The 47,818-nt window shown below is 40.8% G+C and carries 36 protein-coding genes and 1 pseudogene; 19 read left to right on the top strand and 18 right to left on the bottom strand.

What is annotated here, in order from left to right; all coding sequences use genetic code 11:
- Nucleotides 1-563 precede the first annotated feature (563 nt).
- Both VF06_RS31800 and rpsO read right to left on the bottom strand, forming a co-directional pair.
- Nucleotides 564-1,034 (bottom strand): PAM68 family protein, encoded by a 471-nt coding sequence (locus VF06_RS31800; RefSeq protein ID WP_099072495.1) that lies wholly within the window; start codon nt 1,032-1,034, stop codon nt 564-566.
- 12 nt (nt 1,035-1,046) lie between these two features.
- Entirely contained in the window at nt 1,047-1,316 is a 270-nt protein-coding gene (gene rpsO, locus VF06_RS31795) for a 30S ribosomal protein S15 (protein ID WP_099072496.1), read from the bottom strand.
- Between the two features lie 554 nt (nt 1,317-1,870).
- On the opposite strand from rpsO, the gene VF06_RS31790 reads away from it, so the two are divergent.
- Together VF06_RS31790 and VF06_RS31785 are read left to right on the top strand one after the other, a co-directional pair.
- Entirely contained in the window at nt 1,871-3,289 is a 1,419-nt protein-coding gene (locus VF06_RS31790) for an AAA-like domain-containing protein (RefSeq protein WP_099072497.1), read from the top strand.
- Nucleotides 3,290-3,697: 408 nt separating this feature from the next.
- Nucleotides 3,698-7,375, top strand: a complete 3,678-nt coding sequence (locus tag VF06_RS31785; RefSeq protein WP_099072498.1) for an AAA-like domain-containing protein — start codon at nt 3,698-3,700, stop codon at nt 7,373-7,375.
- Between the two features lie 197 nt (nt 7,376-7,572).
- Here VF06_RS31785 and VF06_RS31780 read toward each other — a convergent pair whose 3' ends face one another.
- Nucleotides 7,573-8,349 carry an ABC transporter permease gene (locus VF06_RS31780; RefSeq protein WP_099072499.1) on the bottom strand — a complete coding sequence of 259 codons (777 nt, stop codon included), beginning with the start codon at nt 8,347-8,349 and terminating at the stop codon, nt 7,573-7,575.
- 364 nt (nt 8,350-8,713) lie between these two features.
- On the opposite strand from VF06_RS31780, the gene VF06_RS31775 reads away from it, so the two are divergent.
- Complete coding sequence (locus VF06_RS31775) at nt 8,714-9,862, top strand: DegT/DnrJ/EryC1/StrS family aminotransferase (RefSeq protein ID WP_099072500.1); 1,149 nt, start codon at nt 8,714-8,716, stop codon at nt 9,860-9,862.
- Nucleotides 9,863-10,307: 445 nt separating this feature from the next.
- Nucleotides 10,308-10,580, top strand: coding sequence for a hypothetical protein (locus VF06_RS31770; protein ID WP_099072501.1), 273 nt, complete (start codon nt 10,308-10,310; stop codon nt 10,578-10,580).
- Between the two features lie 156 nt (nt 10,581-10,736).
- On the opposite strand, the gene VF06_RS31765 is transcribed toward VF06_RS31770, so the two are convergent.
- Nucleotides 10,737-12,185 (bottom strand): serine/threonine-protein kinase, encoded by a 1,449-nt coding sequence (locus VF06_RS31765; RefSeq protein WP_099072502.1) that lies wholly within the window; start codon nt 12,183-12,185, stop codon nt 10,737-10,739.
- A gap of 229 nt (nt 12,186-12,414) precedes the next feature.
- Complete coding sequence (locus VF06_RS39755) at nt 12,415-12,603, bottom strand: hypothetical protein (RefSeq protein ID WP_143864498.1); 189 nt, start codon at nt 12,601-12,603, stop codon at nt 12,415-12,417.
- A gap of 31 nt (nt 12,604-12,634) precedes the next feature.
- Here VF06_RS39755 and VF06_RS31755 point away from each other — a divergent pair, with 31 nt between their 5' ends.
- Entirely contained in the window at nt 12,635-15,313 is a 2,679-nt protein-coding gene (locus VF06_RS31755; protein WP_099072617.1) for an MHYT domain-containing protein, read from the top strand.
- Between the two features lie 266 nt (nt 15,314-15,579).
- Here VF06_RS31755 and VF06_RS31750 read toward each other — a convergent pair whose 3' ends face one another.
- The 9 genes from VF06_RS31750 to VF06_RS31710 all read right to left on the bottom strand — a co-directional run bounded on the left by VF06_RS31750 (nt 15,580) and on the right by VF06_RS31710 (nt 26,914).
- Nucleotides 15,580-17,196 carry an iron uptake porin gene (locus tag VF06_RS31750; protein WP_099072616.1) on the bottom strand — a complete coding sequence of 539 codons (1,617 nt, stop codon included), beginning with the start codon at nt 17,194-17,196 and terminating at the stop codon, nt 15,580-15,582.
- A 268-nt stretch (nt 17,197-17,464) separates the two neighbouring features.
- Nucleotides 17,465-18,523: a Gfo/Idh/MocA family oxidoreductase gene (locus VF06_RS31745; RefSeq protein ID WP_099072615.1), complete on the bottom strand. Its 1,059-nt coding sequence runs from the start codon at nt 18,521-18,523 to the stop codon at nt 17,465-17,467.
- Nucleotides 18,524-19,215: 692 nt separating this feature from the next.
- The gene (locus tag VF06_RS31740; RefSeq protein WP_099072614.1) at nt 19,216-20,214 is read right to left on the bottom strand and encodes an ABC transporter permease subunit; all 999 of its coding nucleotides are present in this window, start codon (nt 20,212-20,214) and stop codon (nt 19,216-19,218) included.
- Nucleotides 20,211-21,764 carry a sugar ABC transporter ATP-binding protein gene (locus VF06_RS31735; protein WP_099072613.1) on the bottom strand — a complete coding sequence of 518 codons (1,554 nt, stop codon included), beginning with the start codon at nt 21,762-21,764 and terminating at the stop codon, nt 20,211-20,213. The genes VF06_RS31740 and VF06_RS31735 overlap by 4 nt, the downstream gene beginning before the upstream one ends.
- A gap of 169 nt (nt 21,765-21,933) precedes the next feature.
- Nucleotides 21,934-22,971, bottom strand: a complete 1,038-nt coding sequence (locus VF06_RS31730) for an ABC transporter substrate-binding protein (protein ID WP_099072611.1) — start codon at nt 22,969-22,971, stop codon at nt 21,934-21,936.
- 257 nt (nt 22,972-23,228) lie between these two features.
- Nucleotides 23,229-24,218, bottom strand: coding sequence for an ABC transporter substrate-binding protein (locus VF06_RS31725; RefSeq protein WP_099072120.1), 990 nt, complete (start codon nt 24,216-24,218; stop codon nt 23,229-23,231).
- A gap of 742 nt (nt 24,219-24,960) precedes the next feature.
- Nucleotides 24,961-25,845: an inositol oxygenase family protein gene (locus VF06_RS31720; protein WP_099072119.1), complete on the bottom strand. Its 885-nt coding sequence runs from the start codon at nt 25,843-25,845 to the stop codon at nt 24,961-24,963.
- A gap of 146 nt (nt 25,846-25,991) precedes the next feature.
- Complete coding sequence (locus VF06_RS31715) at nt 25,992-26,339, bottom strand: DUF1815 family protein (RefSeq protein ID WP_099072118.1); 348 nt, start codon at nt 26,337-26,339, stop codon at nt 25,992-25,994.
- 89 nt (nt 26,340-26,428) lie between these two features.
- Nucleotides 26,429-26,914, bottom strand: a complete 486-nt coding sequence (locus tag VF06_RS31710; protein WP_099072124.1) for a gluconokinase — start codon at nt 26,912-26,914, stop codon at nt 26,429-26,431.
- A 448-nt stretch (nt 26,915-27,362) separates the two neighbouring features.
- On the opposite strand from VF06_RS31710, the gene VF06_RS31705 reads away from it, so the two are divergent.
- The 7 genes from VF06_RS31705 to VF06_RS31675 all read left to right on the top strand — a co-directional run bounded on the left by VF06_RS31705 (nt 27,363) and on the right by VF06_RS31675 (nt 36,120).
- Nucleotides 27,363-28,526, top strand: coding sequence for a LacI family DNA-binding transcriptional regulator (locus VF06_RS31705; protein ID WP_099072117.1), 1,164 nt, complete (start codon nt 27,363-27,365; stop codon nt 28,524-28,526).
- Nucleotides 28,527-28,533: 7 nt separating this feature from the next.
- Nucleotides 28,534-29,955: a glucuronate isomerase gene (uxaC, locus tag VF06_RS31700; RefSeq protein ID WP_099072123.1), complete on the top strand. Its 1,422-nt coding sequence runs from the start codon at nt 28,534-28,536 to the stop codon at nt 29,953-29,955.
- Nucleotides 29,956-30,083: 128 nt separating this feature from the next.
- A complete protein-coding gene (locus VF06_RS31695; RefSeq protein WP_099072116.1) occupies nt 30,084-30,920 on the top strand; it encodes an SDR family oxidoreductase in 837 nt (278 codons plus the stop codon).
- Nucleotides 30,921-30,922: 2 nt separating this feature from the next.
- Nucleotides 30,923-32,182 (top strand): lactate racemase domain-containing protein, encoded by a 1,260-nt coding sequence (locus tag VF06_RS31690; RefSeq protein ID WP_099072115.1) that lies wholly within the window; start codon nt 30,923-30,925, stop codon nt 32,180-32,182.
- Between the two features lie 207 nt (nt 32,183-32,389).
- Nucleotides 32,390-32,887: a DUF6174 domain-containing protein gene (locus tag VF06_RS31685; RefSeq protein WP_099072114.1), complete on the top strand. Its 498-nt coding sequence runs from the start codon at nt 32,390-32,392 to the stop codon at nt 32,885-32,887.
- 323 nt (nt 32,888-33,210) lie between these two features.
- Nucleotides 33,211-33,714 (top strand): DUF4278 domain-containing protein, encoded by a 504-nt coding sequence (locus tag VF06_RS39750; RefSeq protein WP_143861834.1) that lies wholly within the window; start codon nt 33,211-33,213, stop codon nt 33,712-33,714.
- 465 nt (nt 33,715-34,179) lie between these two features.
- Nucleotides 34,180-36,120 carry an FAD-dependent oxidoreductase gene (locus VF06_RS31675; RefSeq protein ID WP_099072122.1) on the top strand — a complete coding sequence of 647 codons (1,941 nt, stop codon included), beginning with the start codon at nt 34,180-34,182 and terminating at the stop codon, nt 36,118-36,120.
- 2 nt (nt 36,121-36,122) lie between these two features.
- Here VF06_RS31675 and VF06_RS41565 read toward each other — a convergent pair whose 3' ends face one another.
- Nucleotides 36,123-36,284, bottom strand: a complete 162-nt coding sequence (locus VF06_RS41565) for a hypothetical protein (RefSeq protein WP_180267589.1) — start codon at nt 36,282-36,284, stop codon at nt 36,123-36,125.
- A 19-nt stretch (nt 36,285-36,303) separates the two neighbouring features.
- Between VF06_RS41565 and VF06_RS31670 the strand changes: the two genes are divergently transcribed.
- The 5 genes from VF06_RS31670 to VF06_RS31650 all read left to right on the top strand — a co-directional run bounded on the left by VF06_RS31670 (nt 36,304) and on the right by VF06_RS31650 (nt 41,244).
- Entirely contained in the window at nt 36,304-37,464 is a 1,161-nt protein-coding gene (locus tag VF06_RS31670; protein ID WP_099072121.1) for a sigma-70 family RNA polymerase sigma factor, read from the top strand.
- Nucleotides 37,465-37,529: 65 nt separating this feature from the next.
- Nucleotides 37,530-37,898: an MlaD family protein gene (locus VF06_RS31665; protein ID WP_099073258.1), complete on the top strand. Its 369-nt coding sequence runs from the start codon at nt 37,530-37,532 to the stop codon at nt 37,896-37,898.
- A 60-nt stretch (nt 37,899-37,958) separates the two neighbouring features.
- Nucleotides 37,959-39,134: a DUF1822 family protein gene (locus tag VF06_RS31660; RefSeq protein ID WP_099072113.1), complete on the top strand. Its 1,176-nt coding sequence runs from the start codon at nt 37,959-37,961 to the stop codon at nt 39,132-39,134.
- Nucleotides 39,135-39,649: 515 nt separating this feature from the next.
- A complete protein-coding gene (locus VF06_RS31655) occupies nt 39,650-40,117 on the top strand; it encodes a DUF4870 domain-containing protein (RefSeq protein ID WP_099072112.1) in 468 nt (155 codons plus the stop codon).
- A gap of 29 nt (nt 40,118-40,146) precedes the next feature.
- Nucleotides 40,147-41,244 carry a Gfo/Idh/MocA family protein gene (locus VF06_RS31650; RefSeq protein ID WP_099084294.1) on the top strand — a complete coding sequence of 366 codons (1,098 nt, stop codon included), beginning with the start codon at nt 40,147-40,149 and terminating at the stop codon, nt 41,242-41,244.
- Here VF06_RS31650 and VF06_RS31645 read toward each other — a convergent pair.
- Together VF06_RS31645 and VF06_RS31640 are read right to left on the bottom strand one after the other, a co-directional pair.
- Nucleotides 41,241-41,816, bottom strand: a complete 576-nt coding sequence (locus VF06_RS31645; RefSeq protein ID WP_099072843.1) for a retropepsin-like aspartic protease family protein — start codon at nt 41,814-41,816, stop codon at nt 41,241-41,243. The two genes, VF06_RS31650 and VF06_RS31645, sit on opposite strands and share 4 nt — an antisense overlap.
- A gap of 228 nt (nt 41,817-42,044) precedes the next feature.
- Nucleotides 42,045-42,827 carry a nucleoside phosphorylase gene (locus VF06_RS31640; RefSeq protein WP_099072842.1) on the bottom strand — a complete coding sequence of 261 codons (783 nt, stop codon included), beginning with the start codon at nt 42,825-42,827 and terminating at the stop codon, nt 42,045-42,047.
- A gap of 338 nt (nt 42,828-43,165) precedes the next feature.
- Here VF06_RS31640 and VF06_RS31635 point away from each other — a divergent pair, with 338 nt between their 5' ends.
- Nucleotides 43,166-44,950 (top strand): diguanylate cyclase domain-containing protein, encoded by a 1,785-nt coding sequence (locus VF06_RS31635; RefSeq protein ID WP_099072841.1) that lies wholly within the window; start codon nt 43,166-43,168, stop codon nt 44,948-44,950.
- Between the two features lie 417 nt (nt 44,951-45,367).
- Nucleotides 45,368-47,362, top strand: coding sequence for an elongation factor G (gene fusA / locus VF06_RS31630; protein ID WP_099072840.1), 1,995 nt, complete (start codon nt 45,368-45,370; stop codon nt 47,360-47,362).
- 252 nt (nt 47,363-47,614) lie between these two features.
- On the opposite strand, the pseudogene VF06_RS42200 reads toward fusA, so the two are convergent.
- A pseudogene (locus tag VF06_RS42200) lies at nt 47,615-47,818 on the bottom strand (RNA-guided endonuclease TnpB family protein); the annotation flags it as partial.

Below are 47,818 nucleotides of genomic sequence, written 5' to 3'. Positions count from 1 at the left end.
TACACACAAGTACTATCTGTAAGGGTTTCAAGCCGTAAAGACCATTTTAACTGTCATTACGAGCGAAGCGTTCGCGAAGCGTCTCGTAGAGAAGTAATCGCATAATCCCGTGGTTTTTGCGATTGCTTCGTCGTTCCTCCTCGCAATGACAGGCTTTCGGAGCGATCCAACAGCTTAGGGATAGACGACGAAACCAAGTGTGAGGTGTAATTTCAAGACTTGTGTGTACACCGTAGCCCCGCAAGCGGGGAGGGGATTGAGGGGTGGGGTAAAACGGCCGCGGGACAAGCGTTTGAGCTTAAGTTGACACCGATGATAGCTATGCGCCCCTATCGGTGTACTTCATTTACTTGAAATATGCTGTATTAATAATATGATTGGGACTTCCAACTAAAAAAATATTCCATCACTGTGTATGCAGAGGAAGCAGAGGAGAAAGAATCTACCGCTATGAAAATGGGATAATTTATTTTCTAGAAGTCCCTGACAATTTTTTTGGTAAGGGAGTGGTAGTTTCCCATCCCCCACTTCTTGTTCTGAATTCTGGATTTGTGAATTCTTCTTTAAGAGTTTTTTTGCCGAGTTTCTCGCCAAACTGCCACCATTCTTCCCCAATTGGTGCCGAATTCACCCAAACCCAGCAGACTCCCGACTCTTTCTTCATCCCAAGAGGCAGAGAGAACGCCATAAGTTATTCCTAAAACCCCCAAACCAAATAATCCCATGTTGACCAATAAAACGGCAATGGGAGCTAGTTTGATGTTGGCGTAGGTGGCAAGCAGATAGCTCACAATCAAGGTGCTAATGGCCAAAATTGTTGGTATACCACAAAATACAGCTACCCGTCGAACCATTCGCTGGCTGACTACTTTCGGAATCGCCATTTCTTCTTTGGTGTAAGGCGGCTTCCTATCAGCTTGGTTGCTGGTTTTTTGTGCTGTCGCTGCTTGTTGAGTTGGAGTTTTTACAGGTTTTTGGCGCTTTTTGTTTGGTTCAAAAGGCAGGCGATTGCGTTCCGATTCTTCAGCAGACATAAGCCATTGCCTCTAACCCCGAATACCGAGACGAGCAATCAAAGCTAGATACTTTTCGCGATTTTCTTTTTGGATATAAGCTAGAAGACGCTTGCGCTGACCAATTAGCTTCAATAGTCCCCGCCGGGAAGAATGGTCTTTTTTATTTGCCTGGAGATGTTCAGTGAGGCGGTTGATCCGCTCAGTTAACATGGCAACTTGGACATCAGCCGAACCAGTGTCGGTTTCGTGAACTTGGTAGTTGGAAATTATTTCTTGTTTCCGCAGTTGCGTCAGAGCCATGATCCAAATTTTAGTTTTTCAATAAATGTATGCAGCAGTCTCCCATAATATCACAGCCATTAAGGTGATGTAGAGTCATTTAGCTTGAAAATAGCGTTAAGGGAACTCCAAAAAATTATTCCGGTTAAAACGTTGACTGTTGACGGTTCGCAGTTAACAGTCAACAGCGAACAACAGCACAACAAGTTTGTGAGAACTTATACTGTATCCCTTGAGCAAAAAATGTAGCAGTCTGTTTTAAGTATAAAAAATCAATTTGTGCTTAAATATACTTCTAATTTAAAGTTGTTAACGAAAAACGTATCTTTTTCATTAATTCAATCCCATAGTTAATTAGAAATGTATAAATAAATTAAACTGCCTACTTGAAAGTTAAGCTTTTTGCTATTAGTTTCTAGGCAAAAAGCCACTTCTGTTTATTCGTACCCACTTACTTGAAAGCTAAAAAAAAGCTTAAAACATTTAAGTAACTGGTCTATAAACGATTGAAAAAATGAGAAAATTGGGCCATAGTAAAAAAAAGTTAACAAAAAAACAGGTTAATAACTAGCGACATGAAACCACAAAAAAGCACGCGAAGCCGGGGTGTTGTGCTGAGTTCTGTCGGGTTAAAGCGTTTACAGGCAGCGATTTTGGCTATGGAAGTAGCAGAAAATTATGGTCAGCGTTTGACTTTAGATAAATTAGGCGAACGCATGAATATCTCCACGAAAACACTGAGCAGATTGTTATCATTAGATACGGGTGTAGACCAAAAAACTTTAAAGCTGTGTTTTAGCGCTTTTAATTTAGAATTAACATCCCAAGATTACATAATTCTCAACGAAGCAGATAAAGTTCAAGCTTCACAATTACTTTCATTGAATTTACATAGACAAAAAACAAGCTTGTATCAAAGTTTAACTCTTGATTCTTTTGTTAACGAACAACCCAAGCAATTAGAAAGTTTTTGGCCATACCCAGATGGGCCTGTACCTTTGGATTCACCGTTGTATATCGAACGTCCACCCATTGAAGAATTGGTTTATCGGGAAATAATTCAACCAGGGTGTGTGATTCGGATTAAAGCACCAAGACAGATGGGTAAGAGTTCTCTGGTGCTGCGGTTGTTAGCCTTTGCACAAAAGCAAGGATATCGGACAGCTAATTTGAATTGCTACCAAATTGATTCTGATTCTTTGACTAACTTAAACAAATTATTGCGTGGTTTTTGCTGGCATGTTGCTAGAGAATTAGACATCGATCCCAACTTAAATGAAATGTGGGATGAAGAAATTGGCTGTAAGTTGAGTTCCACCTTTTATTTGCAAAGCTATTTGCTCAAACAAATTACCACTCCCATAGTTTTAGTTTTAAATGAAGTCGATCGCTTTTTTGAATATCCTCACATTGCTCAAGAATTTTTTGCATTATTGCGTTCTTGGTGTGAGGAAGCACAACAAAATCACAATTGGCAGAAATTGAAATTAGTAGTGGTTTATTCTACAGAAGAATATGCCACTTTAGATATTAATCGCTCTCCATTCAACATTGGATTACCCATCCGTCTTGGAGAATTTACTCAAGAACAGATAGAAGACTTAGCTAGACGACACGGTTTAAATTGGAATAGTAGCAAAGAATCCAGCCAACTAATGTCATTTGTAGGCGGTCATCCAGCACTAATTCGGATTTCCCTATATTTTCTTCGATCGCAAGAACTAACTCTCCCAGAACTGATGACAGAAGCCATCGCCAACGGCGGCATTTACCGCTATCATCTATGGCGACTGTGGTTACAACTACAAGAAAAACCCACTTTAGCTAAAACCTATGCCCAATTGGTGAAATCCCCGCAAAGCACCTTTATTAATCCAATTGAGGCCTATCAACTTGACAGTTTAGGCTTGATTCGTTTTGAGGGCGATCGCATTTTACCAAGTTGCGAACTCTACCGCGCTTATTTTGGCAAACAACTATCAAGAATTGTTTAATAAGCTGTTTTGCATTTGGCGTTGCACATTGACTACACAGATATTATTCACAAATGATTTAGGATTACTAATCAATAGTATCTTGCTTTTTTGAGCAACATGCAAGGACAGTTAAGACACTTAAGCAAACAGTTAATCGTAATTTGAAATCAATAACGGACAGTTAAGACATTTAAGACAGTTAAGGAAAAATTACAGATTCTTGACTTAAGAAAGTGATACAATCCAATTTGAATAAAAGCAGTAAACTGGAAAATGTTTACTGCTAACAAAGTATCGACAGCAATTGCAAATTATTGGTGATGCACAAGATAACCGATTGATTTCAAAAATCGGGTATCTTGGAATTACACAATGAAAAATAAATGGAATTGCTAGTTAATCTATTTTTTGTAGTCGCACTTTGATATGAGATACCAAGTAGGGGGTAGTCTTCGTAGTGACGATCCCACATATGTTATCCGTCAGGCAGACGAAAAACTTTATACCAGCTTGAAAGCTGGAGATTTTTGTTACGTCTTAAACTGTCGGCAGATGGGTAAATCGTCTTTACTACAGCGCACAAGTTATCGCCTGAAACAAGAAGGTTATAACTGTGTTTACTTGGATATGACCCGCTTGGGTAGTGAAGATACTACACCGGAACAATGGTACAAAGGTATAACCATCAGCTTGTTTTATAGTCTAAATTTGGCAGAAAAAGTCAATTTTAAAGAATGGTGGAACGCACAATCAGGAATTTCTTCGGTACAAAAATTACATCAATTTGTAGAAGAACTATTATTAACAAATCTGCAAAAACAATCTGAGACTAATGGGAAAGCCACAGGAATTATTATCTTTATTGATGAGATTGATAGTTTATTGAGTTTAAATTTTCCCGTCAACGATTTTTTTGCATGGATTCGTCATTGTTACAATCAACAAGCATCTAATCAGAATTTTCAACGCTTAGGATTTGCACTATTTGGAGTAGCTAGTCCATCGGATTTAATAGCAGACAAACGGCGGACGCCTTTTAATATTGGTACAGCCATCGAGTTACAAGGCTTTCAATTACATGAAGCAACACCATTACTCAAAGGGCTAGAAGAAATCATCTCTCAACCACAGAGAATACTACGAGAGATAATTTATTGGACGGGAGGACAGCCGTTTTTAACCCAAAAACTCTGCCAACTAGTTGCTCAGGCCGCCTTAAAAACATCATACGGAACAATCTCATTACTGCCAGGAACCGAAGGATTTTGGGTAGAACAACTAGTGCGATCGCAGATTATCGAACATTGGGAAACCAAAGACGAACCAGAACACCTGCGGACAATTCGCGATCGGTTACTTTTCCACGAACACCGAGCCGGAAGATTGCTGGGACTTTATCAAAGAGTGTTGCAAGCAGAAGATGAGGAAGACGCGGGGATGGGTGGACGCGGGGACACAAAGACAAGTAATTCTTTGCATCCTCTTTTCGCTGTACCGACGGATGATAGTCCAGAACAAACAGAACTTTTGTTATCTGGGTTAGTTGAAAAACGCAACGGCGATCTCAAAATTAAAAATCCCATTTATCGTCATGTTTTTAATGCCCAATGGGTACTCAGATACTTAGACAACCTCCGTCCATACTCGCAAACATTCAACGCCTGGGTAGCATCGGCTTATAAAGATGAATCGCGTCTGTTGCGAGGAAAAGCTCTCAAAGATACTCAAAATTGGTTGCAAGGCAAAAGTCTGAGCGATTTGGATTATCAATTTTTAGCCGCTAGCCAAGAATACGAACGCAAAGCCGTGCAAACAGCATTGGAAGCAGCACGAGCCAAAGAAGTAGCAGCAAGGTTAGCACAAGAGCGAAAAACTGCTAAATTGCAAAGATTTCTCTTAATTACAGTAGCTATTGCCTTACTCGTCTCCAGTGGATTGGCCACAGGAAGTTTCATTTTGTACCGCCAAACTCTCAAAAGTGCATACCAAGCAAAAAGCAGCGAAATCCGAGCGCTTGTATCTTCTTCTGAGGGGCTGTTTGCTTCCAATCGCCGATTAGATGCCCTCATAGAAGCAATCAAAGCCAAGCGTAGACTAGAAAAACTAGATAAACCAAACCCAAAGATTCAGCGTTTGGTGAATGACGCATTGCAACAAGCAGTTTATGGAGCAGATGAGTACAACCATTTTTCCGGTCATACAGCAGCTGTTTTAGCAGTAGATGTCAGTCCTGACTCTTCTTTAATTGCCTCAGTCAGCATAGATCAAACAATCAAGCTTTGGCGACGAGACGGTACACAAGTTGCCACTCTCAAAGGCCATAAAGGAGCAGTGAGAGCCATCGATTTTAGCTCTGACGGTCAGATGCTGGCCTCAGCTGGTGAAGATGGCTCTATTAAACTGTGGAACCCAGATGGCACTTTAATCAAAAGTTTCAAAGCTCACACTGGTTCCATCTGGGGATTAGCCTTTAGTCCTGACGGTCAATTCCTGGCCTCCGGTAGTTGGGACAAAACTGTGAAACTTTGGAAGCCAGACGGTACCTTGCTCAACACCTTTGAAAGTTACAAAATGGGTTTTTCTGGAATCACCTTCAGTCCTGATGGTCAAATACTTGCTGCTGCAAATCTAGACAGAACAGTAAAACTCTGGAAACGAAACGCTTTAGGCTGGGAAAACGCCCAACCCCTACAAATTCTCCAAGGTCATACAGCTTGGGTAATGAAAGTAGTTTTTACTCCTGATGGCCAAACCATCGTTTCTGGGAGTGAAGACAAAACTGTGAAACTTTGGAAGCGAGATGGCAAAGACGGCAGCTACCGCGAGTATAAAACTCTTAAAGGTCACACTGCGGGGGTTTGGGGAGTGGACTTGAGTGCCGATGGTCAAACTATTGCTTCCGCCAGTCTCGACAAAACAATTAAACTTTGGAATATTGACGGTACAGAACTGAGGACACTTAAAGGACACAGTGCCTCAGTTTGGGGAGTGACTTTTAGTCCCGATAACACCTTTATTGCTTCAGCGGGCACAGAAAACGTTGTCAGACTGTGGCAAAAAGAAAATCCATTCCAAAAAAGTATTATTGCCCATGAAGCCGGGATTTGGTCAATAGCGATCGCCCCTGACAGTTCCACCATTGCCACAGCTAGCCACGAAAACACTGCTAAACTTTGGAGTCGTCAAGGTAAATTGCTGAAAACTTTTACTCAATCTGGCGGTGCAATATTTGAGGTTTCATTCAGTGAAGATGGCAAATTGATTGCTCTGCGCTGCTACGATGATACCTTAAGACTCAAAAAGCTTAACGGCAGTTTGGTCGCTAGTTATAAAGATCCTCTGAATAAACCCTTAGCAGCAGTATTAAGTCCCGACGGTAAAACCATCGCAATGGGAAGTGTGGAAAAGTTTATTCAGATTTGGAAACGCCATCGACCCGCACCGCAGACAATCAAAGCACATGAAGCCGAAGTTTGGGAAGTTGCATTTAGTCCAGATAGCCGCCTCATTGCCTCTGTTAGTGGTGATGGCACTGCTAAGCTGTGGACACTGGATGGTAAGTTGTTAGAAACACTCAAAGGTCACACCGCAGCAATTTGGAGAGTCACCTTTAGCCAAGACAGTAAAATGCTGGCAACTGGAAGTGGCGATAATACTGTTAAGTTGTGGGCTGTTGGTGGTAAATCAGCACTGTCCAAGCAGCACCAAAAAAGGAGTTTTCCGGGGCAAGTCACTAGCGAACCCCAAAGGGGCAAGTTGCTGCAAACACTCAAAGGTCACATCGCCGCCATTTGGGGAGTTGCCTTTACTCCCGACGGCAAAATAGTTGCTTCTGGCAGTGTAGATACTACAGTTAAACTTTGGCAGGTTGATGGTAAAGAACTGACTACCCTCAGAGGACATACAGCAGCCATTCGGAAAATTGCCATCAGCCGCGATGGAACTTTGCTAGTTTCCGGAGGAGATGACAACACACTCATTTTGTGGAATTTGCAGCGAATTCTCAACCTAGATGCACCAGCTTATGCCTGTGATTTGGTGCGGGATTATTTGAAAACAAATATAGCAGTGGAACAGAGCGATCGCTTTCTTTGCAACCAATGAAAAGGGTTACGTTTTTTCATAATTTGGCGTAAGTCATGAGAATCTATCTTTGCAGATGTGGACGATGAGTAAATTAAAGTCAGCAAGTGATTTTTTCTGAGTAATTTATTCTTTGGAAATCCCTATGAGTTACCTGTTCCCCGTTCCCTATTCCCTTCACAGAGGAACTTTCTTAACCCAAGCGTATTGAGTTAGAGTTACCTGATTAATTGTGCCGCAGAATTAAAAAACTGACGACACAATCCCCTAGTTAATAACACTGTTGTCAGTAAGTTAGCAAAAGCAACTAGGAAGGTAATTAAAATTTCGTAGGATATAGCATCCAGGGGTCTGACACCAGCTAGTAACTGACCAGTAGTAATTCCTGGTATTGCTACCATACCGATAAGTATCATTTGATTAAAAGTAGGTATCAGTGCTGCTCTGATGGCGTCTTTGCGGTACTGGGCGATCGCTTGTTCTGGAGTTGCGCCTAAGCTCAAGTAAGTTTCTATTTCCATATGGCTGGAATTAATGGTGCTGACAAGACGTTCCCCAGCGATCGCTGCGGCATTCATGGCATTACCTATGACTATTCCTGCTAGGGGAATCACATACTGTGGTTCGTACCATCTGTTTGGTTGAAGAATTAAGAAGCTAGTGTAAAGCACTGTCATGGCAGTGCTAATAAAAATTGCACCCCACACCAAAGGCAATACATAAGGAATCTTTTGGCTGATGCGATTTCGTGCGACAATCGCCGTAATTGTCAGCATAATTGCTAATATTGCCAAAACCGCCCAACCATTGTTCAAAGCAAAGATGAAATCTAAAATGTATCCCAATACAAGTAGTTGTAAGATGGTTCTTCCAGTAACAAGGGCTAAGTTCAACTCTAGTCCTAACTTTTCCCAGATAGATACACCAATAGCCATGGCCATTAATCCTAAAGCAATGCCTAAATCTACAAAATCTAGCTCTATTGGCTCCTGCATCAGTTTTGCATCTCCTGGTATTTTCTTCTCAAAGCAGCACCCACACGTGGAACTTTGATTCGATGTCTTGGCTCTTGGTTGATATATATCACCTTCATCAATTGAAAATTCAAAATGCTACAACTTTAACATGGTAAACACTTAGTAAACTGCCCTGACATCTTTTTGTGTTGATTGTTGATGGTTGACAGTTAACATTCAGCGTTCAACCAACGTCATGATTAACTGTGCAATTTAAAAACTCAATAACTTAACACAACTATCTGTAAATTAACGTGTAGTAGTTGGCTACACCACAATTTAAGCAAAAACCCTAATAGATGCCTGATTTGGGCGATAGTCTTTTCCGATAAAATAAAAACTCATGTTCCAAAGCGTAAATCCCGTCCCTGCTTTTGACATCAAGCAACAATACACCAGCATCGAAGCAGAAGTAAGTGCAGCTGTTTTAGAAGTTCTGGCTTCTGGTCGTTATATAGGTGGCCCCTTAGTCGAAGGCTTCGAGCAACAGTTTGCTGCCTATCATGGTGTTAGTCAATGTGTAGCTTGTAATTCTGGTACTGATGCGCTCTATTTAGCTCTACGAGTTTTGGGAATTGGTGCAGGCGATGAGGTGATCACAACACCTTTCACTTTTATCGCTACTGCTGAAGTGATTAGTGCCGTGGGTGCAAAACCTGTTTTTGTAGATATTGATGCGACTACATTTAATTTAGATGTAGAGCAAATAGCGGCGGCGATTACACCAAAAACCAAAGCGATTATCCCGGTTCATTTATTTGGGCAACCAGTGGATATGACATCATTGATGGCCATTGCTCTTGCTCACAACTTGTCAGTCATTGAAGATTGCGCTCAATCTACAGGCGCAATCTGGGGCGAGGAAAAAGTCGGAAGCATTGGACATATTGGTTGCTTTAGTTTCTACCCTACTAAAAATCTTGGTGGTTGCGGGGATGGCGGAGCGATAACAACTAACGACCCAGCCATCGCTGCCAAACTGCGAATCCTACGAGATCATGGAAGTAAAATTCGATATTTACACGAAGAAATAGGTGTAAATAGCCGCTTGGATGCTCTACAAGCGGCTATTTTGCAAATTAAGCTGCGTTATTTGGATATTTGGAATGAACGGCGGCGAGAAATTGCTAATTATTACTATCAATTCCTGAGTCAAATTCCCGCCATTGTCCCGCCTCAAGAATTACCAGGGGGTATTGGCGTCTGGAACCAATACACCATTCGCATTTCCGGCGAAGGACGAAATGGTGCTAGCGCCAAATATCGAGATTGGGTACGTACTCAACTACAAGAGCAAGGTGTCAGTTCAATGGTTTACTATCCCTATCCTTTACACTTGCAGCCAGTTTATCAAAACCTGGGCTATCAAATTGGAGACTTACCAGTGACAGAACAAGCTTGCCACGAAGTCATATCTTTGCCTATGTTCCCAGAACTCACACAACAACAACAAGACCAAGTAATTTATGCGCTAAAGGATTGCTTGAATTAAGCTAAAGCGTTGATTGTTGACTGTTAACTGTTTACTGTTGACGGTTAACAGTTAAGTAGAACAGGATAAATAATTAAAGGTTTGTAGTGAGAACTTTTGTTCTCAAAAAAGGACTAAAGTCTTTACTACGAACTGAATTTTATGATTTTTACATTTTCAAGTCGTTCTACTTGACTTTTTTATACTTCATTTGCATGGGAAGTATTGTTTGAAGGTCATTATTGCTGCCAATCAGGGAATTAAACTAAAAAGTGACCAAGAATTCAGATTTCTATTGGCGGCAAAGACAAAATGATTAATAAGCTGCTTTTGCATTTAAGTTGCATATTTTTTCCTGTTGAGAGTTAATCGTCAACCGTCAACTGTATGAGGGACTGTGCAATTTAAAACCGCATCAGCTTATCAGTTTTGTTATGGCCTTTGTTTGAAAGTTTGATGGTTGTAGATGAACATAGGAATAATCCAGCCTTACAGTAACGGCTTTTTAGACGTTGTACCAGAGGGTGAAGGCAGTGACTATTGGCACATTGCAGCTATACACATCAATGGCCAAGCTTATTGTCCTAGTCCTCGGCTTTATCGTTCAGAAACAGTGGCATTAACAAAAGCTGCACAAATTTATGATTGGATAGCTGACCACGAAAATCAAATTGTCAATGGAGCTTACAATTGTTCTGAATTAAACCTCATTATATGGCAGCAACCAAAAGTATCTTAGTTAAATTTAATTAACGCTATGGCGATTAATCACAATTAGATAATTGTGTTTGTTTAAATCCCCTAATTTTAACTGTGGGAATTCCTTGTTGCTTGTTTCCTTTTAAAGGTGTAAAACTTAATTTAAAAGGCAACAAACAGCAGGGAACAGTTTGTTTCACTTTATTTCCTTAAAAGACGTTTTAGCCATCGGTGCGCTTAAATCTTTGCTAGCAAAGGCGCAATATGCTTCTGGATTGATTTGTCCGTAATTTTTAAGAAAGTGAATACAATTAGGACGGTCTTTAAAGGTGGCTACATAAACTATGAAGGAATTTTTTTTATCTGATAAATTGGGGTAATCTGGTATCCATAGCACCCCTGATTGACTAATTCCTTGAGATTGTAAAATTTTCACTTGCTTGATGGCAGCTTGCAAATTTGGCAAACTAGAATTTGCTACGAAATAAAAAGAATTCGGTAAATTAGCAGCGTTTGTAATTGGCAATTCGCGGATTGTGCCGATTTGATTATTTGCTGTTCCTGGTGGAAGGGACAAAGAAGAATTTTCTCCAACTTCTGTTTTTGGAAGTAGGGAAGATGTCGCTTCTTGATATGTCCCGGATTGAGGAGAGTTTGCTAACAAAAGACCAATGATGACCGATGCACCAATTAATCCACCACCGATTAAAGTGCTACCAACAAAAATAGCGTTTTGTTTGCTGCTTTGGGCAGCTGGCAAGCGGATGACAGAATTAGTCAAAGCAGAAAATTGATTATACATCGGTACGTTTGGTGCAGCTGAATTGGCAACGTTTTCCAAAGCATTCAGCATTTCTTTAGCAGTTGAATACCGTTCTCTAACATCAAATTGAGTTGCTTTTTTTAAAATTTCCATCAAATGGGGACTGATGACATCCCGATCCCAAACATGTTCTCCAGTATAGGAATCTGTCATCAATTCGTGAGGCGATTTTCCCATCAACAAGAAAATAGCTGTTAGTGCCAAACTATATAAGTCACTGGCAAAAACTGGGCGTCCTGCTGCTTGTTCGCTAGGCATGAAACCGGGTGTACCAATGATAATGGAATTACTAACAGTGCCTTCTGGATACATGACTGTTGCCATTGTTTCCCGCACTGCGCCAAAATCAATTAAAATTGGCTTGCCATCAGATGAACGCAGAATAATATTGTCCGGTTTAATATCGCGGTGGATAATACCTTTGCTATGTACAAAGTCCAGCAATTTCAACAGACTGATTAAAATGGGAATTACTTCACTTTCGCTCAAACAACCGTTTTGTTTTACGTATTGGTTTAAGGTTTGTCCAGAAATCCATTCTTGTACGAGATAGAATTGCCCATCTGCTTGAAAGTAAGCGTACAAAGTAGGAATTTGCTCGCTTGCCCCACCCAGATCTTCTAAAATAGCGGCTTCTCTTTGAAATCGCCTTTGTACCAATTGGTAAACATCTGGATTTTCGGTTACTGGCTTGAGTTGCTTAATTACACAACGCCGCCCAGAAGGCATTTGGGTATCTTCCGCTAAGAATGTTTCGCAAAATCCACCAGTTCCAAGTACGCTAATAATGCGATAGCGATCGCTCAAAAGTGTTGATATCATAACGTTTTCTTGACTTAGGTTTGTTTGGAAGCACTCTCTATAAATAAGGATCTACAACTGCCTGCTTTAATAACTTTGACAGTGTATAGTTTTTGATATAAATTATTAATCTTTTCTAAACAAATAGACAATTTATTAGCTGCACACTTATTTAGAGTATCTAAGTATGAGAATATCACGAATTGCCTTTTTAATTAAGATACTGAAATAGATATGGACAATGGTAAAGCTATGAGGAATTTTTATTAAGAATTGAATATGGGGCATGGGGCATCGGGCATGGGGAGAGGGGGGGTAGACAAGGAGAGAAGTCTGAGCGGAGGTTTCCGACCATCAGAACTTCGGAGAGAAAGATTGCTACCTTGTCTCCCTCGTCCCCCTTGTCTCCCTCATCTCCCTCATCCCCCCACCTCCCCACCTCCCCACCTCCCCACCTCCCCACCTCCCCTATGACTAGCATCTACGACCTACGCTTGGTAGCACTTTCAATTTTCATCGCTGTGTTTTCCTCATATACTGCTCTTGATTTGGCTGCAAGGGTTACAGCAGCCAAAGCATCGGCGAAAGTCGCTTGGTTAATTGGCGGCGCAATGGTTATGGGAATCGGTATTTGGTCGATGCATTTTGTGGCCATGCTCGCTTTTAGTATGGCGATACCGATCGCCTATGATATGTTGATTGTGCTGGTTTCTATGCTACCTGCGGTCATTGCTTCGGGGGGCGCACTTTTCCTAGTCAGTCGCCCAGTGTTAAGTATTTGGCAATTGCTGGTTGGTGGGACGTTAATGGGTATTGGTATCGCCTCGATGCACTACATTGGAATGCTGGCAATGCGAATGCAAGCAACCGCCACATACAACCCAGTGCTGTTTCTACTTTCCATTGCCATCGCCATCGGCGCATCGATTTTAGCACTCAACATTGCCTTTCATTTACGCACGCCCACCAGTACAACTGACTGGTTGGCAAAGATTGGTAGTGCTATTGTCATGGGGGGAGCGATCGCTGGAATGCATTACACAGGGATGGCGGCTGTTAAATTCATCCCGACTAACCCAGCAGCAATTTCTGGGCTAGCAAAAACCAACGATTCCCTAACTGTGTTGGGTATTTCCATTGCTACTGCTACTTTTGTAATTCTTGGTTTTACCCTGCTGACTTCATTTATAGACCGACGATTGTCCGATCAAACAAAGCTTTTGGCACAGCAAGAAGCCCAAGCCAAACTTTCACAATTATTTACAGAAATTACCTTAAAAATTCGGCGATCGCTCAAATTAGATGATGTAGAGAACACTACTGTTTATGAAGTTCGTCAAGCATTGAAAACAGACCGTGTGATTATTTATCGTTTCAATGCTGATTGGAGTGGGATTATCATTGCCGAGTCCGTTGGCCAAGGTTGGACAAAAACCTTAGGAAAAACTGTCAATGACCCATTCCGGGAAGACTATATTGAAATGTACAAAAATGGTCGAGTCCGAGCTACCAATGATATTTATGCAGCTGGTTTTACGGAATGTCACCGGGAAATTCTTGAAGGTTTTCAAATCAAAGCAAATTTGATTGCACCGATTATTCATAATAATCAACTTGTGGGTTTATTGTGTGCCCATGAGTGTTCCACAACCCGTGATTGGCACAAATATGAAATTAATTTATTTAAACAATTAGCAATTCAAGTCGGCATTGCTTTAGAACAAGCAAGTCTAGTAGCTGAACTCGAACACACGCAGAAAGTTTTGCGGCTTCGGGATCGGGCCATCGCTTCCGCAAGTAACGCTATATTCATTACCGATCCACGTCAGCCAACAAATCCAATTATATTTTGTAATGCGGCCTTGGAAAAAATCACAGGCTATTCATCTGACGAATTACTGGGATGTAACTACAAATTTCTCCAAGGTTATGACACAGATCCAGATACAATTACAGAATTAGATGAGGCAATGGAAACTTCCGGAGAATGCCAAGTTGTACTCAAAACTTATCGGAAAGACGGAAGTTATTTTTGGTGTGAATTAACTGTTTCTCCCGTCCTAGATGTATTTGGACAAACAATCAACTTTGTTTGCGTGCTGGTGGAAATTACTTCACGCAAAGAAACCGAAGAAGAATTAAAGCGCAGCCAACAAATTTTGCAAAAGCAACTGCTAGAAATTATTGCCGATATTAACGAAGTATTACAAGGAGATTTAACTGTTCGTTCTCAAGTGACAACAGGCGAAGCTGGAATCTTAGCTAATGGAATCAATACCATCATTTATACGCTGTGGGAAATTGTTACTCAAGTCCAACAAATTGCTTACCAAATGAATGTTGGTGTTGGCGAAAATTCTGCTTTAGTCCAACAAGTGGGAGATGAAACACTCAAACAAATCGAACAGGTTAACTATACCCTTCAAGAACTAAATAATCTGAATCTTTGGATTCAAAAAGTAACAGATAGCGCTGAACAATTACATAAAATAGCTGTTACTACTACTAATACAGCAGAAACAGCCAAGACAACAATGGATTTAACTGCCGAAAGTATGTGGAATTTACAACAAGCAAATTCACAAATAGGCAACAAAGTCAATAGTTTGGGCGACTATTCTCACAAAATTTACCGTGTAGCATCAACGATTAGGCAAATCGCCACCCAAACTAACTTATTAGCCAGTGACGCTAGTATTGAAGCCACATGGATGGGCGATCGCGGTCGGAGTTTTGCCAAAGTCGCAGAACAAATTGCTCAATTAGCTGTGCAATCTAGCGAAGCAACCCAAGAAATTGAAGGCGTTTTAAGTAATGTGGAAATGGAAACTAGCGCATTACTTCAAGCCATAGAATTGGGAACTCATAAGATAGGAGAAAAAGCAAATATTGTCCAAAATACCAAGTTAAGCCTGGAAGATATTTTAAAAGTATCTCAACAGATAAATCATTTAGTCCAATCAATTTTTACAGCAACAGCATCTCAAACAGAAACTTCCCAAGCGATGGCATCTTACATCGAACACATTACCGAAACCTTAAAATACACCGCAGATTCTTCTAGTACTGTATCAAACTCTCTACAACAAACAACAGAAGTAGCAAAGCAATTACAAGTGTATGTCAGTGGATTTAAAACTGGGGAGTAGGCAGTGTGGGGAGCAGGGGAAAAGTAAGTCAAAAGCTAAAAGGCACTCATTAGATCTCTTGCAAAAGTTACTTTTGCAAGAGGGGGAAAGGGAAAAGGTTAAAGGGAAAAGGGTTTTTATTTGCCCTTTACCCTTTACCCCTTACCCTTTTCCCCACTTCTCTTAGAAGTCTATTAAAAAGAAAAGAATATGAGTGTCTTTTGATTTTTGACTTTTGACTTTTTAATGCCTAATGCCCAATACCCCATACAATCAACATTTTCAATTTAAAAATCGAAGGTTGTGCGAAGTACTCCCACGTATTGAGTATCATTTTGGCTGTTGTTTTCTGGGTTGAGAATTACCCAAAAACCAGGAGTTACTGAAATGTTGTCGTTTAATCGCAAGCGATAGAATGCTTCGATATGGTAAGCGTTATCTGGCTCTTCACGGACATCACTGTTAGAAATACGCGGTGGTAAACCAACGAGAATTCCTGGAAGGTTACCTTTACCTCCCACATCTGGGAATGACAAGCCAATGGCCCCAAACCAGGCATTAGCATTATCGCCGTTGTTTACGAACAAAGAATCTGTTCCACCAATGCCATTGGAAATATTACTCAAACCAGAACTCTCAGCAGTGGCCCAGATATATCCACCCCAACCGTGAATCTGGAAATTTGGCGACAAGCGATAATACCCTTGGAGGCCGACAATGCTATTGGAAGTAGCAATATTGTTGCCAAAGGGAGCGCTGGATAGAACGCTACCTCTTCCACCTGTGACATCAACGGTGCCAGCAGGATTATAGCCATGAGAATAAGCTATACCAATGGCTCCTTGTTTGGCGTAATACACTAAATGGGCAAGAGCATTGTAACCGCCATCAAATAACCCATTGTTCTGTGTAGGATTATTGGGACTATTTGCTAAGTAACCCAGAGTCAGAACCAAGTCCTTTCTGATACTCCAGTTGACGGCTGCACCACCGCCACCCCGCTCGAAAAGGAAACTGTTCTTGCCGAATAGTGAGGGAATTCCGTTGCCATCATCGCCGATGGTAGCAGGGGTGACGTTGTCTGTGATGTCGTTATAACCAATGCCTACAGGGCCGACAACGAAGGATAGGGAATTACTCACCGGGAAGTAGTAACGAATGTGGGGAACGATCAGTCTATTGTCGGTGTCGTTGTCGAAGTTGAGGCGCGTCATTCCCGTACCACTGGCTGTGGCAATTCGGCTTATGCCATTGGCATCGGCAAAGTTGCCAAACTCCAGACGGACTCGCAACAAATCTTTACCTGTGAAACTACTCTCCAAATTCAAACGACCGCGAGTAGCAAAGATAGTATTAGATTCATCAGCATCCCCTCCCACGCGATCGCCAAAGGTGTCGGTAATGGCAGTAATAACCTGAGCATTCAGCTTGGTGGTGGTAGAAAACTGTTGCGCTTCTAGGGTTGCTGCACGTGCCTCTAAGTTATCCACCCGCCCGCGCAGAGTTGCTAGTTCTGCTGCAAAATCTTCTTGTAGTTTTTGCAGCACTGCCAAATCTTCTTTCTTGACTAAATCGCCGGTAGCTGTAGCAATTAACTCATTCACTCGATCCAAACAAGCATTTAAACCTGCCGCAAATTCGTAACGAGTTAAAGCCCGGTTACCGCGATAGGTGGAATTGGGATAACCTGCAATGCAACCGTAGCGTTCCACCAGCGATTGCAGCGCTTGAAATGCCCAATCAGTCGGTTGGACATCGGAAAACTGAGAAACTGAGGTGACTTGTCCCTGCAACGTACCAAAATTAGCATCTGGGGTATTTGCATTGTCATTCAAAGGCGTTGCCCAAACTGCTGGGCATGAAAATAAAAGCAGTGGAAAACTGCATAACAGATTTTTCAACATTGGATGTGTTATTGCCTGGAATCAAATATGGGTAAATGGGTTCAGAATTCAGGAGTCAGGAGTTAGGAGTTAGGAGTCAGGAGTCAGGAGTTAGGAGTCAGGAGTTAGGAGTTAGGAGTTAGGAGTCAGAATCTTGATGACGCAACGATACGATTAACGTACAGATAAATCTCTGAATTCTGTATTCTGAATTCTGAATTCTGAATTCTGTATTCTGACTCCTGAATTCTGTATTCTGAATTCTGTATTCTGACTCCTGAATTCTGAATTAGTGAATTCTTGTGCAAACTGTTATGACTTTTTGCTGATTGCTGCTGTTAATAGCCGCTTCTATAATCTGCATTACATTAATTCCGTCTTCGGCAGTTACAGGAATTGGCTGATGGTGAACTATTGATTGATACATTGCATCGTAATAGCCTAAATAACTACCTTGTGAGCTTTTGATTTTTTCTCGGATTACTTTTGCATCTTTTTCTGTATGCAATAGTCCATATTCACTTTCAGGCTCAGTGTACCAGTCTTCAGTGTTAGGCTTCATACCAGCCCGTAAATTGTCTTCTTGTGCATCTGCCCTACTTTTAAGAAAAGAACCTTTTGTGCCATGTATAATATACGACGGTATTGGTTCCCGCACGAGGAAACTTGCTTTCAATTTGACACGCAGTTTCTTGTAGTAAAGTATCAGCTCAAAATAATCATCTATCTGTGATGCTGTTCTGGTAATTCGCATATCTGCAAAAACAGCATCAGGCATCCCAAATAAATGCAAAGCTTGGTCTATTAAGTGCGGCCCTAAATCTTTAATGATTCCTGCTCCCGGCCCAGGAAGTTCTACATGTTGTTTAGGACTGAGTGTGGGTTTGTATCGAGCAAATTTAAATTCTGCTTCAATAATATCTCCTAATAAGTCTGAGTGAATAATTTTTTTTACTGTTTTAAAATCACTATCCCATCTCCGATTTTGATATACAGATAATTTTTTTTGCTTTTGTTGTGCCAACTCTTTAAGTTCTTTGGCTTCTGCTACTGTTGTGGTAAATGCTTTTTCTACCACCACATGTTTGCCTGCAAGTAAAGCCTGCTTAGTATACTCGTAATGAGTATAAGTAGGCGTATTTACTACTACTAAGTCAACTTGTTCATCTGTGAGCAAAGCTTCTAAGGAAGAATAGCTTTTGACATCAGGATAATCTTCTTGTATCAGCTTTTTACTTCTTTCCCAGGAACCTATTAATTCAAATCCGGGATGCAGATTGATAAATGGTGCATGAAATACCTTACCTGATAATCCATAAGAACAAAGAGCAGTCTTGATAATTTCCATTTTTGTGATTTACTGAAGCGAAATTTTATCAAAAGAATTCAGAAGTCAGAATTCAGAAGTCAGAATTCAGAATTCAGTATTATGTCTGGTTAGGTTAAAGACTTATAGTTAGGACTGACGCGGGGACGCGGGGACGCGGAGACGCGGGGAGGTTTTTATTATGGGTAATTAGGCAAAGATGATATGACGGGGAGTTTGGAGTTATAGGTGATTATCTGAACTTGGTATTATTTATTGAGGATTGGGTGGATGAAGTTTTTTCCGTTATGAGGTGTGAAGAGAGTATTCTGAGCTATGGCTAATTTTTATATTTTGTTGTTGCCTGATTATTGCTGTGCTGAATGTAAAAGTGCAGGCAAAAAGGTAGATGTTATCAGGTGAATTTTTTAAAAGGGAACTCTTAACGAGGAATGGGGAACAGATTGATTTTAGAAGTTTGCGATAGCGTTCCGTAGGCAAGATTTAGACCTTTGAGTTCGTAGTAAGGACTTCAGTCCTTATTAGAGGACTATAGTCCTGTGTACGAGACGCTATGCGTAGCTTGCTTAAAAGGAGGGTTACACTACAAACACTTATTCTGATATCAAGTTCGGATAATTGCTTACTATTCAAAACTCTTAGCGTCAGTGCTAATAATAAGTCTTCAGCCGAACCTGATATGACTCTTGAATTCTTAGTTAATTTTTATCTTTCTAGCGTCTGGAACGTCTGCGGAGTCGGTCAATCATGACGGCAACGATAATTACTAATCCTTTGACGACTAGTTGCCAGAAGAAAGACATGTTCAGCAGAGTTAAACCATTGTTGAGGACAGCAATGATTAATGCACCGAGAAGAGTACCACCAATTGTACCAATCCCGCCTGTAAAACTAGTTCCACCTAAAATTACAGCAGCGATCGCATCTAATTCATATCCTTGACCCAATAAGCCACTAGCACTATAAAGACGGCTGGCACTCATAATTCCTGCCAAACCTGACAGCAATCCACTGACGCCATAAACAAATAGCAACACTCGATTAACTTTAATGCCAGTTAATCTGGCTGCCCGTTCGTTACCACCCACGGCATAGATTTGCACTCCTAAAACAGTCTGTCGCAGTACAAACCAACTAGCAGCCACCGTCAGTAAGGCAATGATTACCAACCAAGGAAGGGGGCCGATATAGCTATTACCAATCCATGCAAAATTGATGTCGCGGTTAATAACTGTTGTTCCCTTGGCAATCAAGTAGGCGACACCCCGCAAAGCAGTCAACGAACCCAAGGTGACAATAAAAGGCGGTACATCCAAAAAGGTAATCAAAGCACCGTTGAGTAAGCCCAAAAGCAATCCCGCCAACAAGCCAGCAGGCAAAGCCGCCCAACCTATAACCGGAAGTAGGGACACCAACAAGGCGACTACGGCAGAAACAGCCAACATTGACCCCACAGACAAATCAATGCCTCCGGTGAGAATCACAAAGGTCATGCCTGTGGCTAGGACAATGTTAATGGATGCCTGCCGTAAAATATTGACGAGGTTACCGCCTGTGAGGAAGTTGGGTGAAAGGAAGGTAAATAAGATACAAATAAGTACGAGTATTGGTAAGATACCTGCAACTTCCAGAAAGGTGGTGATGGATTTCCCTTGGCGCGCCTTGGGATTGTTGCCGACTTTCCTATTGGTAGGTCTGATTGTTTGGCTCATGATTCTACTACTCCCGATGCTCCTGTTGCATAGTGCATAATCTTTTCTTGGGTAATTTCTTTGCCGGGACTGTCGTCGAGTTCCCCCACTAACTGTCCTTCGCGCATGACTAAAACGCGATCGCTCATACCAACCACTTCTGGTAATTCGCTGGAAACCATTAAAATAGCGACCCCTTGAGATGCTAATTCGCTGATAATTCGATAAATCTCGCTCTTAGCGCCGATATCTACCCCCCGTGTCGGCTCATCCAGCATTAAGACTCTCGGTTTAATTGCTAGCCAACGCGCTAACAGTAGCTTTTGCTGATTGCCACCAGAAAGATCCACAGCTCTGATTTCCAAGTTAGCCAGCCGGATATTGAAGTTTTCCACCGCTTCCGTCGCCAATCGATTGACTGAACCCCAGTTGACAACCCCGGCCTTGGCATCCTGTTTGAGGGTGTTCAGGGCAATATTCTTGCGGGAACTCATTTCCAGAAATAAACCTTGGTCTTTGCGGTCTTCTGGGACGTAACCAATACCAGCAGCAATGGCATCACTGGGGCTATTGATATTCAGTTTCACGCCATTGAGGAAAATTTCACCACTAGCCTTGCGGTCTGCACCGAAAATCAGTCGGGATACTTCTGTGCGTCCAGCACCCACCAGCCCTGCCAAACCCAGGATCTCACCAGCGCGAATTTGAAAACTAGTCGGTTCAATCTTGCGTCCGTCGCTGATATTTCTCACTTCCAACACCACCGGGCCGGGATTGGTTTGGCGTTGATGTTCGTAGAAATCCTGCATGGAACGCCCGACCATCATTTGTACTAATCGCTGGGCAGAAATTTCCTCCCGTGTGAGACTGCCGATATATTGACCGTCCCGCAGTACACTAATTCGGTCAGCCAATGCATATATCTCTTCCATGCGGTGACTGATGTAGATAATGGCAATGCCATCGTCTCGGAGTCTGCGAATAACTTCAAACAAACACTCAGTCTCGCGGTCAGATAAAGCTGCTGTCGGCTCATCCATCACCAAAACCCGACTGTTATCTTTCAGCGCCCTGGCAATTTCTACCTGCTGCTGTTCGGCGATAGACAAAGTACCAACTATAGTATTGCCTGTAAAACTTGCCCCCAGGCTTTGGAGTACTAATTTTGCTTCATCGTCCATCGCTTTACGGTCTAAGAACTGACCCCGTTGCAACTCGCTACCCATGAAAATATTTTCGGTAACGGTTAAGTTGGGTGCAACATTGAGTTCTTGATAAATCAGGTTAATTCCCGCTTTACGTGCCGAAGCCGGATCGGTAATTTTCACTGGCGTACCATTGATGCGAATCTCACCTTCATCGGCAATATAAGCCCCAGCAAGAATTTTCATCAATGTGCTTTTACCCGCTCCGTTTTCCCCCATGAGAGCGTGAACTTCTCCGGGATAAATTGTGAGATTCACATTTTGCAGAGCAGGTACACCATGAAATCCTTTGGCAATCCCTTGCATCTCTAATACAGGGGCCGCGGTTGGTACTTCAGGAAACGAGGTTTCAATACTTGTGGTCACGAGTAGCTCCTGTAAAAATAATATTGGGCAAACAGGGTATGGGGAAAGGGAAAGGGGTATGGTTCGACAAGCTCACCAACCGGGGAAAAAGGGAAAGATTAAATTTATTCTTTTTCCCTTTCCCCTTTAACCTTTCCCCTTTAACCTTTCCCCCTGCCCGCATTCCCATTTACCAACCTTTTTCTGTGCTGACGTTATCTTTAGTAATCAGCTTGACTGGAATCAAAATTGTTGGCGACTGGGGTTTTTTACCCTTCAAAATGTCGTTGCCAACTTCCACTGCTTTTGCTGCCATGCCTCGTGGATTTTGAGTTGCTGTTGCTGCATATATCCCATCTTTGTCAGCGATCGCTTTTATGGCTTCTGGCGCACCATCAACACCAACAATGAAGAAGTCTTTTCGTTGTGCTTGGTTGGCTGCTAGTTCTGCTCCCACTCCACTGGGGTCGTTGATGGCAAAAACAGCATCTATTTTGGGAAAGGTTGTGAGCAAGTCTGTCATCACTCTGAGTCCACCGTCTCTGCTACCTTCTGCATTCTGGTCTTTGGAGAGAATTTTTATATCAGGATATTTAGCCAATACGTTCTGGCAGCCATTAACTCGCTGAATCACTGAGTCCACTTGCGGCCCATTGACGATTACTACATTACCTTTGCCTTTGAGGCGATCGGCAATATATTTACAAGCTACTTCTCCAGCTTGCACGTTATTAGTCGTAACTGTGGCATCTACACCACCCTCTGCACCTGTATCTACGGCAATCACGATTCTGCCTGCTTCTTTGGCTTTTTCCACTGCTGGCTTAATGCCACTTTTATCAGCAGCATTCAGAATAATAATGTCAGTATTCGAGGCGGTGAAATTTTCAATTTGGTTGGCTTGCTGGTTGAGGTCATAAGCGCTAGAAACTACAGTTGTTCTAACATCATTGCCACCGATTTTTTTAGCTGTGGCTTCAATTTCCTGTCCCATCAGAACGAAGAAGGGATTACTCAAATCGCCAGCAGTAAAAGCTACCGATCGCAATTTCCCATCGGCACTACCTGGCTTACTCTGTGCGCTAGTATTAGTAGCAGTATTCCCAGCAGCGTTGGCATCAGGATTACTCGCAGTATTGCCGTTTTCAGAATTATTTGAGCAACCAATTACGCTACCACCAACCAAACTGATTAAACTAACTGCGATGCCAATGTTTTTTAAATTCATATATCTCCTCTGAAAAAAAATCTGAATGGGGCATTAGCCAAACAGGGTATGGGGTAAGGGGTAAGGGGAAAAGGGCCAAGATTAAATTTATTCCTTTTCCCTTTCCCCTTTAACCTTTCCCCTTTCCCCTTTAACCTTTCCCCTTTAACCTTTCCCCTTTAACCTTTCCCCTTTAACCTTTCCCCTTTCCCCTTTAACCTTTCCCCTTTCCCCTTTAACCTTTCCCCTTTCCCCTTTAACCTTTTCCCCTACCCCCATCACCACCCTTTGTAACTATTAAGGTTCTCGCGGGTAACCAATTTAACTGGAACGAGAATTTCGGAATTACTGGGTTTTTTGCCTTGGATGACATCGTTACCGACTTCAACGGCTTTTTGCGCCATTCCTGCGGGATCTTGGGCGGCTGTTGCCACAAATACACCGTCTTTGTCTTCCATTGCTTTGGCTGCATCTGGGGAACCGTCAACGCCAACAATAAAAAATTCGTTGCGTCTTGCTTGTTTGGCTGCTAAGTCTGCGCCAACACCGCTTTGGTCGTTGGTGGCAAAAACAGCATCGATTTTAGGAAAGGTTGTTAGTATGTCACTCATGACTCTCAGTCCGCCATCCCTTGTACCTTCTGCGTTCTGGTCTGAGATGATTTTGATGTCTGGATATTTGGCTAATGAACTTTTACAGCCACTAACTCGCTGATTGATTGAGTCCATCGGCGTACCGTTGAGAATTACTACGTTACCTTTGCCGTTGAGGCGATCGCCAATATACTTGCAAGCAATCTCTCCAGCTTGGGTGTTGTTAGAGCTAATCATTGCATCCACGTCTGCGTCAACGGCTGAATCCACTGCAATCACGATTCTGCCCGCCTTCCTCGCTTGGTCAATGGCTGGTTTAACTCCTTTTTTGTCAACGGCACTCAAGATAATTAAGTCAGTGTTCGCCGCCGTGAAATTTTCGATTTGGTTAGTTTGTTGGTTGAGATCGAAGGCACTGGAAACTGTATTGACTCTAATTCCATCACCAATTTTTTTTGCTTGTTCTTCAGCTCCCTTTTGCAGTGCTACATAAAAGGGATTACCTAAATCCCCCAAAGTAATCCCAATTGTCTGCAATCCTTGATTTTCTAAGCTAGTGTTAATCGCAGTGTTAGTACTATTATTAGCGGTGTTAGCATTTGGAGTGTCATTACAACCCACAACCACAGTCCCAAGAAAACCTAATATGCTAGCTAATAAAAAAACTTTCTTCATATTCACCTATCATCCAAACAATGCTTTTGAATTTGAGGAAAATTAGCAAAATATCAATCCGCAATATGATAGAATATTTACAACTTTAGTGTTTAGCTTTACTTTTAAATTTGGCAAGTTAAAGTCGAACATCTGTTGTAATTTGATGTTCTTGGAGTTGCTACTGGTAGTTACACTAAATTAAGTCTTTGCTGATGGCAGCAAAATACTAAATGTTGTAAGAATTCACAAATTTGTTTTTTGGGAAAATTATATTTGAAAATGGTTAGTCTGAAAAAATTGATTTGCTAAAATTACAAGAACTTTAGGGGAGCAAATTTCAAACTTCTAATCTTATTTGGTTTTTCATTTTATCGTGTAATTTTCCCAAACAATTATTTACTTTATTGAAATTTACAAAATTAAGAAGTGTTTTCCATTTGAATGTAATATCGTGTCAGATGAGTTATTTTCCATCCTTTATGATGGCGAAATGAGTGCGACACTCAATAATTAAGCAACCTTGGGAGGGCGCACAAAAATTTTGATGTCAAAGAATAGACGCAATAATTAGCTTTGCGCTTGTTTCAGTTGACTAGATAATCCCATAAAACCAAGCAAGTGACTGTAAACTAAATATATATTTGTTTTTTAGTCTTCACAGACACAAATTGTGCTATTGTGTTTGGGAAAATATTTTCTTTGGTTGAGATTTGGAGAGAAATGTTTGCAATCTTGAGAGACTCAATCAGGAACCGAAAATTTAAAATTTTAAGGTTGGCGGTAAATATTTAGCTACTAAGTCTTCGTAGTATGGCTTGAGCTTTTGCCAATCAGGGGGATTGGGATTTTTTGAATATAAATCATAGGGATTGAATAACTTCACCCATTTAAACATTTCTTCATCATGTTTATCCATCAAATGCTGGTAAGCGTTCTCACGATGTTGAGGATAAAATGAATGATAGCGAAGGATGTATAATGCAGGTTCGGGTAAGTAAGGTTTCATCATACTATAAAAATATTCATCGTGTCCCCACGAAAGATGTACGTTACTTAATCCACAATTCGGTTCGTATACACCATATTTAGTGTTATATTTTGGGTTATTGTAATCGGGATTATCTTTAAAAAATTCCGAGAAAACAATTTTATCTGAAAACGCACAACCCACAGGATAGGTATCACCAACAGTAGCCCATTGGGGTTCGCCAAATAAACAAAGTACTTTTCCCATATCGTGAAAGAAACCAGTCAGCACCATCCAATCAGGATGACCATCAGCACGAATGGCTTCTGATGTTTGCAATAAATGTTGTAGTTGGTCTAAGTCTGTATCGGGATCTGAATCGTCCACTAATTGATTCAAAAATTCCACTGCATCCCAAACACTCATTTCTTGTTTGTCAAACTTTAAAAACTCCGCTTTTTTCTGGAGTACAAAATCATATGTTTGATTGATGTGGTTTAAGCGGTAAAACTCTTTAACTGTATCTCTAATAGTTGTTTCATAATTTCTGTAAGCTTCAACAGTTTTACCTTCTTTAACTATGGTGTTGGGATCGGGATAGCGATTGAGTAAGTCTTTTTCCCATTCTTCTAGGGAATGTAAGAGATTATTTGAGCGATGATGTAGAGCTTGAGACATATTTTTATAGGGGTTTTGCACACCTGTGCATAAATTTCAATTTGCTTATTCTTTATTTTTGCACACGTGTGCAAAAATAACTATTAAGTTTTCTATCTATTTGCACAAGCCTACCTTCCCCCTTCAGCAAACATTCTTTACTTTACTTAGTGCATCTTTCGCTGTGAATAGTTAACAATGTTGATTTCTTGCTGGGGATACTTGACGATGTTAGCTAGTTCTTCAAGCTGATTGATTGCTTCTGCACCCTCTAACTTCATTAATTCGCGGTCGTCCCAAATTTCCATCCAAGTAATACCGTAATCAGACACTAAAAACCGAATTATGTGCTTTTCTGCCAAACTCACCATAAATGAAGCACTTTTGATTTGGTCGCCGCACGTATAGCAAGACGTAGTATAACCACGCCGCTCAAGTGCAATGGACAAAGCTTGTAGATTAATTACCAAGTCTTGAACGACTTGCTGATATTGTTGCGCTAATCTGAGAAACATTGTTGTCTCCTACCAATATCGGATTCCTGATTTATGCTTTATCAAGGGGAATAGGCAATAGGGAATGGGGAATGGGGAAGCCTATAACGCTAAATTCCTAAAGATGTTCTGATGTTTTGTACAATTACCTGGGGTGTTTCGATAACATCTATATATAAGGTGTCTAATGGTTCTTCTAGGGTATTAAACTGGGTATCGAGCAATTTTTCGCTCATGTAGTGATTATGACGCTCTTGCAAGCGTTTTTGAATTAATTCATAAGACCCTTTGAGGTAAACTAACTTGATGCGTTCGCTATCTACAACCAGAAATTGACGATAGCTTTCTTTAAGAGCCGAACACGCCAGCACCATACTTTTATTTTCTTGCAGCCAATTTTTAATAGCTATTTGCAAATCATGTAACCAAGGTATTCTATCAGCTTCTGTCAGAGGAATACCACACCGCATTTTCTCAACGTTTTCTGGCGAATGAAAAGCATCAGCGTCGCTAAATTCCCAGTCTAAAGAATTTGCTAGCAGTTTTCCGATGGTGGTTTTACCAGCTCCAGAAACACCCATTATGATGATAATCATTGATTTGTCGTTCATAGTTCAATACGCTTGGGTTAAGAAAGATCCTCTGTAAAGGCAAGGAAACAGGGTTATCTGAACTGTATTGGTTCATAGTTTTGCAAAAAAGCGAAGTATTAACAATCAACAGTCAACAGTCAACAGTCAACAATCAACAGTCAACAACCTCAACCGAAATAGTTCATTTTTTCCACTTCCCAAATCAGTAAATTGATAAGTGCCATTTGCATAAATATTTATACATTTTCTAATCCAACAGAAATTGCTGTATTCCTTAAGAGTTCCCCCAACCCTGTTCCCTGTAAATCCGTCATAACTTGATTTTTTGTTACATTTTGACATTAATCTCAATTTTATGCTGAGTTAGGAAAGTGAATGCATTGACAGATAACTCAACTTTGCTAATAATTAGAATTATAATGCACACGTTTGCATTAATTATGGTAAAATCATGAAGAAACGAAAAGTTTCAATAGAAGATATAGCTCGTAGGGCAGGTGTTTCTCATTCTACAGTTTCCCGTGCTTTGCGAGATAACTCTCTCATTAGCCCGAAGGTGCGAGAGGAAATTCAGAAGATAGCGCGGGAAATGAACTATGTGCCGAATGCCATTGCTCAAAGCTTGCAAACTCAACGTACTAATACTGTCGGGGTAGTGGTGACTTCCATTGCCGATCCTTTTTATGCTGAGGTAGTAGAGGGAATAGAGCAGGTAGCGAGAACAGCTGGTTTGAGTGTTTTCTTAACTGCTTCACATCGAGATTTCGAGCAGGAAATAGCAGCTATTGATAACTTTCATCGTCGGAGAGTTGATGGCATATTAGTCACTGATTCCCGAATCAATAAAAAAAATACAAATAAAATCGGAGAAATTGCGGTTCCAACAGTATTAATTAATAGTCAAACGGAAGACCAACCTGAAACATTTCATACAGTAAAAGTGGATGATTTTTTAGGTGGTCGATTAGCGGTAGAGCATTTGATTGAATTGGGGCATAGGGCTATTGGTTATTTGGGTGTGGGCGATCGCAGTCAGTCCAATTACTTGCGTTTAGAAGGATATCGTAGGGCTTTGAGGGAAGCCGGGTTACCAGAAAACAGTGATTGGGTGGCAATTAGTGATGAAGAAAATACCAGAATCAACGATGTTGATACAGGAAAAAAGATGCTACCTAAACTATTGACAACTGGTGTTACAGGCATCTTTTGTTACAACGATATGGTAGCGGTTGGCGCTCTCTTAGCCTGCCAAGAACTAAATATTTTGATACCGCAAAATTTAAGTTTAGTTGGATTTGATGACATTGCTCTTTGCCGTTACGTAACACCATCATTGACAACGGTGTGCCAACCAAAATTGGAAATTGGTCGCTCGGCGATGCAAATGTTACTCGATTTATTAGAAGAGAAAAGTGTAGAAAATCTGGTTCTGTCACCTTTTGTAGTCAAGCGCAATAGTACTACTGCATTTGAGCAACAAAGCGCCGGTGCAGAGGGGCACAGCAGAGAATTCCTAACTGCTAACTCAGTACTCATAATGCCAGATGGGCAATGTCCCGTACCCCCGACCCAATGCCCAATGCCCAATGTCCAATGCCCATTTTCAATTACTTAGAAATAATATGTTAACTAAAAAATGGAGTTTATCTAGCGATCGCTGTTTTGCTCCAGAACCAGAACAAAGACAGCTAGCACGTCAATTTTTTTATAGTATATCTAGTCTGCCTTTAGTGTGTCCCCACGGACACGTAGACCCGGCTTTGTTGGCTAATCCCGCAGCTTGTTTTGGTTCCCCCACTGAATTATTGATTATTCCCGACCATTACATTTTCCGTATGCTTTATAGTCGGGGCATACCTTTATCGGCTTTGGGCATACCTAGCCGTGATGGTTCGCCAGTAGAAACCGACCACCGTAAAATCTGGCAACTTTTCGCCGACAATTTTTACTTATTCCAAGGTACTCCCTCTGGGTTGTGGCTGAAAGACGAACTTAATAACGTCTTTGGAGTGGATGAACCTTTAAATTCTCGCAATGCTGGATATATCTACGATTATCTGCAAAAGCTGTTATTGTTACCGGAATTTTCACCTCGTGCTTTATTCAAAAAATTTAACATCGAAGTCCTTTGCACCACTGATGCAGCCAGCGATCCTCTTGAGTACCATCAATCCCTACACCAAGAAGGTTTGACTCACATAAAACCCACATTCCGCCCAGATGCAGTAGTCAACCTCAATACTCCTAGTTGGCGGGAAAATTTAACCAAGCTGGAAAGCACTGTGGGGCGAGAAATTACTACTTACACTGCCTTCGTGGAAACCCTAGAAGAACGTCGAGGTTTTTTCAAAAAAATGGGAGCCACAGCTACCGACCATAGTGCAGCTACACCTTATACCAACCGACTTACTGACGAAGAAGCAGAAGCCATTTTTGCCAGAGCATTGGCTAACAAATTAAATCCAGGCGATGCAGAGCGTTTTACCGGCCACATGTTCGTGGAAATGGCCCGGATGAGTGTAGAAGATGGTTTGGTGATGCAGATGCATTGCGGTATTATGCGTAACCATAATCAAGCTGTGTTTGAGCAATTTGGGTCTGATAAAGGTGCTGACATTCCTTTAAAAATAGAGTGGACAGAAAATTTGCATCCCTTGTTGACAGCCTACGGTAATCACAAAGACTTTCACTTAATTTTGTTTGGATTGGATGAAAGCACTTATAGCCGCGAACTAGCTCCCTTAGCCGGTCATTATCCCGCAGTTTTGTTGGGGCCGCCTTGGTGGTTCCACGACAGCATAAATGGTATGGAACGATACTTCAATCAAGTGATGGAAACCGCCGGACTTTATAACACCGCAGGTTTTAACGATGATACGCGGGCTTTTGTTTCCATTCCTGCTCGTCACACAGTGTGGCGGCGTGTAGCTTGTAATTGGTTGGCAGGGTTGGTAATACGGGGATTAATTGAGGAAGAGGAAGGCTATGGAATGGCTCATGCTTTAGCTTATGACCTGGCGAAGGTTGCTTACAAATTAAACTAAAAACCTCTGTGTTCCTTTGCGCCAACCTTGGCGTTCCTTTGCGTTGAAAGAAGTAATTTTTTTAACGCAAAGGGACGCTGAGTAAACGCAAACAGACGCAGAGTTTCATGATGTTCGAGGAATGATCAATGCCAGATTTGATTTTGGAGAAACTTTTTAGCCTCAAAGACCAAGTAGCAGTAGTTACTGGTGGTTCTGGGGTGCTTGGTGGGGCGATGGCGCGGGGTTTGGCGCTGGCGGGAGGGCGAGTGGTGGTTATCGGACGCAATCAAATGCGGGCGGATGCAGTGGTAGCTAATATTACTGCCAATGGTGGGGAAAGTATGGTGGTGCTGGCGGATGTTGGCGATCGCTCCCAATTAGAAATAGCCAAACAAGCTATCCTAAAACATTGGGGTCAAATAGACATCCTAGTAAATGCGGCTGGTGGTAATGTTGCCGCCGCCACAATTACAGCTGATGCTAGCTTTTTTGAAATGCCACACATCGCATTTGAGGAAGTTGTGAGTCTCAACTTGATGGGGACTTTATTACCAAGTCAAGTTTTTGGACAAGCGATGGTGGAGAAAAATCAACCCCAAGGTTGTATTGTGAATATTTCTTCCATGTCTGCTATCCGTGTTATTAGTCGGGTGGTTGGTTATTCGGCGGCGAAGGCGGCCATAGATAACTTTACTCGTTGGTTAGCTGTGGAACTGGCTCAAAAATATGGATCTGGGTTGCGAGTCAATGCCATTGCACCTGGTTTTTTTATTGGCGAACAAAATCGCAATTTATTGTTGAATACTGATGGTAGTTTAAGCGATCGCGGACAAAAAATTATTCACCATACGCCAGCCGGACGTTTTGGCGAACCCCAGGAATTACTCAGTACTTTGATTTGGTTATGCAGTTCTGGTTCTAGTTTCGTCAACGGCGTAGTTGTGCCGGTGGACGGTGGCTTTAGCATCTACAGTGGAGTTTAAAAATGCATTCATTAGCCGTAACGAATAATGGCACACTTGCTAAGGAGGAAGTTTCCTTATTAGTTCATCAAGCTTTAGCAAATCCTCAGTTTGATGGACAGCGCATCTTAGTTTTAATTCCTGATGGTACGCGCACTGCTCCCATTCCGCAAATGTTTCGACTACTTTATCAAGAGTTGAGTCACAGGGTTGCAGCATTAGATTTTTTAATTGCTCTGGGTACGCATAACCCCATGAGTGAGGAACAAATCAATCGTTTAGTCGGGGTGACAGCCGAGGAAAGAAAAACTACTTTTAAAAAAATTAATATCTTTAATCACCTTTGGCATCTACCAGAAACTTTTATTTCTTGTGGAGTAATTTCGGCGGCGGAAATAGCAGAAATTAGTAATGGAATGCTGCATCAAGAAGTTGATGTGCGTGTTAATAAGTTGGTGGTAGAATATGATTTGATAATTATTTGCGGCCCGGTATTTCCCCACGAAGTTGTTGGCTTTTCTGGGGGAAATAAATATTTTTTTCCTGGTATTAGCGGTCAGGAAGTCATAAATTTATCACACTGGTTAGGAGCTTTAATCACTTGTTATGAAATTATCGGTACGCCGGGAGTCACCCCAGTTCGGCGGTTAATAAATCGAGCCGCTAGCATGATTCCGACGCGGAAACTTTGCTTGGCAATGGTGGTTGCGCCGAAAACAAATCAGTTAGCTGGACTTTATATAGATAAACCAGATTTAGCCTGGGAAGCTGCTGCTAAATTATCAGCTAAATTGCATATTAAATATGTAGATAAGCCTTTTAAACAAGTGCTTTCTGTGATGCCTGAAATGTACGATGATATTTGGACAGCTGCTAAAGGCATGTACAAATTAGAGCCAGTAGTAGCGGATGGAGGAGAAGTGATTATTTATGCACCTCATATTACTGAATTTAGCTACACACATGGCAGAGTTTTAGCAGAAATTGGTTATCATGTGCGCGATTATTTTTTGAAACAATGGGATAAATTCCAAGAATATCCTGCGGGAGTGCTAGCACATAGTACGCACTTAAAAGGTATGGGTACTTTTGATTTTCTAGAAGGTGAAAAACCTCGAATTCGCGTAACTCTAGCTACTGGTATTTCTCCAGAACGTTGTGCTGCTCATAATTTGAGCTATCGCGATCCGGCTACAATTGAATTAACACAATGGTCTCATCGGGAGCATGAAGGTATTTTACTCGTACCCAAGGCGGGCGAGATACTTTATCGTCTCAAGTAGTCAATTTCCACAAAGAAATTTGCTGATTTTCAAATTGCTGAAATTATGGTTAGCTATTTGGCAAGACTAAATCTAGAAAGCATCAAAATTTATAGCACAAGGCAGTCCCAACAAAAAAATCATGGTTTTAATCAAAACATAAAGTCTATTTAAACAATTAAAATTATGAATGTAGAAGACAATTTTTCTTTATTTACATAGATTGATATGCGCTTTTCTATCGTTATCAGTGTCGGCTTGTTGCTACTTGCAGGCCTCAACCTACCAGTAATGTCTCAACCTTCCATAGACATAGCACAATTAGTAGCTAATAATAATTTGAATCAAAGGCGGTTAAACTTTAATCGCCGTTTGTGGAATAACCAAAATATTTCTAACTACCGTTATACATTTAGTAACGGTTGCTTTTGTATACCAGAAGCTAGAGGCCCAGTAATCATTGAAGTACGTAATGGCAAGACAAAATCAATCACTTTTGTAGCTACAGGTCAACCAGTTCAAAATCCAGAATACTTTCAAAAGTACAACACAATTCCTAAACTTTTTAACGTAATTCAGGATGCCATTAATCGTAAAGCCTACAGTCTGGATGTAGCCTACAATCCCAGACTCGGCTATCCAACCCAAATTAATATTGATTACAATAGTCAAATAGCTGATGAAGAAATATATCTGACAATTGAGAATTTTGAAGAAATTAAATAAGCTAATGTGCGCTAAAAAAGCATAATCATTCGTGGCGGTTGTTGACAGTTGATAGTTAACTGTCAATAACTTACTACAAGTATAAAATGAATAAATATTGATACTTAGTGAAAAAGGCGAACAGGGTGCGATCGCCTTTTTTTATTGCATATATTACATTGACTCGAAAAATTTACATATAATACAGATACCTAAAAGTAATACTTTTACTAATAAAGCACGGTAACCACAAAAATTTCTTTGATGTAAAATAGATAACAATTTTCCAACAACCATAATCTGCGTTACAAACGCTTCAGTTTTGGTTTATTAAATTAAGAAAAATGGCTTCCTACTTTTTGATTATACCGTGTGCTTGTTTAATCACTGGCTATTTTCTGTTAAAAAAAATTAATAGTGAAATTTCACATTTGATAGCTGTATTTGCAGCACTCAGCTTCATTTTGGGTTTAATTTTTGCTCCTTGGCAGATGTTAGTTTTACTATTGATTCCTGTAATTATTAGTACAGGTTATGAATACTACACAACCAAGGTAATCAGCGAACAAATAGAACCACCACAACAGCCAGTTTGCGAATCTGAAACAGATTGTCATTTAATCTACCGTGGAGTTTCCTATCGTGCTGACTCCAACGGCAAATTAGAGAAAATAAATACACCAAAAGTAACGTATAAATTGAGTTTTCGCGGAAGTACTTATTGTGTTTGCGTTAATCCTAATTCAGAATCCACTGAAATCACTACACCACCAGTCACCCATAAATTGAGCTTTCGAGGAAGCACTTATTGTGTAAAAAAAACTGCACAAAAAGCAATTGATTCGTAATTTGTGGCTATCACCACAAAGCGCTTCTTATACCCAAACCTAATTTTTGTTTGGCGCTTAAACCTTGTCTAACTTGAGAACCGTAGTTTTTTAGCAAAGTTTTGGGGTTGCTTGCTTTGTCGCAATGACACAAGAGAATAATTCTAAACTTTAGATTTCAATATGGACAAGGTTTAATTATTAAATATTATATTACATTGTCAACTAATTTTATAATTTATTAAACCAAATTTTGTCGGTTTCTCTTCTGACGAACAAAAATGTAGGCTACATAAGGGAATTTAGAATTCAAAGTAGAAAGTTAGGGATTTGGAAAACTGTTAACTGTTAACGGTTCGCAGTCAAATTCCCCTCTGGTAATTTCCTACTGTGAATTTTAAGTTTGAAATTCTGACACAAAATCTGCTAATTCCCAGTCATGATTTCATGTCAGTAATTCATTATGAACTGTTAATTGTGTCGCCAATGAATCCACTATTCAATTCGTCAGAATCGTCTAATATTTCGCGTCGGACACTGTTGAAAGTCTTTGGTGTTGGTGCAATTTTTGGAATCACAGGGTACTCTCGATTTACTAAGCCAAAACCAACGGTATTTGCAAGAGACACTTTGAAATTGCCACGGTTATTAAGTCAGCAAAAAAGTGTTGTAGTCATTGGGGGTGGTTTAGCGGGTTTAGCTTGTGCTTATGAATTAAGTCAACGGGGATTTGTGGTTACACTTTTAGAAAAGTCTCCCCAACTTGGTGGTAAAATTGCTAGTTGGTCTGTAGAAGCTGTTGGTGAAACTTTTAGAATGGAACATGGCTTTCATGGCTTTTTTCCCCAGTACTATAATTTGAATAGTTTAGTTAAAGAACTAAAGATTAGCGATAACTTTGAATCGTTAAATTTTTATTCAGTGGTTTACCGCGATCGCCAATACAAACCAGAGATATTTTATCCTAGTAATTCTGCCTTTCCTTGGAATATTCTAGATTTAGCGATCGCTTCTCCCAACCGCTTCAAATGGGGAATTAATCTTACAAAATTAAAACACCTGCAAGTCTTCCAGGCCATTACTGGTTTTCAAAGAGAAAAGAACTTTCAGCGATTCGATAATATATCCGTTGCTGATTGGGTAAGAACAGAATTCCCCCAAGGATTATATGACTTATATTTTCTGCCGTTTGCCAAATCTAGTTTGAATGCACCAGACACCATGAGTGTCGGAGAATTAATGCAATTCTTCCATTTTTATTTTTTTGGCAACCCTGAAGGACTAGCTTTTAATGGCACTAAAGATGATATGGGTACAAGTTTAGTGCAACCCATTGCCGAGGCAATTAAAAATCAAGGCGGTAATATTATCACAGGGACAACTGTTAGTGAAATTTCGGCTACAGAAGGTAAAATCGCAGCAGTAAAATATTATGTTGGTGGCAATCAAAATAGCGTGCCTTTTTGGGTGAAACGAAATTCAGTTGTTGATGATAACCAGGTAGAATATTTTGGTGCGGCTGATGAAGTATTTGCTTTACCTGCTGGAGGAAAAACAGCCATTTCTCTTACCTGCACTCATCAAGGTTGTACCGTACAAATGGCAGCAGATGGTCAGTTTCATTGCCCTTGTCATGGCGCAGTTTTTAGTAGTGATGGAAAAGTGGTAAAAGGGCCTGCCCAACAAGATTTAGCTAAGTTTCAAGTAGTGGAACGACAAGATACAGAAGTGCAATTGATTGCAGCAAATAAAGAATCATCATCACCAGAAATAATTGCAGCAGATTATTATGTTTTAGCAACCGATGTACCGGGAGTACAGCAACTCTTAAAACGAGTGAATGGGAATATAGATGAAAAAGTGCGATGGCAAATTGCAAATTTAAGTATCGCCGATCCTTTTGCAGTTTGTCGTTTCTGGTTTGACCGCGATTTTGCATGGCAGCAAAGTAATTTTACATCTTTATCCGGCTATCAATTAACTGATAGCATCACCCTTTATCATCGCATTCAAGAACAATTCATCGACTGGGCACAACGCACCGGTGGTAGTGTAGTAGAATTACACGCCTATTGCTATAAAGCAAAAGAATTTCCCACTCAAGAAGCCTTGTTAACCAAATTTGAAGAGGAACTCTATGAAATCGTCCCAGAATTACAACAAGCGCAGATATTACATCGAGAATTAGTGAATCAAAATAACTTTTCTGGATATCCACCAAATAGTTATGCACAACGTCCAGAAACTACAACTAATGTTGCTAACTTATTATTTGCAGGTGATTGGGTGAAAATGCCCTTTCCTTGTGGATTAATGGAACGTGCCGTTAGTAGTGGCTTATTAGCAGCCAACGACATTTTACACCGTGAAGGCTTGCAGAGACGATCGCTTTTATCAGTAAATCCGCAAGGGATGTTACAAATTTAAAATTAGGAATGCGGGCTGATGACTGATGACTGTTGACTAATGACTGGGGAGTTATTCTTATCTCCCTTGTCTCCCTTGTCTCCCTCATCTCCCTTGTCTCCCTTGTCTCCCTCATCTCCCTTGTCTCCCTTGTCTCCCTCATCTCTCCATGCCCCATCCCCCATGCCCCATGCCCCACTTTTTATGCAACCTCGACAAACCATCATTGAAATCTTCTCGACTTTTGTGCAATTTGCTGGCGATCGCTTTAGTCGTTGGGCGATAGAATCAAGTTTGCGTCGCAGTATCCAAAGTTGTATCAAACAAGCGCCACAAGAAACTTCAGAATATTTTTGGACGCTTTATTGGTATAAGTTTTGGCAAGTTCCCGAAACTCAAGTACTGGCAAAACAACATCTCACGGCTTACTTCCAAGAACCTTGTTATTGGGTATCTCAAAAAACTGTGACTAATTTTGCCAGCACTCAGTATCAATTATCAGACTGTTTTCAAATTGCCATTGCCCAAGTTGATAAAATCCTCAAAGGTTATAATCCCAATCAAGGTTTTTCTTTAAAAAACTACGCCAGCGCCATTTTTAGCGGTGCTATCCGAGAAACTTTGCGTCAAAATAGCGAAATCGATATCTGTAGCGACTGGGGACTGTTGCGAAAAATCACTAAAAAGTTTTTGGTGGAATCTTTGCAAAACGCTGGTTTATCTCCAGAGGATATTAATGCTTATATTCTCGCTTGGGAATGTTTTAAAACTCTGTATATTCCTACAAAAACAGGTACTTCTCGGCAACTTCCTCCACCAGATGATGTCATTTGGCAAGCGATCGCTAAAACTTATAATACACAAACCACTCACCAAGTCAATGCCCAAACTTTAGAAAAATGGCTGCTGAATTCTGCTAAAGCTGTACGCAGATATCGCTATCCTCAACCGGAGTCTTTGAATGTCCCCAAAGGTGGCGATGATGGTTGGGAATGGTTAGATAATCTTCCAGGAAGTCAACAAGAATCTCTGATTAATGAAATTCTTGCCCAGGAAGCAGAACAAACTAGAATTTCTCAGCAAACTGAGATTAACAAAATTTTAGTCCTGGCGATCGCTCAACTGGAACCGGAATTACAACAAATTGTCAAACTCTACTATGGCGAAGAACTCACTCAAAACCAAATCGCCAAACAATTACAAATGCAGCAATATACAATTTCCCGGCGACTGAAAAAAGCCCAAGAAGCTTTATTGCGGTCTTTAGCCAACTGGAGTCGAGATAATTTGCATATTACTGTCACATCAGACCTACTCAAAAGCATCAATACAGTGATGGAGGAATGGTTGAGGAATTATTACTAGGGTATGGGGCATGGGGCATGGGGCATGGGGCATGGGAGAGGAGAAGGGAGATTTAAAACTGAAAGTTGAAGCTTAGACGGCTCAAGGTTTTAGTTCAAAACCTCAACGTTTTAGTTCAAAACCTCAACGTTCCAGTTCAAAACCTCAACGTTTTAGTTCAAAACCTCAACGTTTTAGTTCAAAACCTCAACGTTTTAGTTCAAAACCTCAACGTTTTAGTTCAAAACCTCAACATTCCAGTTCAAAACCTCAACATTCCAGTTCAAAACCTCAACGTTCCAGTTCAAAACCTCAACATTCCAGTTCAAAACCTCAACGTTTTAGTTCAAAACCTCAACATTCCAGTTCAAAACCTCAACGTTCCAGTTCAAAACCTCAACGTTTTAGTTCAAAACCTCAACGTTCCAGTTCAAAATCTCAACGCTCAAACTTAATTTCTCAATGCCCCATGCCCGATGCCCAATGCCCCATGCCCAATATTTGGAGTAACCATCATGACTGCTGACACCACTGCCTTTACTTTTGCTAATTCAACAGACTTGATTTTAGAAATTCCTATCGCTACCCAAAATCAGGTAGATGTCGGCAGTCAATCTTTTTCTAACCCGACTTCTCGCTATCAAGGTTACATTAATGAACTTTGCCTGGGTGCTGTCTTGGAATGGTTAAAAGAAGATTTTACACCGCAAGCAAAGGTCTGGCCAACTACCACCGTTTTATCCAGCTTTTGGGAACTGGTTAATGGAACAGCAGTGACGTTAGACGGAACTAAACTAATCTTGGTTCCGAGTGAAACAATTGATTTGAGTGAATTCCGAGTACCACAAGAATGGGTGGATATTCCCAGTTGGATGGGTGATTATTATTTGGCTGTGCAGGTAGAACCAGATGCAGGGTATGTGAGGGTTTGGGGTTACTGCACCCATGCACAACTCAAAGCTAGGGGAAATTATGATGCTAGCGATCGCACTTACTCTCTTGACGGTGATAATATCATCAATGACATCAATATTTTAGCGGTGGCGCGGCAACTTTGCCCAGAAGAAGCAACACGTAGCGCCATTGAAGAAGTTACCGCCATCCCGCAAGCACAAGCACAAAACCTAATTACTCGTCTGGGAAATCCAGAAATACTTACACCCAGACTCGTTATTCCCTTTCAACTGTGGGCGGGGTTAATTGCACATGGCGGTTGGCGCAAAAGTTTATATCAACGCCGCTTGGGAATAACAGAACAGTGGTCAGTTATTCAATGGTTGCAAAACGGTGTTTCCCAAGTCGCCCAAACTATTGGTTGGGGAAGTTTTGATTTACAAGTGAGTGAAGCTGGTGCGCGGGGCGTCGAACAAACACCACCGCAAAGGATTATATCTCGTCAGCTGACGATTGCAGGTCAAATCTACGAACTGCTGATTACACCCCAAGGGGAACCAGAAACAACTATTTGGCGCTTTGAGTTACGTAACCTCACTGTAGGTGCAGCCATCCCTGCTGGTTTTAAACTCCGACTCCTCACTGAAGATTTACAGCCTTTCCCGAATAACGAAGATATTGCTATAACTGCCGTAGAACAACTTTATATAGAGGTAGCCTTGGAACCAACAGAAGGCATAGTCTGGGAAATAGAACCTGTTCCCGAAAACTATGACCAAGAAATACTCAGATTTTAAGATAGGACTTACGCAAGAACTCTCTCAAACTCTTATAACTTCGTGCCCTTTGCGTCCTTTGCGGTTCGTTTATTCATACTTTTGCGTAAGTCCTATAAGACTAGGAACAAGTCAGAAATATTTTACAGAAGATTGTTAACTGTTGACGGTTCATAGTTCACACTTCACAGTCATATCATGTCCTTCGCGGTAAGTGAGAGGCTTGTTGCTGTTTACAGCAATTTTCAGGTAAATAAACCACGTTGTAGGGCGAACAACCGTTCGCCCCTAGCAGGGATTGTGGTTCAAATAGATGAAAAACGCTGTAAGCTAAAATCCAAAATACCAAAATAGTATCAGCTATTGTTTGACTATTTTATTAGTTGTAAAGTGAAGAATTGTCTGGTCTAACAGCCGAAGCAGAACTTAGGACATAAACTGATTGTCAAAGTACTACCTGAAGAGACTTTCGCCAACCTGTTGCCTGTTGCCTATTGCCTATTCTCTGCTATATATCCACCTGAAGTTGAAAAGCTATGAGAGAAAAACCTAAACAACAAGTGCGTGTATGGGCGATGTTGTGTCATCTCTCGGCTTTATTAGCGTGGATTTTAGTCTTATTTTTGGTATTTATTGGCATACCTTTATATTTGCCCTTGAATCTGTTAGCCCCACTGATGATTTGGCGATGTCAAAAAGCAAAATATCCCTGGATTGATTTTCAAGGTAAAGAATCTTTAAATTTTCAAATTTCTTTGACGTTTTATACATTTATTTTCATCGTGATTTCTTTGTTTTTCGTCTTAACCAGCTTTAGTTTGGCAGTGACTACTAATAGTAAAATTAATGAAGTTCAACTCACCTTAGATAGTTTATTAATTGTGCTAACATCATTAATTTCATTAATGTTAATTTTACAATTATTTTTGGTGATTTTTGCCGCCATCAAAGCTTATAACGGAGAACATTATCGTTATCCTTTGACTATTAGAGTTTTGCGATAAATTTGTATAAATATGGGAGTAATGATGATATGATTGGGGTCGCGATCGCTGGCACTGGATTTGGTCAAAAAGTCCACATTCCTGGATTTCAAGCACATCCTCGCACTGAGGTAGTCGCTGTTTATCACCGAGATATCAATAAAGCCAAAGCCATAGCACAATCCCATAACATCCCCCACGCCTGCGATACAGTTGCAGATGTTGTGGCATTACCAGAAGTCCAAGCAGTCAGCATTTCTACTCCGCCGTTTTTGCACTATGAAATGGCAAAAACAGTCCTCCAAGCCGGCAAACATTTACTACTAGAAAAGCCCATAGCTTTAAATGCACGTGAAGCTACAGAACTTTATCACTTAGCTAAACAAAATAGTGTCATTGCTACTGTAGATTTTGAATTTCGCTTTGTCCCTGGATGGCAATTATTTGCTGAACTTTTGTCAGCAAAATATGTGGGTGAGTTGCGTTTAATTAGAATTGATTGGTTAGGTTCTTCTCGTGCTGATGCTTCCCGTCCTTGGAATTGGTATTCTGAGAAAGAAAAAGGAGGCGGTGCATTGGGGTCTTTGGGTTCCCACGCCTTCGATTATATTCATTGGTTATTCGGCCCAGTGCGGAAATTAAGCGCCCATTTAACCACTGCAATTCCGGCGCGAATTGACCCGACAAACCAACAATCAAAACCAGTCAACACAGATGACAATTGTATATTAACCCTAGAATTAGCAGATGGTACACCTTGCCAAGTTACCATCAGTGCCGTCGTTCATGCACCAAGAACCCATTGGATAGAAGTATACGGCGATGGCGGTACTTTAATCGTAGGTAGTGAAAATCAAAAAGATTACATACACGGCTTTCGTGTGTGGGGTTCCCAGCCAGGTAAACCCCTGACAGAAATAGAAATACCAAATCGATTAATTTTTCCCCAAAATTACGCCGACGGACGAATTTCTGCATTTATTCGTGTTATCGACCAATGGGTACAAGGAAAGGGGAAAGGGGAAAGGGGAAAGGGGAAAGGGGAAAGGGGAAAGGGGAAAGGTTTTAAATTCCTTACCCTTTATCTAGCCCTTACTCAGCATTTTGGGGTTGGTAGACTACTAGTAATATTCAAAATTCACAGCTAGCGCTGATAAAATTCCACCTCTTTCTCTAAAATCTTGATATCGTAATTACCAAAAAAATCGTGGCCTAGTAGCCCAATGTCAGCTTGAGGAGCGATCGCTACTGGAAGATTATGCGCTACTACTCCACCTACTGTAATAGATTTTACCTTACCTATGGGAAATTCGACTTCACTACCATCAGCAACTTGAGCTTGTATGATACCTGTAGTTTTCAGTTGTAGGCTACTTGCCATATTGCGAGTAATCACAGTAGCACTAGCACCTGTATCAACAATCATTTCAAAGGTTTTTTTGTCATTAAAAGTCACATCAATGATGGGAGTTCCACCAAAGCGCCGTTTGATGGGAACCCGAAAAACTCCCTCTTGTGAAGATGCATCTGAAGGTACATCAATTTTATCGCCACAAAGCTTTGCTAAACCAATGGTTTCACCGGAAGAAGTCACCATAAAACATGCTCCCGGATCTCCAATAGATGCTTGATTAAATAATACTAAAAATATTAGTGTAGGCATGAGTGCAACCGCACTTAAATTCATGGTTTTAATCCCATGCCTCCAGAGATGATTCATATTATATTAATGCTCCATTTTGGCGATATTTATTAATATCTCAATGACTAAAATCAATTCATGATTGTTTTTTGAGTTTTTATTTTTATATTTCTACTTATCTTACATATAATTACTGATTGATAAATTAAAGATTAGATAAAGAGATGATGAAACTACTGAAGTTAATTGCTTAAGCAAATAATTTCAACTTCACACTCAACAGTCATCAGTCAACAATCAACTCTATTAATTAGCTGACTCAAATATTGCTGCTGCATGTACCGCAATGGCAATGGCATTTTTCACAGCTTTATCTCTTTGTTCTAAAATGATATTTTCACTAACAATACGACCAGCAATTACACCACAAATAGCTGCTGCGGCAAAATCATATACTCCTGCCATTTTAAACAGCGTGCCGCATTCCATTTCATAATTTAAGATATTTAATTGGCGATATTCTTCTGTGATACCACGGAGCGATCGCATTAAATTTGGGTTTGCAGAATCAGTGCGTTCTTGTCCCTCATAAAAAGTATCAACTGATGCTGTAATTCCTAAATGATAGTCAACCTTTAATTCTTGTGCAGCTTTAACTAAGGCCACTGTGAGAAAAGGATCGGCCGCAGCTGGATATTCCACAGGCGCAATATCATTTGCTGCACCTTGGCGACACAATGCTGCATTGCTAATAACAACACTACCAACGGCAATATGGGGTTGAATAGAACCACAAGTTCCAATGCGAATAATTTGCTCAATTCCTACTTGTACCAACTCATTCACAACAATACTTAACGAAGGCGCACCCATACCACTAGTAGCGGATAGAATGGGACGACCATTAGGTAAAAATCCCAGATAGCTATTGAGTCCCCGATTTTCTGACAACAAGCGTACATCTTGTAAATAAGTTTGGGCAATGAGACGCGATCGTTCCGGGTCGCCAGATAATAAAGCTATGCTCGGAGGTAATGAACCTAAATCATCTTGTCCAAAACCAATGTGATAGAAGTGTTTATTTGGCATAAAGTTTAGAGTAGCGATCGCCCCAGCAGCATACCACGCTAGAGTCTTTTTTGAGACTTTACCTAGAATCTCTTCATTGCCATACCTAAAGTTATTTTTTGGGTGCAATTATACAATTAATATATTTGGGGAATACAAAAAACTATCGTAGGCTAAGTACTAATAAACAGCAAGTATTATGCTGTTATTTTTCATCGAATCTTCTAACAGAAAAATTTGTAGCACAGTTCAATTTAAACAAAGGTTTGGTATAAGTTAATATAAAGTCAAAATAATTACCCAAAAATACCATTTACTTGCATTTTTTATAAATAAAACAATTTAAATTATCATTATTTATGTCAGACAAAATTTTACATAACATCACCAAACTATGTGCTGATTTTTTTTGTAAACTTTTAGGACAGCCTAGTGTTAGTGATTTAAAAAATCAACTTCATGAAAAAAACGTTCAAATTCAGCAACTAGAAGAGCAAGAAAAGGCACTTTATAGAGTAATTAGCAAAATCCGGGCTTCTCTGGAGTTAGAAACAATTTTTCGGACAGCCACTAAAGAAACTTGCAAGTTACTGCGTGTCGAGCGCATTGCTGTCTATCGTTTCCATAAAAACTGGGGTGGAGAATTTGTCAACGATTTTGAATTTGCAGAACCTGGATGGGATGATGTAGAAACATTAGGAAAAAATACAGTTTGGAATGACTCTTATCTCCAAGAACATCAAGGTGGACGCTATTCTAATAATGAAACTTTAGTGGTTTCAGATGTCTATTCAATCGGCTTGTCTCCATGCCATTTAGAAATTTTAGAACAGTTCCATATTCGAGCTTATGCAACTGCACCAATTTTTGTGGGGAAAAAACTTTGGGGAGTGCTTGCTGCTTATCAACACTCACAACCACATGAATGGAAAAAATTAGAAATACATTTTCTCTCTCAGATAGCAACCCAGTTAGGGTTTGCAGTTAAACAAGCAGAATTGTTAGCTCAAGCAGAACAAAAAGCAGCAGAACTACATAAAGCAAATCAGCAGCAGGAAATTCTGTTTAATTTAGTTGCTCAAATTCGTGAATCTCTGAATTTAGACACTTTGTTTAAGACCACTGTACGAGAAGTTCGTAAAGCTCTCCGTGCAGATCGTGTAGGTATCTTTCGATTTGACCCTAAATCAAATTATGTCTCTGGTGAATTTGTTTCTGAGAATGTATTACCTGATTGGGATTCAGTGATTGCTATAAAAGTGAAGGATCGTTGTTTTGGTGAAAAATATGCAATTGCTTATCACCAAGGACGCATACAGGTATTATCAGATATTTATCAAGCTCAGTTACAAGATTGTCACCTTTTGGTGTTAGAGCAATTTCAAATCAAGGCACAAATTGTTGTACCTCTAATGAAAGGAAAAACTTTGTGGGGATTACTATGCGTTCATCAGTGTAGTTCCTCACGGGATTGGAATATGCTGGAAATTAAATTTATCCGACAATTAGCAGCTCAGTTTAGCGTAGCTTTAGAACATTCAGAATTATTAGAACAATCCCGCTTTCAAGCTGATAAATTGACTCACATCAATCGGGCTTTAGAATTAGCAAATTCTGAATTAGAAAAACTTAGTAAGTTAGATGGGTTAACTAAAATAGCTAATCGTCGTTGTTTTGATGAATTTTTAGAACGGGAATGGAATCAGTTAAAAAGAACGGGAAATTCTTTATCTTTAATCATATTTGATATTGATTATTTCAAAGATTATAACGATTATTATGGACACCTAGCAGGGGATGAATGCTTAATACAAGTTGCTCGTGCTGCACAAATTGTGTTGAAACGTCCTACCGATCTCCTAGCTCGTTATGGCGGTGAAGAATTTATAGTCCTTTTACCTAATACCAACGAATCAGGTGCTATTAAAGTAACTAACTTGATTCATCAGTCTATTGAAAAATTAAAAATTTCTCATACAAAAAAGCATAGCTCTCCATATTTTGTCACCGTCAGTTTAGGTATAGCGACTCAAATACCAACAGCTAAAAGTTCCGCTCAGGACTTAGTTGATGCAGCAGATAAAGCCTTGTATCGAGCTAAACAGCAAGGACGCAATCGCTGGATTTGTGCTACAAAACTCTGAGAAGTTGTTTGTCAAGGGATTTTTCAGTAAAAAATATTTTATTCTATTGTTGATGGTTGATGGTTGACGGTTCACAGTCAACAATAGACTTCTAAGAGAAGTCGGGAAAAGGGGAAGGGGAAAAGGGGAAGGGGGAAAGGTTTGGTATTTTCCCTTTCCCCAATAAAGATGCATCCCTTTTCCCACAACAGTGCAAAAGTCCTAATTTCCCTATTCTTCTTTGCGTCTTTGCGCCTACCCTGCGGGAACACCAGAGGCTGTATGCGTGAGCTTTTTAAAGGAATACTTAACGTCAAGTCGATTCTTTTTGAGGTATTGGATGAATTTAATAGCCTTTCTTTAATACTACATATATAATACATAATATGTCACCTTTCGAGTGGTGACTATTTGTTGCTTTCACAAAAAGGAAATTGTATGATTCCCCGACAACGCGTCCGCAATATTGGTATTTCTGCTCACATAGATTCTGGTAAAACTACGTTATCAGAGCGAATTCTCTTCTACACGGGCAGAATCCATGCTATTGAGGAGGTGAAGGGAGGTGGTAAGGGTGCAACAATGGATTTTATGCCGGAGGAAAAGTTACATGGTATCACCATTACCTCCGCAGCAACCACTTGCCAGTGGTACGATACTTGCATTAATTTAATTGATACACCAGGACATGTTGATTTCACTATTGAAGTAGAGCGTGCCCTGCGGGTACTCGATGGAGCCGTAATGGTGTTGTGTGCTGTGGCGGGTGTGCAATCCCAGTCCATCACAGTGGATCGGCAGATGAAGCGCTACCATGTGCCGCGTTTGGCATTCATCAATAAGATGGATCGTATTGGTGCAAATCCATTTCGTGTAGTACAGGCAATACGCGATCGCTTGCAATTAAATGCTGTGTTGCTGCAATATCCCATCGGTAGTGAAGACCAATTCCAAGGTGTAATTGACCTAGTGGAAATGACCGCTCACTATTTTGAAGGCGAAAATGGTGAAAATTGGGTGAAACAGCCAATTTCCGACATTCTTGTGCCAGCAGCACAACAGGCGCGGGAGAAAATGCTGGATGCTTTGTCACTATTCTCCGAACCGATGACCGAGATGTTGTTGGAAAATCAAGAAATTCCCCAAGAACTGATTTGGCAAACCATCCGTCAAGCAACCTTGAAGCTGGAACTCACACCAGTACTGCTGGGTTCGGCATTCAAAAACAAAGGAGTGCAAAATCTCTTGGATGCCATTGCTCTTTATCTACCATCTCCGGTGGATAGGGACTGGGAACTAGAGAGGGTATCTAATCCCGATGCTTCCTTGGTGGCTTTGGCATTCAAACTCACCGTTGAGTCTTTCGGACAGTTGACTTACATCCGTATTTACTCCGGCACGTTAAAGCCGGGTGATACCGTTTATAACTCCCGTACAGGACAACGGGTGCAAATCGGTCGCTTGGTGAGAATGCACGCCAACAAGCGCGAAGAAGTGAAAGTTGCAACCGCTGGGGATATTGTTGCTTTACTGGGTGTAGACTGTGCCTCTGGCGATACATTATGTACCGGAGAAACACTAGTATCCTTAGAAAAGATGTATGTGCCGGAACCAGTGATTACGCTGTCAATTACACCCAAAAAACAAGAAGATAGCGATCGCCTTTCTAAAGCACTCAACCGCTTTCAACGGGAAGACCCCACCTTTCGAGTCAGCATTGACCCAGAATCAAGAGCAACTTTGATTTCTGGAATGGGCGAACTCCACCTAGAAATTTACTTAGAGCGGATTCAACGAGAATACAATGCTGAAGTTTTTGTCGGTACTCCCGCCGTGGCTTACCGGGAAACCATTGGACAAAAAACTACCTTTGACTACCGACTCAAGAAACAATCAGGCGGCCCTGGTTTGTACGCTCATGTTACTGGGTGGATTGAACCAACAGATGAGCCATTTGTTTTTGAAAATCAGGTAGCCGGGGGTGCGATTCCTAAAGAGTACATTTCTGCCTGTGAAAAAGGTTTCCGGGAGGCCATGGAATCAGGAAAGCTGTCAGGCTATCCGGTGACCGGCGTAAAAGTCGTTTTGGAGGGGGGTTCCTATCACCCCATTGACTCTTCAGAATTGGCCTTCCGGTCGGCTTCCCACCAAGCACTAGAAAATGCGATCGCCAAAGCCAAACCCTACATCAAAGAACCAATTATGCTTGTAGAAGTGGAAACACCAAACCAATTCATCGGAAGAGTCCAAGGCGATCTTTCCTCCCGTCGAGGCTTGCTGTTGGGTTCCGAGACAATGCAAGAATATTCAGTGATTCGAGCAGAAGTCCCCCTAGCACGAATGTTTGCATATTCTACAGACTTGCGAGCGCTCACTTCTGGTATGGCTACCTTTTCAATGGAATTTGCCTGTTATAGGCAGTCGATTGATTGACGGTTGACAACAGAGACGTAGCATTGCTACGTCTCTACATCGGGTGGAATGACGAAAAATCAATGCCAAAAGTATTGTGGCAGGCTCTTTGTTAAAAGCGCGATCGCACGGGGTAAAACGTGCCATCCTGTTTACAAGTCACGACAAACAAGCAGCACAAGCAGTTTATCGAGGAATTGGCTTTGTGCCCACTGGGGAGGAATATGGCTTAGTGTTGTTTGAAAATAGTTCCAAAAAGCATAGACAAATATCTCATGCCCTTTGTGCGCCGGGAATAACCCCCACAGGGCGAACTACAACGCCCTCTATCCCTAGACTAAACGCTGTCGGGACTACTTTTCTTAAAATATTCAAACTACCATTCACATCAGCATGAATCAATAAACCATTACCTGCTCTATACAACTTCGTGCTGATTCTTCGACCACTAAATTTAACATCTTTTGAGTTAGCTTC

Source organism: Nostoc linckia z4 (genome assembly GCF_002608075.1).
Classification (GTDB): domain Bacteria; phylum Cyanobacteriota; class Cyanobacteriia; order Cyanobacteriales; family Nostocaceae; genus Nostoc; species Nostoc linckia.
This window is presented reverse-complemented; position numbering and strand designations above follow the sequence as displayed.

Bases quoted from the DNA above. Each gene is read 5' to 3' on its own strand.
- VF06_RS31800 (WP_099072495.1), bottom strand. From the start codon at position 1,034: ATGTCTGCTGAAGAATCGGAACGCAATCGCCTGCCTTTTGAACCAAAC.
- rpsO (WP_099072496.1), bottom strand. From the start codon at position 1,316: ATGGCTCTGACGCAACTGCGGAAACAAGAAATAATTTCCAACTACCAA.
- VF06_RS31790 (WP_099072497.1), top strand. From the start codon at position 1,871: ATGAAACCACAAAAAAGCACGCGAAGCCGGGGTGTTGTGCTGAGTTCT.
- VF06_RS31785 (WP_099072498.1), top strand. From the start codon at position 3,698: ATGAGATACCAAGTAGGGGGTAGTCTTCGTAGTGACGATCCCACATAT.
- VF06_RS31780 (WP_099072499.1), bottom strand. From the start codon at position 8,349: ATGCAGGAGCCAATAGAGCTAGATTTTGTAGATTTAGGCATTGCTTTA.
- VF06_RS31775 (WP_099072500.1), top strand. From the start codon at position 8,714: ATGTTCCAAAGCGTAAATCCCGTCCCTGCTTTTGACATCAAGCAACAA.
- VF06_RS31770 (WP_099072501.1), top strand. From the start codon at position 10,308: ATGAACATAGGAATAATCCAGCCTTACAGTAACGGCTTTTTAGACGTT.
- VF06_RS31765 (WP_099072502.1), bottom strand. From the start codon at position 12,185: ATGATATCAACACTTTTGAGCGATCGCTATCGCATTATTAGCGTACTT.
- VF06_RS31755 (WP_099072617.1), top strand. From the start codon at position 12,635: ATGACTAGCATCTACGACCTACGCTTGGTAGCACTTTCAATTTTCATC.
- VF06_RS31750 (WP_099072616.1), bottom strand. From the start codon at position 17,196: ATGTTGAAAAATCTGTTATGCAGTTTTCCACTGCTTTTATTTTCATGC.
- VF06_RS31745 (WP_099072615.1), bottom strand. From the start codon at position 18,523: ATGGAAATTATCAAGACTGCTCTTTGTTCTTATGGATTATCAGGTAAG.
- VF06_RS31740 (WP_099072614.1), bottom strand. From the start codon at position 20,214: ATGAGCCAAACAATCAGACCTACCAATAGGAAAGTCGGCAACAATCCC.
- VF06_RS31730 (WP_099072611.1), bottom strand. From the start codon at position 22,971: ATGAATTTAAAAAACATTGGCATCGCAGTTAGTTTAATCAGTTTGGTT.
- VF06_RS31725 (WP_099072120.1), bottom strand. From the start codon at position 24,218: ATGAAGAAAGTTTTTTTATTAGCTAGCATATTAGGTTTTCTTGGGACT.
- VF06_RS31720 (WP_099072119.1), bottom strand. From the start codon at position 25,845: ATGTCTCAAGCTCTACATCATCGCTCAAATAATCTCTTACATTCCCTA.
- VF06_RS31715 (WP_099072118.1), bottom strand. From the start codon at position 26,339: ATGTTTCTCAGATTAGCGCAACAATATCAGCAAGTCGTTCAAGACTTG.
- VF06_RS31710 (WP_099072124.1), bottom strand. From the start codon at position 26,914: ATGATTATCATCATAATGGGTGTTTCTGGAGCTGGTAAAACCACCATC.
- VF06_RS31705 (WP_099072117.1), top strand. From the start codon at position 27,363: ATGAAGAAACGAAAAGTTTCAATAGAAGATATAGCTCGTAGGGCAGGT.
- uxaC (WP_099072123.1), top strand. From the start codon at position 28,534: ATGTTAACTAAAAAATGGAGTTTATCTAGCGATCGCTGTTTTGCTCCA.
- VF06_RS31695 (WP_099072116.1), top strand. From the start codon at position 30,084: ATGCCAGATTTGATTTTGGAGAAACTTTTTAGCCTCAAAGACCAAGTA.
- VF06_RS31690 (WP_099072115.1), top strand. From the start codon at position 30,923: ATGCATTCATTAGCCGTAACGAATAATGGCACACTTGCTAAGGAGGAA.
- VF06_RS31685 (WP_099072114.1), top strand. From the start codon at position 32,390: ATGCGCTTTTCTATCGTTATCAGTGTCGGCTTGTTGCTACTTGCAGGC.
- VF06_RS39750 (WP_143861834.1), top strand. From the start codon at position 33,211: ATGGCTTCCTACTTTTTGATTATACCGTGTGCTTGTTTAATCACTGGC.
- VF06_RS31675 (WP_099072122.1), top strand. From the start codon at position 34,180: ATGAATCCACTATTCAATTCGTCAGAATCGTCTAATATTTCGCGTCGG.
- VF06_RS41565 (WP_180267589.1), bottom strand. From the start codon at position 36,284: ATGGGGGATGGGGCATGGAGAGATGAGGGAGACAAGGGAGACAAGGGA.
- VF06_RS31670 (WP_099072121.1), top strand. From the start codon at position 36,304: ATGCAACCTCGACAAACCATCATTGAAATCTTCTCGACTTTTGTGCAA.
- VF06_RS31660 (WP_099072113.1), top strand. From the start codon at position 37,959: ATGACTGCTGACACCACTGCCTTTACTTTTGCTAATTCAACAGACTTG.
- VF06_RS31655 (WP_099072112.1), top strand. From the start codon at position 39,650: ATGAGAGAAAAACCTAAACAACAAGTGCGTGTATGGGCGATGTTGTGT.
- VF06_RS31650 (WP_099084294.1), top strand. From the start codon at position 40,147: ATGATTGGGGTCGCGATCGCTGGCACTGGATTTGGTCAAAAAGTCCAC.
- VF06_RS31645 (WP_099072843.1), bottom strand. From the start codon at position 41,816: ATGAATCATCTCTGGAGGCATGGGATTAAAACCATGAATTTAAGTGCG.
- VF06_RS31640 (WP_099072842.1), bottom strand. From the start codon at position 42,827: ATGCCAAATAAACACTTCTATCACATTGGTTTTGGACAAGATGATTTA.
- VF06_RS31635 (WP_099072841.1), top strand. From the start codon at position 43,166: ATGTCAGACAAAATTTTACATAACATCACCAAACTATGTGCTGATTTT.
- fusA (WP_099072840.1), top strand. From the start codon at position 45,368: ATGATTCCCCGACAACGCGTCCGCAATATTGGTATTTCTGCTCACATA.